General features: G+C 56.4%; 52 protein-coding genes and 3 pseudogenes (2 of these 55 cut by a window edge). 20 read left to right on the forward strand and 35 right to left on the reverse strand.

Annotated elements, in window-relative coordinates; genetic code table 11:
- Positions 1 to 965, reverse strand: the 5' portion of a protein-coding gene (locus tag AC1ME2_RS07535; protein ID WP_480440144.1) for an acyltransferase family protein. The gene continues 226 nt to the left of window position 1, outside the view; 965 of the gene's 1,191 nt are visible here — the first part of the coding sequence; its start codon is at positions 963 to 965; its stop codon lies beyond the left edge, outside the window.
- A 105-nt stretch (positions 966 to 1,070) separates the two neighbouring features.
- Here AC1ME2_RS07535 and AC1ME2_RS07540 point away from each other — a divergent pair.
- Positions 1,071 to 1,180, forward strand: a pseudogene (locus AC1ME2_RS07540) (IS630 family transposase); the annotation flags it as partial.
- A gap of 320 nt (positions 1,181 to 1,500) precedes the next feature.
- Here the strand turns inward: AC1ME2_RS07540 and AC1ME2_RS07545 are convergent.
- On the reverse strand, positions 1,501 to 1,791 hold the full coding sequence (locus tag AC1ME2_RS07545) for a hypothetical protein (RefSeq protein ID WP_480440145.1): 291 nt from the start codon (positions 1,789 to 1,791) through the stop codon (positions 1,501 to 1,503).
- Between the two features lie 164 nt (positions 1,792 to 1,955).
- Here AC1ME2_RS07545 and AC1ME2_RS07550 point away from each other — a divergent pair, with 164 nt between their 5' ends.
- Positions 1,956 to 2,687 (forward strand): HNH endonuclease, encoded by a 732-nt coding sequence (locus AC1ME2_RS07550; protein WP_480440146.1) that lies wholly within the window; start codon positions 1,956 to 1,958, stop codon positions 2,685 to 2,687.
- Between the two features lie 55 nt (positions 2,688 to 2,742).
- On the opposite strand, the gene AC1ME2_RS07555 is transcribed toward AC1ME2_RS07550, so the two are convergent.
- Positions 2,743 to 4,011 carry a type II toxin-antitoxin system HipA family toxin gene (locus tag AC1ME2_RS07555; protein ID WP_480440147.1) on the reverse strand — a complete coding sequence of 423 codons (1,269 nt, stop codon included), beginning with the start codon at positions 4,009 to 4,011 and terminating at the stop codon, positions 2,743 to 2,745.
- A complete protein-coding gene (locus AC1ME2_RS07560) occupies positions 3,986 to 4,330 on the reverse strand; it encodes a helix-turn-helix domain-containing protein (protein WP_480440148.1) in 345 nt (114 codons plus the stop codon). The genes AC1ME2_RS07555 and AC1ME2_RS07560 overlap by 26 nt, the downstream gene beginning before the upstream one ends.
- Before the next feature lie 520 nt (positions 4,331 to 4,850).
- On the opposite strand from AC1ME2_RS07560, the gene AC1ME2_RS07565 reads away from it, so the two are divergent.
- Positions 4,851 to 5,756 carry a restriction endonuclease gene (locus AC1ME2_RS07565; protein WP_480440149.1) on the forward strand — a complete coding sequence of 302 codons (906 nt, stop codon included), beginning with the start codon at positions 4,851 to 4,853 and terminating at the stop codon, positions 5,754 to 5,756.
- Between the two features lie 148 nt (positions 5,757 to 5,904).
- Here the strand turns inward: AC1ME2_RS07565 and AC1ME2_RS07570 are convergent, their stop codons facing one another.
- Positions 5,905 to 7,116 (reverse strand): hypothetical protein, encoded by a 1,212-nt coding sequence (locus tag AC1ME2_RS07570; RefSeq protein WP_480440150.1) that lies wholly within the window; start codon positions 7,114 to 7,116, stop codon positions 5,905 to 5,907.
- Between the two features lie 355 nt (positions 7,117 to 7,471).
- Between AC1ME2_RS07570 and AC1ME2_RS07575 the strand changes: the two genes are divergently transcribed.
- Complete coding sequence (locus AC1ME2_RS07575) at positions 7,472 to 8,533, forward strand: diguanylate cyclase (protein ID WP_480440151.1); 1,062 nt, start codon at positions 7,472 to 7,474, stop codon at positions 8,531 to 8,533.
- Here the strand turns inward: AC1ME2_RS07575 and AC1ME2_RS07580 are convergent.
- From AC1ME2_RS07580 to AC1ME2_RS07610, 7 genes and pseudogenes are all read right to left on the reverse strand, one after another.
- The gene (locus AC1ME2_RS07580) at positions 8,530 to 8,904 is read right to left on the reverse strand and encodes a hypothetical protein (RefSeq protein ID WP_480440152.1); all 375 of its coding nucleotides are present in this window, start codon (positions 8,902 to 8,904) and stop codon (positions 8,530 to 8,532) included. The two genes, AC1ME2_RS07575 and AC1ME2_RS07580, sit on opposite strands and share 4 nt — an antisense overlap.
- Before the next feature lie 16 nt (positions 8,905 to 8,920).
- The gene (locus AC1ME2_RS07585) at positions 8,921 to 9,625 is read right to left on the reverse strand and encodes a hypothetical protein (protein ID WP_480440153.1); all 705 of its coding nucleotides are present in this window, start codon (positions 9,623 to 9,625) and stop codon (positions 8,921 to 8,923) included.
- A 57-nt stretch (positions 9,626 to 9,682) separates the two neighbouring features.
- Entirely contained in the window at positions 9,683 to 10,888 is a 1,206-nt protein-coding gene (locus tag AC1ME2_RS07590) for an ABC transporter permease (protein ID WP_480440154.1), read from the reverse strand.
- 153 nt (positions 10,889 to 11,041) lie between these two features.
- Positions 11,042 to 11,642, reverse strand: a pseudogene (locus tag AC1ME2_RS07595) (ABC transporter ATP-binding protein); the annotation flags it as partial.
- 266 nt (positions 11,643 to 11,908) lie between these two features.
- A pseudogene (locus tag AC1ME2_RS07600) lies at positions 11,909 to 12,073 on the reverse strand (LuxR C-terminal-related transcriptional regulator); the annotation flags it as partial.
- A 538-nt stretch (positions 12,074 to 12,611) separates the two neighbouring features.
- The gene (locus AC1ME2_RS07605) at positions 12,612 to 13,082 is read right to left on the reverse strand and encodes a VOC family protein (RefSeq protein ID WP_480440155.1); all 471 of its coding nucleotides are present in this window, start codon (positions 13,080 to 13,082) and stop codon (positions 12,612 to 12,614) included.
- A gap of 158 nt (positions 13,083 to 13,240) precedes the next feature.
- Entirely contained in the window at positions 13,241 to 14,560 is a 1,320-nt protein-coding gene (locus tag AC1ME2_RS07610) for an MFS transporter (protein WP_480440156.1), read from the reverse strand.
- Positions 14,561 to 16,416: 1,856 nt separating this feature from the next.
- Between AC1ME2_RS07610 and AC1ME2_RS07615 the strand changes: the two genes are divergently transcribed.
- Positions 16,417 to 17,070, forward strand: a complete 654-nt coding sequence (locus AC1ME2_RS07615) for a methyl-accepting chemotaxis protein (RefSeq protein ID WP_480442049.1) — start codon at positions 16,417 to 16,419, stop codon at positions 17,068 to 17,070.
- Between the two features lie 49 nt (positions 17,071 to 17,119).
- On the opposite strand, the gene AC1ME2_RS07620 is transcribed toward AC1ME2_RS07615, so the two are convergent.
- Genes AC1ME2_RS07620 through AC1ME2_RS07630 form a run of 3 tightly spaced genes read right to left on the reverse strand, consistent with a single transcriptional unit; the run spans position 17,120 to position 19,367 of the window.
- Positions 17,120 to 17,920, reverse strand: a complete 801-nt coding sequence (locus AC1ME2_RS07620; RefSeq protein ID WP_480440157.1) for a glucose 1-dehydrogenase — start codon at positions 17,918 to 17,920, stop codon at positions 17,120 to 17,122.
- A gap of 53 nt (positions 17,921 to 17,973) precedes the next feature.
- Entirely contained in the window at positions 17,974 to 18,459 is a 486-nt protein-coding gene (locus tag AC1ME2_RS07625) for a GNAT family N-acetyltransferase (protein ID WP_480440158.1), read from the reverse strand.
- A gap of 32 nt (positions 18,460 to 18,491) precedes the next feature.
- Positions 18,492 to 19,367 carry an NAD(P)-dependent oxidoreductase gene (locus AC1ME2_RS07630; protein WP_480440159.1) on the reverse strand — a complete coding sequence of 292 codons (876 nt, stop codon included), beginning with the start codon at positions 19,365 to 19,367 and terminating at the stop codon, positions 18,492 to 18,494.
- A 207-nt stretch (positions 19,368 to 19,574) separates the two neighbouring features.
- On the opposite strand from AC1ME2_RS07630, the gene AC1ME2_RS07635 reads away from it, so the two are divergent.
- Complete coding sequence (locus tag AC1ME2_RS07635) at positions 19,575 to 19,880, forward strand: PepSY domain-containing protein (RefSeq protein ID WP_480440160.1); 306 nt, start codon at positions 19,575 to 19,577, stop codon at positions 19,878 to 19,880.
- Between the two features lie 386 nt (positions 19,881 to 20,266).
- Here the strand turns inward: AC1ME2_RS07635 and AC1ME2_RS07640 are convergent, their stop codons facing one another.
- Positions 20,267 to 21,418, reverse strand: a complete 1,152-nt coding sequence (locus AC1ME2_RS07640) for a PQQ-dependent sugar dehydrogenase (protein WP_480440161.1) — start codon at positions 21,416 to 21,418, stop codon at positions 20,267 to 20,269.
- Positions 21,419 to 21,423: 5 nt separating this feature from the next.
- The gene (locus AC1ME2_RS07645) at positions 21,424 to 21,792 is read right to left on the reverse strand and encodes a hypothetical protein (protein ID WP_480440162.1); all 369 of its coding nucleotides are present in this window, start codon (positions 21,790 to 21,792) and stop codon (positions 21,424 to 21,426) included.
- A gap of 113 nt (positions 21,793 to 21,905) precedes the next feature.
- On the opposite strand from AC1ME2_RS07645, the gene AC1ME2_RS07650 reads away from it, so the two are divergent.
- On the forward strand, positions 21,906 to 22,736 hold the full coding sequence (locus AC1ME2_RS07650; protein ID WP_480440163.1) for an AraC family transcriptional regulator: 831 nt from the start codon (positions 21,906 to 21,908) through the stop codon (positions 22,734 to 22,736).
- 5 nt (positions 22,737 to 22,741) lie between these two features.
- Here the strand turns inward: AC1ME2_RS07650 and AC1ME2_RS07655 are convergent, their stop codons facing one another.
- On the reverse strand, positions 22,742 to 23,329 hold the full coding sequence (locus tag AC1ME2_RS07655) for a LysE family translocator (protein ID WP_480440164.1): 588 nt from the start codon (positions 23,327 to 23,329) through the stop codon (positions 22,742 to 22,744).
- A 500-nt stretch (positions 23,330 to 23,829) separates the two neighbouring features.
- On the opposite strand from AC1ME2_RS07655, the gene AC1ME2_RS07660 reads away from it, so the two are divergent.
- Positions 23,830 to 25,149, forward strand: a complete 1,320-nt coding sequence (locus tag AC1ME2_RS07660) for a methyl-accepting chemotaxis protein (RefSeq protein WP_480440165.1) — start codon at positions 23,830 to 23,832, stop codon at positions 25,147 to 25,149.
- Between the two features lie 54 nt (positions 25,150 to 25,203).
- On the opposite strand, the gene AC1ME2_RS07665 is transcribed toward AC1ME2_RS07660, so the two are convergent.
- The 3 genes from AC1ME2_RS07665 to AC1ME2_RS07675 form a co-directional block, all read right to left on the reverse strand.
- Positions 25,204 to 25,641 carry a nucleoside deaminase gene (locus tag AC1ME2_RS07665; protein WP_480440166.1) on the reverse strand — a complete coding sequence of 146 codons (438 nt, stop codon included), beginning with the start codon at positions 25,639 to 25,641 and terminating at the stop codon, positions 25,204 to 25,206.
- 81 nt (positions 25,642 to 25,722) lie between these two features.
- Positions 25,723 to 26,226, reverse strand: coding sequence for a hypothetical protein (locus tag AC1ME2_RS07670; RefSeq protein ID WP_480440167.1), 504 nt, complete (start codon positions 26,224 to 26,226; stop codon positions 25,723 to 25,725).
- Entirely contained in the window at positions 26,223 to 26,825 is a 603-nt protein-coding gene (locus AC1ME2_RS07675) for a GNAT family N-acetyltransferase (RefSeq protein WP_480440168.1), read from the reverse strand. The genes AC1ME2_RS07670 and AC1ME2_RS07675 overlap by 4 nt, the downstream gene beginning before the upstream one ends.
- Before the next feature lie 409 nt (positions 26,826 to 27,234).
- Between AC1ME2_RS07675 and AC1ME2_RS07680 the strand changes: the two genes are divergently transcribed.
- Positions 27,235 to 27,654, forward strand: coding sequence for a GNAT family N-acetyltransferase (locus tag AC1ME2_RS07680; RefSeq protein ID WP_480440169.1), 420 nt, complete (start codon positions 27,235 to 27,237; stop codon positions 27,652 to 27,654).
- A 110-nt stretch (positions 27,655 to 27,764) separates the two neighbouring features.
- Positions 27,765 to 28,634 carry a class I SAM-dependent methyltransferase gene (locus AC1ME2_RS07685; RefSeq protein WP_480440170.1) on the forward strand — a complete coding sequence of 290 codons (870 nt, stop codon included), beginning with the start codon at positions 27,765 to 27,767 and terminating at the stop codon, positions 28,632 to 28,634.
- A gap of 20 nt (positions 28,635 to 28,654) precedes the next feature.
- Here AC1ME2_RS07685 and def read toward each other — a convergent pair whose 3' ends face one another.
- The 3 genes from def to AC1ME2_RS07700 all read right to left on the reverse strand — a co-directional run bounded on the left by def (position 28,655) and on the right by AC1ME2_RS07700 (position 30,638).
- On the reverse strand, positions 28,655 to 29,194 hold the full coding sequence (gene def / locus AC1ME2_RS07690) for a peptide deformylase (RefSeq protein WP_480440171.1): 540 nt from the start codon (positions 29,192 to 29,194) through the stop codon (positions 28,655 to 28,657).
- 47 nt (positions 29,195 to 29,241) lie between these two features.
- Entirely contained in the window at positions 29,242 to 30,204 is a 963-nt protein-coding gene (locus AC1ME2_RS07695; RefSeq protein WP_480440172.1) for a YihY/virulence factor BrkB family protein, read from the reverse strand.
- Positions 30,205 to 30,446: 242 nt separating this feature from the next.
- The gene (locus tag AC1ME2_RS07700; protein ID WP_480440173.1) at positions 30,447 to 30,638 is read right to left on the reverse strand and encodes a CsbD family protein; all 192 of its coding nucleotides are present in this window, start codon (positions 30,636 to 30,638) and stop codon (positions 30,447 to 30,449) included.
- Between the two features lie 254 nt (positions 30,639 to 30,892).
- Here AC1ME2_RS07700 and AC1ME2_RS07705 point away from each other — a divergent pair, with 254 nt between their 5' ends.
- On the forward strand, positions 30,893 to 31,273 hold the full coding sequence (locus AC1ME2_RS07705; protein ID WP_480440174.1) for a hypothetical protein: 381 nt from the start codon (positions 30,893 to 30,895) through the stop codon (positions 31,271 to 31,273).
- 57 nt (positions 31,274 to 31,330) lie between these two features.
- Here the strand turns inward: AC1ME2_RS07705 and AC1ME2_RS07710 are convergent, their stop codons facing one another.
- Positions 31,331 to 31,732: a DUF2177 family protein gene (locus AC1ME2_RS07710; RefSeq protein WP_480440175.1), complete on the reverse strand. Its 402-nt coding sequence runs from the start codon at positions 31,730 to 31,732 to the stop codon at positions 31,331 to 31,333.
- Between the two features lie 167 nt (positions 31,733 to 31,899).
- Between AC1ME2_RS07710 and AC1ME2_RS07715 the strand changes: the two genes are divergently transcribed.
- Positions 31,900 to 32,529, forward strand: coding sequence for a DsbA family oxidoreductase (locus AC1ME2_RS07715; RefSeq protein ID WP_480440176.1), 630 nt, complete (start codon positions 31,900 to 31,902; stop codon positions 32,527 to 32,529).
- A 72-nt stretch (positions 32,530 to 32,601) separates the two neighbouring features.
- Here AC1ME2_RS07715 and AC1ME2_RS07720 read toward each other — a convergent pair whose 3' ends face one another.
- A complete protein-coding gene (locus AC1ME2_RS07720; protein ID WP_480440177.1) occupies positions 32,602 to 33,438 on the reverse strand; it encodes a CvfB family protein in 837 nt (278 codons plus the stop codon).
- Positions 33,439 to 33,803: 365 nt separating this feature from the next.
- On the opposite strand from AC1ME2_RS07720, the gene AC1ME2_RS07725 reads away from it, so the two are divergent.
- Complete coding sequence (locus AC1ME2_RS07725; protein ID WP_480442051.1) at positions 33,804 to 33,992, forward strand: hypothetical protein; 189 nt, start codon at positions 33,804 to 33,806, stop codon at positions 33,990 to 33,992.
- A 186-nt stretch (positions 33,993 to 34,178) separates the two neighbouring features.
- Positions 34,179 to 34,676, forward strand: coding sequence for a hypothetical protein (locus AC1ME2_RS07730; RefSeq protein ID WP_480440178.1), 498 nt, complete (start codon positions 34,179 to 34,181; stop codon positions 34,674 to 34,676).
- A gap of 84 nt (positions 34,677 to 34,760) precedes the next feature.
- Here the strand turns inward: AC1ME2_RS07730 and AC1ME2_RS07735 are convergent, their stop codons facing one another.
- Positions 34,761 to 35,153, reverse strand: a complete 393-nt coding sequence (locus AC1ME2_RS07735) for a transcriptional regulator (protein ID WP_480440179.1) — start codon at positions 35,151 to 35,153, stop codon at positions 34,761 to 34,763.
- A 168-nt stretch (positions 35,154 to 35,321) separates the two neighbouring features.
- On the opposite strand from AC1ME2_RS07735, the gene AC1ME2_RS07740 reads away from it, so the two are divergent.
- Positions 35,322 to 35,597 (forward strand): hypothetical protein, encoded by a 276-nt coding sequence (locus tag AC1ME2_RS07740; RefSeq protein WP_480440181.1) that lies wholly within the window; start codon positions 35,322 to 35,324, stop codon positions 35,595 to 35,597.
- Positions 35,598 to 35,696: 99 nt separating this feature from the next.
- Here the strand turns inward: AC1ME2_RS07740 and AC1ME2_RS07745 are convergent, their stop codons facing one another.
- Entirely contained in the window at positions 35,697 to 37,043 is a 1,347-nt protein-coding gene (locus AC1ME2_RS07745; protein WP_480440183.1) for a DEAD/DEAH box helicase, read from the reverse strand.
- A gap of 200 nt (positions 37,044 to 37,243) precedes the next feature.
- Between AC1ME2_RS07745 and AC1ME2_RS07750 the strand changes: the two genes are divergently transcribed.
- Complete coding sequence (locus tag AC1ME2_RS07750; protein WP_480440185.1) at positions 37,244 to 38,497, forward strand: mechanosensitive ion channel family protein; 1,254 nt, start codon at positions 37,244 to 37,246, stop codon at positions 38,495 to 38,497.
- Positions 38,498 to 38,578: 81 nt separating this feature from the next.
- On the opposite strand, the gene AC1ME2_RS07755 is transcribed toward AC1ME2_RS07750, so the two are convergent.
- Both AC1ME2_RS07755 and AC1ME2_RS07760 read right to left on the reverse strand, forming a co-directional pair.
- Positions 38,579 to 39,178 (reverse strand): FMN-dependent NADH-azoreductase, encoded by a 600-nt coding sequence (locus tag AC1ME2_RS07755; RefSeq protein ID WP_480440188.1) that lies wholly within the window; start codon positions 39,176 to 39,178, stop codon positions 38,579 to 38,581.
- 169 nt (positions 39,179 to 39,347) lie between these two features.
- On the reverse strand, positions 39,348 to 39,662 hold the full coding sequence (locus tag AC1ME2_RS07760) for a 3-phosphoglycerate kinase (protein WP_480440191.1): 315 nt from the start codon (positions 39,660 to 39,662) through the stop codon (positions 39,348 to 39,350).
- A gap of 48 nt (positions 39,663 to 39,710) precedes the next feature.
- Here AC1ME2_RS07760 and AC1ME2_RS07765 point away from each other — a divergent pair, with 48 nt between their 5' ends.
- The 4 genes from AC1ME2_RS07765 (at position 39,711) to AC1ME2_RS07780 (ending at position 44,122) form a co-directional block, all read left to right on the forward strand.
- Positions 39,711 to 40,634: a LysR family transcriptional regulator gene (locus AC1ME2_RS07765; protein WP_480440192.1), complete on the forward strand. Its 924-nt coding sequence runs from the start codon at positions 39,711 to 39,713 to the stop codon at positions 40,632 to 40,634.
- A gap of 14 nt (positions 40,635 to 40,648) precedes the next feature.
- Complete coding sequence (locus AC1ME2_RS07770) at positions 40,649 to 41,449, forward strand: alpha/beta fold hydrolase (RefSeq protein WP_480440194.1); 801 nt, start codon at positions 40,649 to 40,651, stop codon at positions 41,447 to 41,449.
- Positions 41,450 to 41,606: 157 nt separating this feature from the next.
- Positions 41,607 to 42,176 (forward strand): peptidylprolyl isomerase, encoded by a 570-nt coding sequence (locus tag AC1ME2_RS07775; RefSeq protein WP_480440197.1) that lies wholly within the window; start codon positions 41,607 to 41,609, stop codon positions 42,174 to 42,176.
- Between the two features lie 113 nt (positions 42,177 to 42,289).
- On the forward strand, positions 42,290 to 44,122 hold the full coding sequence (locus tag AC1ME2_RS07780) for an ABC transporter ATP-binding protein (protein ID WP_480440198.1): 1,833 nt from the start codon (positions 42,290 to 42,292) through the stop codon (positions 44,120 to 44,122).
- Between the two features lie 97 nt (positions 44,123 to 44,219).
- On the opposite strand, the gene AC1ME2_RS07785 is transcribed toward AC1ME2_RS07780, so the two are convergent.
- From AC1ME2_RS07785 to fadD1, 5 genes are all read right to left on the reverse strand, one after another.
- Positions 44,220 to 45,344, reverse strand: a complete 1,125-nt coding sequence (locus tag AC1ME2_RS07785) for a GNAT family N-acetyltransferase (RefSeq protein ID WP_480440199.1) — start codon at positions 45,342 to 45,344, stop codon at positions 44,220 to 44,222.
- A gap of 61 nt (positions 45,345 to 45,405) precedes the next feature.
- Positions 45,406 to 50,412, reverse strand: coding sequence for an NEL-type E3 ubiquitin ligase domain-containing protein (locus AC1ME2_RS07790; RefSeq protein WP_480440200.1), 5,007 nt, complete (start codon positions 50,410 to 50,412; stop codon positions 45,406 to 45,408).
- 120 nt (positions 50,413 to 50,532) lie between these two features.
- Positions 50,533 to 51,654, reverse strand: a complete 1,122-nt coding sequence (locus tag AC1ME2_RS07795) for a beta-ketoacyl-ACP synthase III (RefSeq protein ID WP_480440202.1) — start codon at positions 51,652 to 51,654, stop codon at positions 50,533 to 50,535.
- A gap of 311 nt (positions 51,655 to 51,965) precedes the next feature.
- Positions 51,966 to 55,877, reverse strand: a complete 3,912-nt coding sequence (gene hrpA / locus AC1ME2_RS07800; RefSeq protein WP_480440203.1) for an ATP-dependent RNA helicase HrpA — start codon at positions 55,875 to 55,877, stop codon at positions 51,966 to 51,968.
- A 213-nt stretch (positions 55,878 to 56,090) separates the two neighbouring features.
- Positions 56,091 to 56,380 carry the 3' portion of a long-chain-fatty-acid--CoA ligase FadD1 gene (gene fadD1 / locus AC1ME2_RS07805; RefSeq protein ID WP_480440204.1) on the reverse strand. The gene runs 1,402 nt beyond the window's last position, so 290 of the gene's 1,692 nt are visible here — the last part of the coding sequence; the start codon falls outside the window, past its right edge — the gene reads right to left on this strand; the stop codon is at positions 56,091 to 56,093.

The raw sequence follows: 56,380 nt of genomic DNA on the forward strand, positions 1-56,380 counted from the left end.
TACAAAATCAACCCATGAGTAAGATATATACTGTAACTCACTTCTCCAAGCACCTTCAACCCACTGCTCTTAAGGACCCCAAAAACATCATTACCCAAAGCAATTATCACAAAAGAAACCCCGAGCACCAACATTTGAACAACCGAATAACCTGGATCCACACTCATTCCTAAGCTTATAAAAACCAACGCCACTAAAGAACTAAGCCGACGCCTGATGACTGGCAAAAATCCTGGGAAATGCACCTTTATAATCACAGGGATAAATCCTATAAAAAAAAGCAACACCAATTTTGGAATTATCACCCCGACGTAAATACCAGGCAGTGCCGATACCATTATAACTAATGATAAAGCGAGGTACTTGCCGTATGTTTTCCTGTTAGCAACCGACGCAATGACAGGAAGGGAAAGATAAAAAAGCCATTCATATCTCAGCGTCCACTGCGCTCCAGCCGTCATATGAATACTGTCAGGGAATCCATTAAAAGAGGAGCCGACAAACCCGCCCCACATGAACACCCCCTTAATTATCTCGTTTACACCCACAAGAATAAACTTTGTTTCTATCACGCTCATCAAAAATACAACAAAGACCAAAAATATATAAAGCGGCATTATCCTTTGAATTCTCGACCGTAACAGAACACCCCACTCTGGGTTTTTTCTGTATATTTTTCCAAAAAACAAAAAACCGGTTATCATAAAAAACAACGAGACGGGCACCACCCCCATATTATTTAAAACATCACTTTCCGGACGCACCCAACTACCATTTACCTTCCAATAATACGTCACCACAAAGTGGTGGCATACAACAGCTGTCGCAAGCAAACCTCGCAGCGCATCAAGCGGCGAAGACCTTGACAAGATCTGATTTGACAAGATATTAGTTCGCCTGAAAACTCTATCAAGGCAAAATATCGACACTGCATATATAGATATTATCAACAGAGCGTTATTCATATTTTTCTGCTCCTTTCTTTTAAAGGGCGGTTGCAAACGCTGGGTGCAACACGGTTATTGAATTAACGACGGCGCAGCATGATATATATCCATTACTTCTGTTTTTTCCTCGCGCTGCGAAATGCACAGCCGACCGCTACGTCTGAAACGCGAAAGGAGAAGATCTTTTGAACACGACACAACGAGCCCGCGAGGCGATGGCCGCACAGGCATGAAGGGTCTTATTGATGAGACAGCACACTAGAAAAAAGGGTGCTCAAGGGAGGAAAAAGCGTGCTACCGCCTCAGGGCTCATTTTCCCTGTTGGCTCTTGAAGACGTTCGTCGAAATCTAACAAATCATGCACACGCTTTCCAGCGGAAATCCTGGAGGCGAGCTTTTCACGATGAAAGGGGCAAGTACATTGCATGAAAAAACCGTGTTGCTGCCTGCCTGAGAGTGGATTAGGTCAGTGAAAAATCACTGTCCAAGTGCTCGTAGAATCAATATCCAAGTGTCCATGGAATGGGTGCCCACGTGGGCGCGGAATTCGCAGTCAAGACTTCAGTCGCCGCCGATATTCCTCAACCATCTCCTTCGAAACATCCTCTTTAAAGCAAAGCGGCGCATAGCCACCCGGACGGTTGTACGCACTGCGCTTGCCGCAACGGCTACCATTTCTCGCAGAGTTGTATGGGCACGGACAATTGCCTGGGTAGGACGATATCGAGTCGTCGATGAGGATCTTGATAATTGCCGAATCGGGGAGCCGTGCGTCCTTGCCCGATACTGAAAAAGCACCGAGTAGCGCCAGTACGGCGATAAATCCTATCCCTATTCTTTTCATGGCCGTTCCTTCGCTTGCGGATGAAATATCCGACAAACTTTTTACCATGATGCCGCAAAGCCACCAAGCGCGTCAGGCTCGCCTTCACGTAGGAAAAATCCGTTCGTAGACGGGGAATCGTCCTACACGTATCTTCGCGCAGGTATTTCAATATCGGCGCCGTCATGACGAAAAAACCATCTACACGTTGGAGCGACATGGAGCTTGAGGTAGCGGTGGACGCCTATCTCGACATGCTGCAAATGGAGAAGGATGCCCGCCCGTTCAAAAAGACCGAGATCGGCCTAATGCTGCGCGAAGGCGCGCTTTCCGCTCGCAGCAAATCAGCCATCGAGCTGCGTATGCAGAATATTTCCAGCGTGATGGTCGAGTTAGGGCTGCGTCGTATTAAAGGCTACGTGCCTGCGAAGAATGTTGGCGCAAAGGTCAGCAGTAAAATCCAAGAAATGCTTAACAGAAAAGGCGTATCCAAGGCCACTGGCTACATCATGCCAACCGATGCCACACCGCTCGATCAAAAGACAGAAGAATCCCCTGCCGACTTTCTAGATTCACCACCACCCGGCACAGAAAAGCCGAAAGCGTCCTCCAGCACAGTGGTCACCTATGAGCGGGATCCGAATGTTCGCGATTGGGTATTCAAAAACGCAAAGGGGAGATGCGAAGGTTGCGGGCAGGCTGCCCCCTTTCTAGATACCAACGGGTCGCCATTTCTTGAAGTTCATCATGTTCGCCGCTTAGCCGATAAAGGCAGCGATAGGCCCACGAACGCCGTCGCACTTTGCCCGAACTGTCATCGCCGCTGTCATTCATCAGAAGATCGGGAAGCGTTCACTGCGTCTTTCTACGCAAGACTGAACCGCCTCGAAATCGAAAATCCCGAAGAGCCGGAATGAGCACGATAGCCCCCGGTGCAGTTGCTGGGTCTTGGCTGTAATACAACTGCTCCCCCTACCTAAAACCGGGACCACGGAGAGTGGGTTGTTCAGTGGATACATCCAGGGTCTGCGCAATTCTTTCATCGAAACGCGAGCACACCTTCGCAAGTAAGGTTACGTCTTGGGCGTTCATGCGAGCGGCTTCGAAATAACTGGCCGAATGTTTGGTGATTTCGTGAGTGCTGGCCACGATCGCCCTCGCCTCCTCTTGATTAACCCCGAACCGTTCGCTGGCGCTTATCACATTGTCCAGCGACGAGACTCGCCCCTGATTGCCAATGATCAACGCCTGTAGGCCGAGTTCGTTAGGATGCGGCAACAGGTCGAACGCTGGCGAAAGCGTGTAAGTGGTTGGACTGTTCATCAGACAACCATGGTTACGCAGGTGATCGTCCGTATTGCCTATCAGCACGTTGAAGACCATGCGCTTGTAGAGGTCGAACATGTCATTGGACGCGTCATCACTGATCTTCTTGAGCACGTCAGCAATTTTGATATAGCTCATCGGGCCGTGGAGGTCACCGACGGTCATCCGGTGCGCGTTGATGAGGGCGTGTGCGCTCAAATAATGCCCACGCCCACCGTCGTTGCGGTCGAAGCGCCTGATCAGCAAGACGGGGCGATCAGCGACTTCCAGGAGGTGGTGCTCGGGGGTGGCGATCTTAGCGGCACTCGCCATTTGCAGGCTGGCAAATTCAGCGCGTGCCTGGTCGAAGATGTCATCACGCCGGCCAAGCTTGGCGATCCACTCTATCCCCTCATAACTGACTGTTACCTTCGGCCTGGCGCCTCCCATCGAGGACCCGTATTCCAGCAGCTTTACCAGCTCTTCACTGGGCTGCGACTGGCCCTGGTCAATCTGGTCGGTGGCCAGCATCAACCGCTCCAGGTTCTCGAATGGCGGCGGTTCTCGCAGGGGCGGGAGTTGATTGCGAGATCCGCTGTACAGTAGACAGCCGACACCCGCGCCGCGCGACGCAAGCAGCCATTCGATTTCGTTTTGAGGGTGCTGGGTGTGGGTCGTTAGAAGAACCTTTTTCCCCCAGTTGTCCGGGGTCGAGTCTTCGAAGGCGCCCCACAACCGCGCTGACTCGAATTGCTGATCGCTCAGGGGTAGGTTGATCGGATCTACCGCAAAAGCCTCTGGGCGCTCCAGCCAGCTATTGGCATAACGAAAAGCAAAACCCTTTGCCCGCATGACGACTTGGCCAACCGGCTGAGGGGTACCGCCGGCATGAGACGAGAATACGAACGCGCTACCAATTGGGGTCCAGCTTGCCATCTACATCCACTCCTTCGCGTACTCGGCTTGGTTGCTGGGCGCGCTCAAGCGTCATGCCCACTTCATCATGTTCGGGCGAAGCAACCGCCCCAATCATCTCTTCCAGGTCAAGTGCACTGAGCACGTTCATCAGGACGCCTACAGAGATTCCGGACTCACCCTTTTTTAACCGCGAGTAGGTTTGCTTGGTGATGCCGGCGCGGGTACAGATCGTGTCTATCTGTAGGCGCCGGCGCTTGCGGGCAACGTCAATGTTTTCGCCCAGGGCGGCCAGTAATGCCTGCGAACGGTCTGAGATCAACCCTTTGTGCCTACGCATGATAAATCAACCTTAAAGTCATTTTATGCATGATATATCACCACCAATGTGGCGGATACGGACAGTGTAGGGCTGCCTTTTGACTCCTGCACGTAATTTTCTTACTGGTTCCGCTAAGCGGGATTGAGATGGCAGCCACGCAACGTTTTGCGCTCAGGAGAGCCCCATGCACAGCTTTTAAGATTTTGGTGATGCATATGATTCAACGCAGTGCGACGAAAATATCAAAACTGGCGATACCCTCTTGATCGAGGACGAGGGCGTCGTAGGGCGGGCATGGACATGGCCTGTAGCGGTAACCAAGGAAGCAGCGAGTTCGGCCGATCCAGGTTGTATCGACCCTATTGATCACCACTACACTAGTCCCCCTCGAACGGATCGGGTGCTGCTTTTAAGGCAGCAATCGAAGCCTAAAAAGCAGCAATGTTCAAAGCTTTGCCGGAATACCCTGTAGCTCACTCCATAGACACCAAATCACCCTGCACGTATCGTGTGATAGCCCTTTAATATCAGCGAAGTCATGGCTAAAAAAACCTCCCCATTCGAAGACCTTTTCTTCATCGCCAGCAAACTCCCTTGGTGGATCAGCACAACGATCGCCATTGCGTCAGGCGTGTATCTGCACTCGGTTGCGATAGCCTCCCATCCGGCCTATTCGGACATGCAGCACCTGCAGTCGATGTTCTTTAACACGGCCTTCAAAACCTTCGCCACTTTCGGCCAGTACTTGGTCCCGCTGATCTTCCTCGGCGGTGCTGCGGCGTCGGTGTTGGGTCGTCGTAAACGGCGCCAGTTATTGGCGTCGGTCGCGATGCCGGGTGGCAAGACTATTGAGGGCATTACCTGGCAGCAGTTCGAGCAGTTGGTGGGTGAGGCGTTGCGGCAACAGGGGTTTAGCGTTCAGGAAACCGGTGGTAACGGGCCGGACGGCGGGGTTGATTTGGTTGCTCGCAAGGACGGGGAAAAGTACCTGGTGCAGTGCAAACAGTGGCGCTCGCTGCAGGTTGGCGTGCCGACGGTTCGCGAGTTGTATGGCGCGATGGCGGCCGAGGGCGCGACGGGTGGGTTCGTGATCACCAGCGGCCGATTTACAGCGCCAGCGAAGCAGTTCGCCTCGGGGCGGAACTTGCGTCTGGTGGACGGGGAGCTGCTGAACCAATGGATCGCGGCGACCAAGCGTCCGGGGCCACTACCCACCTCGATTGTTGTCGAGGAGCGGGTGGAGCCGGTCATTGTCGCGGAGGTTTCAAAAGCGCCACCGCTCGCTGAGCCCCCGGCTAAACCAGTAACACCTGCTTGCCCTCATTGCCGGAAGCCGATGGTGATTAGAGTCGCCCGTACTGGCGCTAATGCTGGAGGTGATTTCTGGGGCTGTTCTTCATATCCAGGTTGTAAGGGCATTCGTCCTATATTTCGGCCTATGTAGGGCGATGCAGGAAGGTCCTACGAGCCAGGTCAACACCGCGACCGCTGCGCAGTCGATCGCGAATTTGTTCGCGAGGCGGTGTATCTGATTCACCGTATCAAGCCCCTCGCCAACAAGTTGGCTCCTACAGAGGGGCGGTAAATATGAGTTACTCCGGTAAATCCAGCGCCACGCCACCGGGGTGTTGTTTGATCTCGCTGTAAGGCACCACCGACCATTCTGGGCTTTCGCAACTGCGCATCACGCGAGCGAAGGAGGGTCCGAAATAGACGCCGGTTGGCTTGAAGTACCAGGCTGGGAAACTCCAGACTTCCGCATCGGTGAAGTCGCAATCATCGTCTTCACCGGCAGGCTTTTTCATTTCGTCGGGAACGAGGGTTTTGAACTGGTCTACGAGCCAAGGAGCGAGCCGTTTGCTGCGGTACTCGGCCAAGGTGTCGAAATTGACAGTGGACGGGGCTTTTTCGCTGGAGTCTTCGCGGTCGTCGTAATGAAAGGCTTTGCCTTTTCCGATCCAGAGTACGTCTTCCAGCGCCAGCACTTTACCGGTGATCACATCAAGGTTGAGCGGTGAATTGCCGAAGTCAGGATGTACTCCGCCACAGTCGTAGCGGGTGAAAACACTCACGCTGACGACCCCAGGCGACAGTAACTCAGGCGTGACAGTTTGCTGAAAGTCCGCGCCGAAGCGGCTGCCCTGGAGTAGGCAGGCATGGTAGCTGACCACTTCACTCCACAGACGGGCGCGCAGTTGTTGGTTGATGCGCTCACGCTGTTCCGGCGTGTAGCCTGAGGTAATTTCGAAGAACGAGAGTTTGGATTCGGGCTCCGCCCACCATTGCAGGGTATAGCCCATGAAGGTCTGTACTCTGTCCGCCTGGAGCTGCAAGCCTTGCAGGCGCAGGTAGTCGTAGGGCGACTGTTGATAGATCGCCTGCCAACCCGCCTCGGCACCTTCGGGCGCAAGCGTTACCTGTATTTCTGTCAATTCGACCTTGAGGGTTTTGCCCTTCGGTCCTGTCCACTTACCTTGCCAGCCTGATTGCGCTCGTTGACGCAGGTATAGCTCTGGAAGGACTTTGCCGCTGTTATCGTCCAGGCCTACCTTTAGGGTGAGATTCTTCCCGCTCAAGACACCGCTGAGGGGTAAGTCGTTGTGGTTCTTCTCGTAAAAGTACCGGCCGCTGACCACCATCGGATCGCCCAGATCCAGCTCCAGCACAATCGGCATATCGCCCAGTGTGCCAGTGAAGACGTGCACGGTTTCGCTGGCGTGAAGGGTGAATGGCAAGAGTGCACAGAGGACGGTGACGACGTGCGCTAGGTACACAGGACCAAGGCGGAACAATCCTTTGATCATTGGGCAATCCTTTAGAAAAAGGAACAGGCGATCCGCGCAGGTTGAGTGGTCGCGCTCAATGAGATGAAGTATGGCTAGGTTGTTGGCTTTCATCGAGGCGGCAACCCGATTTTGCGCCAGACGGGCCGAAAGGGGCGAGCAGTGTGTCTTGGGCGTGTCATCAAACTTCTATGTGGAGACACCTCTAACTTCGAGTTTGCATCGTCCTCTTTCACATTGCAAAAACAGACTGTTTATTCTTCAATAAGGGCAAAAGGTTCTTCCTGGGGCTGTTGCGGGCGGCCCACACTCCGATGTGCACACGCGGGCGCGGGTTTTCAATGCGCATGGAGCATAAAATTCGATAAGGAGAGCTATGAAAATCCGAACAGGAAAGGGCCTTACCTTCGCCAAACGCATCTATCTGCCGCGCTGCGTTGGCCTAGGTGTCGGGTTCTTGAGTGTGGCCGCTGGCTTGTACCCTTTACAGCCACCCACTTGGGTCTGGGCTCTTTTATTGTTTCACGGCTTTGTATGGCCTCACGTGGCTTTTCAATTGGCCCGGTTTTCTTCACACCCTTATCAGGCCGAACGACGTAACCTGATTTATGACTCAATTGCCGGCGGTTTCTGGGCGGCAGCCATCGGCTTTAATCTGCTGCCCACCGTGACGGTGCTCTCGATGATAGCCATGAACAACATTGCTGCGGGCGGGCGGCGTCTGCTCCTGTTGGGCTGCCTGGCTCAAGTGTCAGGAATGGTCATTGCGGTACTGCTCTTTTCCCCGACATTCGTGCCGACGAGCACGCCGTTGCAGATCTACGCCTGCCTGCCAATGCTGGTGATTTACCCGTTGGCTCTGGGCCTGGTGTGCTACCAACTTGCAGTCAAACTGTCCGAGCATAAACATGCCCTGGGCAAACTCAGCCGCACCGACAGCCTAACCGGCCTGCTCAATCACGGCGCTTGGAAGCACTTGCTGCAACTCGAGTTCAGCAAATGCCAGAGGCTGTCCCGATCAACGACCATTGCGTTGATTGACATCGACCACTTCAAAGACATCAATGACACCCACGGCCATATCGTCGGCGACGACGTGCTGAAACAACTGGGTGCCGCGCTGATCAACAACCTGCGTGAAGCTGACGTTGCCGGGCGTTATGGGGGAGACGAGTTCTGCGTGATCCTGCCTGACACACGCCTCTGCCAAGCCAGCGAAATTCTCGAACGGCTGCGCGTGATCGTCAATAACCACCGGGACATGCGCATTCCCGAGCTGAGTGTAAGCCTGAGCATCGGCATCGCTACCTACGAAACCCGCCTCCCTGATGCCGGCATGTGGTTTCATGAAGCAGACAAAGCGTTATATGCCGCCAAAAGTACAGGCCGCAACAAAGTCAACTTGGCCCCGACTGCGCCCCAATATGCCGATGTTTAACCCCCATCCGTTCGGCTAGCCTGGTATTTGCTGGTGATCACGGTTCTGGGGGTGAATGAATCCTCAGCCACCCGCAAATGGAATTTTTGCGTGATCCGTTGCAAATAGGCGCTACGAATTCCACGGTTATCGCGCAAACCCAGATACACCGCCTCCGCCAGGGTCAGCTCCAGAGCCTGCGCCGTCAGTGACGTGGCGCTGACGAGCGCCATACTCGGCTGCGAGGCTCGCGCCTGTTGCGCAGCGCTCACCGGGCTGAGGTCCAGCAGGGCTGCCAACGGCACAGCACGCGCCAGCGAGGCAAGTACCCAACGCCTTCTGGCGCGTGAAGTGCGGTTGGCACTGGATAATGTGCTCTTGGCGGTTGTCATCACTCCGACACGTTCATCAGCATGCTTTCAGGCTTGCCAGCAGACTTTCGGGTGTTTGTTCCGCGAAAATCACGCTCAGTGGTTTATCCAGATTCAATTTGCCATAGAGCTTCTCCTCACGATCCAGGTAGCGTTGCTGCACCTCTCGATAACCGTCCGGATAGATGCTTTGCTCCACCGGTAATAAGGCGTCGAAATGTTCAAGCAGGCCTATAAAGACCACCCGTCGTTCAATCGTGTTATAGGTCGTCGCGATCAACCGAGTGAAGAACTGACCGTCACAAATCCGAAGTTCCTCGCTCGCAGCATAACGCTCAGCAAGGTTATAGGGGGCTAAATCGTCGTAAACGACACAGCATAGGGTTGCCCTCGACAGGCCCGCGAAAGGGTTTTCACTGTAAGCCCGACGCTGGTGGCAACCCAGTGCAAACTCCACCGCCTTTTCAGCCAACATCAATCGCGTTGAGTCACGGCTGCCAGGCAACACTTGAAGGTCTGGCGCTTGCCGGCCCTGCTCTGCCACCTGGATGGAAAAAGCAGCGAACAGGCCTTGCGGACCGGCGATGCTCCCTTGCAGGTCTCGCAATTCGGATTTCGATAGCGTGGCCTGTCGAGCGGCCAATTGCGAACACTCCATCGGTAACCCCTCAACAATAGGGCCGAGGTCAATCCATTGCGGGGTATGAACGGTTGCATCAGCAGCGATCATGGAAACAGTCATGAGGGTTACTCCACTTGTTAATAACGATAGACGTCCTGGTTTTGTATTTTTTTGCGTTCATTCATCCCGCAACGCCCTGACAGGCGATAGCCGAGATGCCGAGATCGCCGGGAACAGCCCAAAACACAAACCAATCAATAAAGAACTCCCAATGCCCAACGGCAGCGACTCCAGTGAAAGCCTGAACTGCCACCCGGAAAACCGCGAAAAAACGTAAGCCGCCACCACACCCAGTAGCGCGCCGAGCGATGCTCCGGCGACAGACAACGTGGCGGCTTCGAGCAGGAACAATGTGCGGATGTCGCGTTGGCGAGCCCCCAGTGCCATGCGTACGCCGATCTCGCGACGCCGCTCGGCCACGTTCATCAGCATCACGTTCATCACGCAGACACCGGCGACCAGCAATGAAATAGCCCCCAGCCCTGCGAGCAGATAAGTAAACGTATTGGCTTGTCGCTTGAGACCGTCGAGCAACTGCTGCGGTATTTGCACGTTGACTTCGCGACCATCAAGCTTCTCGCTCAGCAGTGCTTCAAGCGCCTGGGCGGTGGCGGACAGATTGGCCGCCGGCATGACCTTGACTACTATGTTGCCCATCTCGGCAGAAGGGCTCAGCCGCCGCATGCCTTCGATGGGGATCAGTACCGACTCGTCCACGACAATCGGCAGCAGTGGGTTGGGAGGCTGGCGTGCGGCAATGCCGATGACCTGGAACAGGTAGTGGTCGATCTGCAGCACGTCATTCACGCGTAAAGCCCGACCGTGTACGCGCAAGTCATTGGCCACACGAGCCCCCACCACGACGAATGTTGCCCGTTGATCGAACGCTGAAATGAACCGACCTTCTTGCAACCTAATGCCCATGATCTCGGCCAGGCCGGCAGTGGTTCCGACCAGACTCGCGTCCGCCTTTGCGCCCTCCCGATTGATCCGTACCGAATGCTGGGTAATGGGCGCTATATGGGAAATATCAGGCAGCGCATGGCGTATCCATTGGGTGCCAACAGTGATGGGCAGCGGTTGTTTCTTTTGCACTGCAAAGGGAAAACTCACCACCAGCGTGTCGGTACCCATATCTTTGAACGTGCGCATGGCCTCCTCGGCGGCGTTGCGACCGATGTTCAGCAGCGCGATGATTGATGCGCTGCCCACCACGATCCCGAGTAGCGCAAGCACAGAACGCCGCCCCTGCAAACGCAGGCTGTCGACCGACTCGGCAACCCGCTGCGACCATGAAGGGGCGGTCAACGATTCAATGGCCACGCACGGTTTCCTCATGCAACTGGCCGTCTATGACCTGAATCTGCCGGTCAAAACGTTTCGCCAGTGCCTGGTCATGAGTCACCATCACCAAGGTCACTGCGCGCTCCCGGTTAAGGCCCAGCATTAACGCCATGATGTCGTTCGCGGTGCTGCTATCAAGATTGCCCGTGGGTTCATCGGCGAGAATCAGTGCCGGGCGCCCCACCAACGCACGAGCAATCGCAACCCGCTGGCGTTGCCCACCAGAGAGGTCGGCTGGCTTATAGGTTGCGCGGTCGGCCAGCCCGACATGATCCAGCTGCTCCAGCGCACACCGTCGCGCTTCCCGACACGACAGGCCGCGATAGCTCAGGGACAACGCGACGTTCTCTACGGCGGTGAGTCGCGGCAATAAATTGAACGCCTGGAAGACAAAACCGATTTCACGATTGCGCAGGTGCGCCCACTCATCGGGCGTTGCGCTCAGCATATTTTTCCCGGCGAAGGTCAAGCGTCCCGAGATAGGCCGCTCCAGTAAACCCAGGATATTGAGCAGCGTGCTTTTGCCCGATCCAGAGACACCGACCAACGCACAGGTTTGCCCGCGTCTTATTATCAAGTTGATGTTCTTTAGCACAGCCACTGCCTGCTTGCCCTGGGAGTAATACTGACTTATGTCATGCAAGGCGAGTAACTCAGGAGCATCAATATCACCAACACCCATTGTTGCATTCCTCAAAAACACGATGACCAAGCGCCATTGAAGTACCGCCATCGATTAATACGCGGTATTGTCATTCGTCTAAAATAAAAGCATTAACACGTATTAAAGGCAGCCGAACACCCGCCAAAAAATTAGCGTTCCAAACAAGTGAACCGTTAACTAATCTTGACAACTGTCAACACTATCAATCAGAACCCAGACTGCCTTGATGCCCCGTGCGGTTTCATTGACCCGTATTATGAACACCCTGAATCTACGCACAATCCTACAGATGTAGGGGGTTATGATTATTTTGAATTTCGTTCGAATATATGCTCAGCCATGAGCGCAGCACGGGTCTCGACGCCACTCTTCTTTAGCAGCGACGAGACATGATCACGAACGGTATACCCGCTGATACTCAGGGCCTCTGCGATTTGCTTGTTGGTTTTTCCGCGCAGCAGAAGGGACAGCACTTCGCGCTCTCTCCGTGTGACCCGCATAGGTATCGACCCTTTTTTATTGAGCACTTGAAACAAACGTACAGGAAGCTTCTTTCATCCCCCTTCCTTGACCTCAAACAGTACGTCGACACACAGACCTATTTATTTATAAGGTTTTAGTATTCCGCGACGGATCCTCCCTCCTCTTCGTACGCTCTGCATATTCAAAAAATACAGAGCATACTTTTACGATCACTCACCACTGGCCATGGGCACTTAGAGACTTTTCCTACAATAAAATAGGACTCACTATGTAGGTTACGATCTAAAGACTTACATAAAATAGGCGTATAACAATCCCACATCGGTCATTTGCCACGTCAGGCAAATCCTCAATGAACAAGAGCATTTCGACATCAGTTGTATAGACAGGCAGAATAAACTTTGGGAATGATAATTACAATCATCTGTTACAAATAACGCTGTAACAAAACAGCACTTCCATTTTCGAGCGCGGAGGTTTTCGAGGGGGGGGCAGGCCAGCACGTCGCGCTGATGGCGTCAGTCTGACGACGTGCTGATTTTTCGCCGGAGACTGTCAGGCCTGCATTTGCTTGAAGGCCTCTGCGGCACGTTTGCCGATTTCTTCGGGTGTCAGGTCTTCCTTGTGGGTCGAAATGTACCAGAGATGGCCAAAAGGATCCCTCACGGAACCGCTACGATCACCGTAGAACTGATCCTTGACCTCGTTCTCGACCTTGGCCCCAGCGTCGACCGCACGCTTGAACTGGGCATCCACATCGGGCACATACAGGTGCATGCCGAATGAGGTTTTACCGTTCGGGTCGGCGCTGGTGAATGCGCCTTGATCACACGGATCGGCAAGCATCAGCCTGGAATCACCGATCTGCAGTTCGGCGTGCCCAACCTTGCCACCCGGCATGTCGAGGCGATAATTCTCGGTGGCGCCGAAAGCCTTCTTGTAGAACTCGATGGCCTTGGCTGCGTCCTTGACGCCCATGTACACGGTCAGGCTGTGGAAGCCCTCCGGGATTGCTTTGACGCTCATATCTATTCTCCTTTTTGTGGTGATATGTGTTGCGGTTGTTCTATTGAAGACAGGCTGTGGCGATCAAGGTTCGAGGTCGAACAGGACCTTGCCGCTGGACGGATCGAACGGCCCCGACACGTTGTTTTTAGTGTTCACACCGTTGCCTCCAAAGGTGGTCAACGTCCGGCTTTTACCGCCATGACACCATCAACCTCAACACCGCGATGCAGGCCGAAAAAAACGGCCGTCAACACACCCACTGCACCCATGATCGTGCAATAGCCAACGCATACCCACGGACTCCATGGCATCAACACGATCAACATCAGTGGTGTGGTACTGGCCCAGAGCGCATAGGCAATGTTGTAGGTGAAGGAGATACCCGAAACGCGGATATGCGCCGGGAACAAACCGACCATCACTGATGGCACCACACCGACGATGCCGCAGGACAGCCCGGCGATTGCATAGGCAAGACCGGGAGAGAGCCAGTCGCCAATCAGACTCGCATATAACAGCGCAATGCCCAGCGGCAGCAGCAGGCTGTAAAGCGCCACACCACGCCATGCGCCGAGGCGATCCACCAACAGACCGGCCAGCACGCAGCCTATGTTCAGGAAAACGATCCCCAGGGCGCTCAGGGCGAACGTGTGGCTGGCCGTCATGCCGAAGCGCTGTTGCATCACCGTCGGGGTGATCACCACCAGCACCACCACCGCAGAGGTCAGCACGCACGTCAGCAGCGCTGCGGGTAATAATGCCTGGCGATGTTCACGCAGCACCGCTCGCAACGGAAACTCGCCCAAGGCTTCACGCTGCGCCTGCAGGGCCATGAACACCGGAGTTTCGTTCAACCAGCGCCGCAGCCAGACACCCACCACGCCAAACACGCCGCCCAGCAGAAACGGAATGCGCCAGGCGTAATCGAGAATTTCCGCAGGGCTGAACACCTGCGCCAACCAGGTCGCCGTCAGCGCGCCCAGCAAATAGCCAAACGTCAGCCCGGCTTGCAGTACACCCAAGGCATAGCCGCGATGACCTTTCGGCGCATGCTCGGCGACGAACACCCACGCACTCGGCACCTCGCCGCCCACTGCGGCGCCTTGCAGGATACGCAGGGCCAGCAGAATCAGCGGCGCCCAGTAGCCGATCTGGGCATAGGTCGGCATCACCCCGATCAGCAGACAGGGCAGCGCCATCAGTAGGATACTCAGGCTGAACACACGCTTGCGGCCCAACCGATCAGCGAAGTGCGCCATCAGAATGCCGCCCAACGGCCGCGCTAGGTAGCCGGTGACGAAAATGCCGAAGCTTTGCAGCAAACGCAGCCACTCGGGCATGTCTGGCGGGAAAAACAGCTGGCTCAAGGTCAGCGCAAAGAACACGAAGATGATGAAGTCATAAATTTCCAGCGCCCCGCCAAGCGCCGCAAGGCCCAAGGTTTTGTAGTCAGCCCGTGACAGCGGCTGGAGGCGTGGTCGAGTCATAGCGGTCATAAGCAATCCGAAAGCGTGAAGTGATTAAGGTTCGACCGCCACGACGGACCGTCCCACTGAAACGGTCACGAGACGCTTTTCGCCCGGACGCAGGGCGCGAAGCATAGCAAAGCGCAATCGACTCACCGCACAGATACGATCTGTGCGATTACGCTCCCTGACGGGCACGCCTATCAGAAAACGCACTTAGACAGAGCACGATAACGACATTTGCAAAGGCAAAAACGCCAAAAAATGCCCATTCAGCCTCTATTCAGGGCAATAAGGCGTTTATTACAGGGCATGGCGCGGTCCTTGCGTGGGTGGCAGTATCTTTGATGCCGTTGTTTAAGGAGTCCGGCATGACCTTGCACAGTCATTCAATGCAGCTATCCACTGCTGAAAAGCATTGGTTACCCTGGTTCGGCAAGACCGGAAAAATGGCCATGCGTCGCTCCTGCCGCCTGAACAAGTCCATTTACCCGGTGATCGAACGCACCTTCGAGTCCATCGCCGAAACCCGCGTCAAATTGCTCCAACATTGGGCTCAAGAGTATTGGGAACACTTGAGCGAGCTGAGCACCAACGTCGCACGCGACCTCGATCGGATCGACGCCTCGGTATTGGTGGAGAAGCTCAGCCAAGCGTCAGACTTCTCCGAATTGTTTGTCGTCAATACCCAAGGCGAGGTGCTTGCGTCTACATGGCCAGCACATTGCAACGCCAAGGATTTAAACCCTCTTGCGCTGGCAGAAGGCCTGAGAAAACCTTTTCTGCACGGCCCCTACTGCGACCCGCTGACCTTGAAGATTGGCCCGTCGTCGTCACGCTTCCATGACGAAGTCACCCTGATGTTCTATCAGCCGCTCTTGCTTGACGGCAAAGTGCTGGGCTGCCTGTGCGGACGGGTGCCAAACGATGTCCTTGGGGATTTGATCCAGCGCGAAGCCGGGCATATCTACCCTGAGTCTGGCGACAACTACCTGTTCATGGTCAAGGCCGGTTTCGACCGCACCCTGCTACCTGGTATTGCACTGTCACGCTCGCGCTTCGAAGACAACGCGTTCACCCACGGGGAAAACCTCAAGACAGGCGTACACACAGCCTGGGGCTCGGTACAGATTCAGCGTCACACTGAACTCGAGTTGCGCTTTATCGATCCGGCCACCCAACAATTGCACCCCGGCGTGCGTGAAACCATACGCACCGGTTCCAACCTGTTCGTCACCTACCCCGGCTATTCCGACTACCGACATATTCCGGTGATTGGTAAAGGCGTGACCTTCCAGATGCCCGGTTCGGCGGATCGCTGGGGCATGATGTGTGAGGCCGATCTGGAGGAAGTCTATCGCCGCCGCTCCCTGAGCTACGGCCTGATGAAACCCTATCTGGCGACCATGGTCGGCCTGTTCGCCTGCAATTATCTGGTCCAACACTACAGCGGCCTGGGTCAGCTACAGGTCGATGGGGTCGAAATGCTCAGCATGGCGGTCACCGCCCTGCTGTTCTCGTCGTTCGGGCCCAAACGCCTGGCGGTGCGCCTGAGTGATATGACGGAAGTGATTCGCACAATTGCCGAGGGCGAAGGCAACCTGCGTCAGCGTCTCGACACCAAGAAGATGGCCAACGACGAAACCGGCGACATGGGGCGCTGGATCAATAGCTTCATCGACAATCTGGATGCGGTGGTCGGTCAGGTGATCCACGCCTCCCACAGCATGGGCAAAACCAACGCACTGATGCTCGGCAGTAGCCAGGAAGCCGGTTTCACCTCCAGCGAAGTGGCTGAAGCAGTGAACCGCATGATGCTGATCGTCGAGGGCCAACTGGGTGAAATCAACCAGGCATCGTTGACGGCCGAACAAATGAAGCGGGCCATGGACGACGTGGTACGCCACGCTCGCGAACAATTCGAGGCCGTCCGCGTCGGCACCCAGTCTATTCGCGACGTGGTGGAGCGTTCGGCGTCCAGCGTGCAGTTGCTCGACAGCCGGATGGCGCAGATCAGCAAGATCATCGGCCTGATCACCAACATCACCAATCAGACCAACCTCCTGGCGCTCAATGCCGCCATCGAAGCCGCACGCGCCGGTGAGCACGGTCGCGGTTTTGCGGTAGTGGCCGACGAAGTACGCAGCCTGGCCATCCGTACCGCCAGCGCCGCCGATGATATCAAGCACATGGTCGAGGGGCTGCAAAGCGAAACCCAGCAGGCCGTGGCCTTCATGGAAAGCGGCGTGCAGGACGTCGACAACCACCTGCGCACCACTGAGGATGCTTCATCGGAAAACGCGCAGCTGCACCATGAAGTGGAAAGCATGATCAACATCATCCAGCAGCTCAGCGACCGTAGCCTGGATTATGGCAAAACCATCAAGCGCGTGGACCTGGCCTCAGGCGAGATGCGCCAGACCGTGGTCGGGCTGCAAAACAGTGCGGAAACCGTGCGCCTCAATGCCAACAAACTGCAAAAGCTGGTGGGCCAGTTTGAAGTCACCAACGGGCGGGAGAGAACGGCGCTGGCTTCGTAGATACGCGACGCTGCACCCACGACTCGACAAGGACGTCACCCCGTCACACTTAGCGCCCCGGCATAACCGCCGAGCCCGCCAGCAAGCCGCCATCGATATTGAACTCCGCCCCTGTGATGTAAGTGGCCTCGTCCGACGCGAGCATCAGCGCAACGGCAGCGACTTCCTGTGGCTGACCGAAACGTTGCAGCGGCGTGTCTTTGACCAAAGCTCGCAGGTTTTGCTCCCGTTGCGGGCCGTCGCCCAGCATCGGCTCCCACATGGGGGTCAAAATTGCTGCTGGGTGAATCGAGTTGCAGCGCACCGCCAGCCCTTGCTCTGCACAGTAGAGCGCCACAGTTTTAGTGTGGTTGCGCACCGCAGCCTTGCTGGACGCATAAGCCGCAGCCCCAGGGATACCGACCAAACCTGAGCGTGAAGAAATATTGATGATCGACCCTGTCTTCGTGCGACGCATAGCCCGGATGGCGTGTTTGCAACCGAGAAACACGCCATCGAGGTTTGTCGCATGGACGGCATGCCAGGCCTGCAACGTTGCATGCTCAGGATCGTGTGCAACGACGCCGTTTTCAAAACCGGTGATGCCCGCGTTGTTAACCAGCACATCAAGCCTGCCAAACTGCCCGAGCACGACACGCATCACGCCCTCCCAAGCGGCTTCTTCGCGTACATCCAGTGGCATGAATCGGGCTTGATCCTCCAGGCTGTCTGCCACCGACTGGCCAAGCGTGGTATTGATATCAGTAACGATCACGAAGGCCCCCTCCTCAGCAAACTGTCGAGCGATGGATTCCCCAATGCCTTGGGCGGCACCGGTCACGACAGCGATTTTTTGATTGAGGCGCGACATGCCCAGTCTCCCTTCCCGTTACGTTGTTGATTGCTGCTCACGTTGAGCGTAGATCAGTCACCCGCATCACCCACCAGCACCTTCTCCATATACAGACTGCGTAAACTGATGCCGCTGGGATGGACGTATTCCTCGTCTCTGATCGCGATAAAGCCGCCCGCTTGATAGAACGCGACAGCATTCAACGATGCAAACAGATGCAGGCGTCTGAATGCATGTCGCAAGGCCAGTGCTTCGAGCCCCTGCAGCAGTTGTTTACCGATGCCTTTACCGGCGTGGTCCGGGTCGACGAAAACGGCATCCACCTCTCCGGTTTGCAGGTCGAGGATCGCATAGCCCAGCAGTTGACCGCCCTCTTCGGCGATCAATGCACCTTGACTGGCAATCAGTCTGAGGTACGACTCTGGCGCCGTCGACGCACTCCAGATGTCAATTTGTATCGGCGAGTAATGGCTGGCGCAACTGACCCGCACCGCACGGGTTCTGAGCGCCCACAGGCGCGGTATGTCGTCGATGAATGCCGGTTTGAGTACGATCATTGCCTTATTCGCATACCCTATCGAGAGGTCGTTCAATTGCGTTTCGCTCGACGTGCGGCCACTTGCCCCAGCACGGCCAGGTCCATATCACCTTCGTCGTGGGCCAGGGCATCGAGCAGGCTTTCGTGGACTAGCTGCGCCATGGGCAACGGCACCGAAACCCGTTCAGCGGCCGCCAGGGCCAGCCCGACATCCTTGAGGCCCAGCGAGGCTTTAAACGCAGCAGGCTCGTAGCGACGTTCGGCGATCAGCGTGCCGTAACCCTGATACACCGGACCGGGAAAGATACTGCTGGAAATCAGGTTGATCAGCGTCGCCGACTCGATGCCATACGCGCCCACCAACACCGCGGCTTCGCCCATGGACTCGATGGCCGAGGCGAGCATGAAGTTGACCGCCAGTTTCATCACGTTGGCGCTCGACGCCCGCTCGCCGAGCGGCCAGGTTTTGCGTCCGATCAGGTCGAACAAGGGTTGTACCTGCTCGATGGCAGCAGCAGGGCCGGCAGCGAGAATGTTCAGGTTGGCGCTGGCCGCGACGTCGGGACGCCCCATCACCGGTGCTGCGACGTAGAGCACACCCTGAGCATGATGCAGGGCGGCCAGCTCTTCGGCAAAGGCGACATCGATGGTCGCCATGTTGACGTGGATCAGCGGAGCTTTGAGGGTCTGCAGCAGGCCTGACTCAAGCAGCACCGCACGCAATGCCTGATCATCGGCCAGCATACTGAACACGATATCGGCGCTGAATGCTTGCTGCGGGTCAGCGGCAGCCTTCGCCCCGCGCTCGACCAACACGTGCACCGGCCCCGGCGAGCGATTCCAGACCAGCAATTCATGACCGCCCTTGAGCAGGTTGGTCGCCATGGCCTGCCCCATGTTGCCGAGCCCAACGAAGCCAATTTTCATGCGTCAGTCCTCCCGCGAAAAATGATAGCCGTAGAGTGCGCCTCTCTAGTGTCGAGCAAAAGACCGCGTTGCAACCTTGGCAGCCAAGGACGGAGCCGCCCATGCGCCACCTCAAGATGTTTCCAGTTGAGGGGGAAATTAAGCGTGGATTAAGTCTGGGGGGTTACTTTTGCTTCAACCAAACAGTTGAACCCCCAGGAAAATCCAATGAAAACCTTGAATGCCGTGTTCGCCACCCTCACCCTGACAGCTGCCGCTGGCCTCGCGCAGGCGGATATCGGTCCCGATGAAATCGTGCGTTTGCACAAAGCTGGCACCGTGATGGATTTCGAAGTACTGAACAAAGCAGCACTGGCCAAACACCCTGGCGCGACCCTGCACAGCACCGAACTGGAGAACTCCTACGGGCGCTACATCTACCAAACCGAAATGCGCGACACTAGCGGCGTCAAATGGGATGTGGACCTTGACGCCAAGACGGGTGAAGTGCTGAAAGACAAGCAAGATACCTGAGTGAGCATCATTGTGGCCTGGCCAAGTTTCCGTGCCTGACACAACGCTTCGCGAATGAATTCGCTCCTATAAAAAACCTATAAGCCATTGAAAAATAAAGCATAAATGTTATTAAATTTTCAGCCAACGCTGAGCCTTTGAAGGAGCTGACTTGTCTGCGAAGACCAGACAACCTGATGGGTCAGGTACTCCGCGCCGCATGGTCTTCGCAGCGGGACGCGTAGTTACAAGTCAGCTCCTACGCCCTCCGGGCAGAATCGAGACCCCGTTTGCTGCGCGACAGCGCGGCGTCGAAGACGGGGCGGCTTGGGCGAGTCCATCCAATTACAGAAAACATGCGATCCCCTGGGCAGCCTGTGTGAAAGCCAATTCATTCACGAAAAAACTCACTCCAACCCCACTTTCAACAACGCCCCGTCATCCGAGTCGGTCAGTACATAGATGTACCCATCCGGGCCCATCCGCACGTCGCGGATTCGTGCTTTCAGCCCGCCCAACAGACGCTCTTCATGCACGATTTTGTCGCCGTCGAATTGCAGGCGAATCAAATCCTCGGCCCCCAGCGCACCGATAAACAGGTTGTGGTTCCAAGGCTTGAAACGCTCGGAATCGTAAAACGCCATGCCGCTGATGGCCGGGGATTTTTCCCAGACATGTTTGGGCGCAACGGTGCCTCCCACCGTTGTGCCCCTGGCTTCTGAAATCGGCTGCAACGAGTAGTCGCTGCCATGGGTTGCTATCGGCCAGCCGTAATCCTTGCCGGCTTCGATGATGTTGATTTCATCACCGCCTTTTGGTCCGTGCTCATGGGTCCAGAGTGTGCCGGTCCAAGGGTTCAGCGCCGCACCTTGCGGATTGCGATGACCGTAGGACCAGATTTCCGGTCGCACCCCTTCCTGCCCGACAAAGGGGTTGTCCTCCGGCACTCTGCCGTCTGGGAAGATACGCACGACCTTGCCTTGCAGCTTGTCCAGATCCTGAGCCGTTGGACGGTTGTTGTTTTCGCCCAGTGTTATGAACAGATAGCCGTCACGGTCGAAGACCATCCGAGAACCGAAGTGACTACCCGTCGACAATTTCGGCTCCTGACGGAAAATCACGTTGAAGCCTTCCAACTTACCCATGTCGCTGGACAGCCGGCCACGACCGACAGCCGTACCGGCGGTCCCCCCTTCGCCACCCCCTTCGGCATACGAAAGGTAGACCATGCGGTCATTGGCGAAGTCCGGCGACAGCACCACATCCAGCAGACCGCCCTGCCCTTGGGCCCAGACCTTAGGCACGCCCGACAACGGTTGAGATAATTTGCCGTCAGCGGAAACGATGCGCAGCTTGCCTGGCCGCTCGGCGACCAGGAAGCCCTGCTTGTTCGGCAGGAACGCCACTGCCCATGGATGATCCAGACCTTTGACGATCTGATTGACGCTGACTGCGCCCAACTCGCTGTTGAGCGCCTGTGTCGGGCCCGCCGACGCCGTCAGCGGCAGGCCGGACAAGGCGCTGGCACAGAGTGACGCGATCAATGTTTGACGCAGCATGCGTTTCAATTCAGGTCCCCTCGCTGGATTTTCGTCGCGTCCCCAGACGGTTGCTGGCGGGTCGGGTAACCATTGCCAATGCCGCCGTTTTCCAGAGTCGGGGGGCGCGGATTGGGTGCCGTGTTCGGCCCGCGCACCGGCGGAGTGCTGGACTCTGTGCCCTGCCGGCTATTGGGGTTGGCGCGGCGGGTGGGGCTGTTGTAGGGATTATTGTTGTTGCTGTCGTTGAGATTGCCTGGCGCACTGGCGCCGGCCAACATCACGTCAGGATTTATAGGGGCCAATGAGGTTTGGGAGTAGGCCATGCCGGTCATGCCCATCCCCAAAAACCCGCTCAGCGTCAGCGTTGCAATACTACGCACGAGACTATTCATCACCTACCTTCTGTTGGAAACGGTAACGACACAGACGTTTGATAACAGTTGCGTCCCTAGGTTCACACCTTGGTAAAGTGAGGGGAATGATCAACATTCGGCGGATGGCAATAATGGAAAAAGCACCAGCGAAAGAGGCCGCATGCCCGCAGTTCTGGCGCGATGAGCGCCTGCCATTCATCGAAGCCCGGTCAATTCTGGATGGGCGGCAAATAGGCTATGGCCGACATGCCCACGAAACTTTTTCCATCGGCGCAGTTACAGGCGGGCGCAGCACCTACCTTAACGGACGCTCGCAAGAGCGCATCGGCGCCGGGGTGGTGGTACTCATGAACCCGGATGATGTTCATGCCTGCAACCCGCAGGATGATCAGCCATGGTCTTATCGGATGATGTACGTGGATGTCGCCTGGCTTACGCGCCTTCAACACGAACTGGGCTTTAGCGAACATCATGATTTCAGAGCGTTTTCGGCCATCATGAGCACCCGACCTGCGCTGTATGAGGGGCTCAATCATCTGTACGCAACGCTCACCGACGCTCAAGCTGATACGTTGCATAAACACAGCGCCGCTATCGAATTTTTCACCCGTGTGCAGCAGACCCTCAACCCTGCCCCGGCCTTGGCGAAAGACGCCAACGTCAAACTCAAACGTGCTGCCGACTTCATCAGCGAGCACTGCACACGGTCATTGAGCCTGGAAGAAATCTGCGCGGCGGCCGATCTGTCCGCGTCCTACCTGATCCGTGCGTTCAAGCAGCACTATGGCATGACGCCCCATGCGTACCTGATCAACCGTCGCCTGCAATTCGGCCGGGTACAGCTCAAACGTGGCTATCAAATTGCGGATGTCGCCCTCGAAGCGGGTTTTGCCGATCAGGCGCATTTTCAGCGGGCGTTTAAACGGTTCCATGCCGCCACGCCACGGCAATATCGAGGCTGACGGCTTCAGGCGACCAGTAGGTACACCGCACTACTCGCCAGCAACAGCGCCATTGCACGATTGAACAGGCGCACCCGCGCAGGCACCTGCAAATAACTGCGCAGATAGGTACCAGCATAGGCCCAGCAAGCAATCGAGCCATAGCAGACCACGAAGTACACAGTCGCAAATTGCCATACCAGCAGGTCCGCGCCATTGGCCGCATACGCCCCCATTCCCGCCAGCGATGCCAGCCACGCCTTGGGGTTGAGCCACTGCATCGCAGCACCGTAAAAAAATGACGGGCCTTTGATCTGCTTCCCTGCGCCCAACTTGCCGTCATCTACCGTCAGCTTGTAGGCCAGAAACAATAGGAAAGCCACGCCCGCCCACTGGATGACCTGGGTCAGGAACGGCCACTGGCTCGACAGTTCATGCAGCCCCAACCCAATCATCAGCAGCAACACCGTAAAGCCCACCGTCGCACCGCCGACATGCCGCAGGCTCGCGCGAAAACCAAACTGCGCACCTGAACTCAATGCCACGATGTTCACCGGCCCCGGTGAAATAGAAGACACCAAAGCGAACGCGGCCATGGAAATAAGCATGCTCATTTAATACCTTCATTTTTTTGCGGCGTTTGTTGGGACAGCCATACGAAGGTAACGATTGAGCAGGCTCAGTTATTGAACAAAATGACCCTGTGCCGGTATCAATACGGCAGCTGAGCACAGACCTGCGCTGCAAAAAAACACCCTTTCGGATAGTCGCAACACTCATTTGCATATGTGTTTTTATCTGTCTATGCTCTGACATATTCTGACACGGGCTAAAATGATGACCTACGCTCCAACACATCCTGACATGGAGTGACGTAATGCCCCATGCACAGTAGACGCGGGTTTTCTGGAGGAGTTACAGCATGGACGTTCAGGGGAATCACCGCTCTGACAGCTTTCCCGTTATGCCATGTTCCCCCCCTTTAAATGATCCCTGAAGACGCCTGCGGCCCCTTCAACTCGGGCCAAAACCGGGCTGACTGATAAGTCACGACAAAAAAACAAGTGATCTTAATATCGCCTGATAAGCGACTATTACCGTGGGTGGCAGCAACATGTTCAATTCTCAACGCAAAGCGGATAAAGCTGAACTTGCACTGTCCACTGCTGCTTTATGCGGCGTAAATGCCAAGCTGGCGGCAATCAGTCGTTCCATGGCGATGATCGAGTTCTCCCCAGACGGCATCATCATCAATGCCAATGAGACTTTCTGTAAAACCATGGGTTATCAAGTCGAAGAAATTCGCGGAAAACATCACCGGATCTTCTGCGAAAAAGAATTTTATAGCAGCGAAGACTACGCCAAGATGTGGCGCGAACTGGGGCGCGGCACCCCCCTTAGCGAGACGTTTCTGCGCCTGAACAAGGCAGGTCGCGAGGTCTGGCTAGAGGCCAGCTACATGCCCGTCATCGGCCCCAACAAACACGTCATGAGCGTGATAAAAGTGGCTGCTGATGTCAGCACAGCCATCCACAAAGAGCGTCAAAATCAAAGCATGATCAATGCGATCAGCCGTTCCATGGCGATGATCGAGTTTACGCCGGAGGGTAAGATAATTACCGCCAATGAAAACTTTCTGAATAGCATGCATTATTCACTCAATGAAGTTATCGGGCAGCACCACAGTCTATTTTGCAAACGCGAGGAAGTTGACGCTCCCGGGTATAAAGCGTTCTGGGCGTCATTAAACCGGGGGGAGTTTCATTCCCATCGATTCGAGCGAGTGGATAAACAGGGACGTACGGTTTTCCTTGAAGCGTCTTATAACCCGTTATTCGACACCAAGGGCCGCTTGTATAAAGTAGTCAAGTTTGCCCGCGATATTACCGAGCAAGTCAGCGTGCAACGGTCGGCGGCAAAAACTGCTCACGACACGTCTGTGCAAACCGACGCCTGTGCGCAAAAAGGCTCCACGGTCGTGCAGCAGACCGTGCAGGTCATCGACGAAATCTCCAACGACTTAAGCGAAGCCGCACGTAGCCTCGATGCGGTCAACACACAATCGGAAATCATCGGCAGTATCGTCCAGACCATCCGCGGCATTGCTGACCAGACCAACTTGTTGGCCCTGAACGCCGCCATCGAAGCCGCCCGTGCCGGGGTACATGGCCGAGGCTTCGCAGTGGTCGCCGACGAAGTCCGAAGCCTGGCCGCGCGCACCAGCAAGGCCACCCTGGAGATTGTCGATGTGGTGCGACAAAACAATGAACTGGCCCGCAGCGCGGTGACAAGCATGCAATCAAGCTTGAGCCGCACAGGCGTCGGCGTCGAATTGGCCAACGAAGCTGGCGCGGTCATTCTGGAAATCCAGCAAGGCTCACGTCATGTGGTCGACGCTATCAGTCAGTTCAACTCTACGCTGCAACTGAAGTGATCGACGGCGCGCCCTCTCGCCGAGGGCGCGCTGGCTCACGCTAGGGACGCAGACTTATTCGCCGATGTCTTCGTTCCACAGTTCAGGCTTGCTGGCGATAAAGCCGCGCATCAACTCGATACAGGTGTGATCCTGGACCACATCGATCTGCACCCCCCTGGAACGCAACAACGCTTCCTCGCCCATGAACGTCTGATTTTCGCCCACCACGATTTTTTGAATGCCATACAGCAGGATCGCGCCACTGCACATCGCACACGGCGACAGCGTGGTGTAAAGCACCGACTCCTTATACGTTCGCGCCGGCAAACGACCCGCGTTCTCGAACGCGTCCATCTCACCGTGCTTGATCGCACTGCCCTCTTGCACTCGCCGATTGTGCCCACGCCCGATGATCTGGCCCTTGTGCACAATCACCGAACCGATCGGAATCCCGCCCTCAGCCAGCCCCAGTTGAGCCTCTTCAATCGCCGCTTGCATGAATGGGTCCATGATTTTCCCTGCTGTTGAACAGATGAAAGAAAGGGTTCAGCCGCCTACCGGCGCTTTGCCGTGAGCATGACGGACTGAGCGCTATTGATTGACGGTGTTCTGCGCATCAAACAGTGCTTTGGAGGCGAAGGATTTAAGCAGCTCATCGGATTTCGACTTCATGCTCATCCCGACGTCTTTCTGTTTGACGCGAAATTTAGTGGCCAGTGCGGAGGGAGCGTTGCCTTCATTCAGTTCGCGCAATTCGTTTAGGGTAAATGACTCAGCGTAGGCGGCGGCCATGTTGCTGTTCCACTGCTCCTGATAACTGGGCTGTAGATGCTGCAATGCAGTTTGCACGGTGGTTTGCGCCTGGGTCTTACCCATCTTCTGCACAAGGGCGGTAAAGGTCACTGTGCGCGAGGCGACCTGATAACCGAGCCAGGCCAGGCTGTCGCCCAGGTGGCGTTGCTGGACGAATGCCAAGGCGGCGTCATGCCCCTGCGCAGCAAGCGCACTGCGCGGGCTTTCCAGCAACAACATGCCTAGCAGCGCAAGCACCACATTGAATGCGGTCAGCGAAGCCGATGTGCGGTATTTCGTCATGTCGCCCTCCTGGCAACAGCACTGCGTGAATGCCATCCCGACAGCGTCATCCGATAGATTTTGACCCCGCGTCGATGGTATTGGCTGTGGATGAACGTATTGAAGCCTAGCTTCTCAATCACATTCACCGAAGCGATATTTTCCGGCTCGACAATCGCGATCACCGAATCGATGCCCAGCGTCTCGAATGCGTACGCCAGGGTGGCCGCAGCAGCCTCGGTCGCCAGACCTTTGCCCCAGAACGCACGGTCCAACCGATAGCCGATTTCCACTTCCTCGGTACCCTCCACCGGCTCGGCGTTCAGACCACAGAACCCGATAAAAGCCGAAGAGCACTTCTCGACCACCGCCCACGGACCGAAGTCATTGGCTTGGTATGAAAAGATGCACCCACCCACAAACTCACGCGTCGCCTTCTCGGTCAATACACCCCTGACTGAATGCCGCATCACCTGGGCATCGCCCAGAATCAACGCAAGCGCGGGCACATCATCAGCCGTCAATTCGCGGAGAAGCAGTCTGTCGGTTTCTAAAAGCAGTCCTGTCCTGCCCATTTGTGCCTCGCTGTCGCACGCATGGGTTGGATTTACGCACATCATCCAGCCTTTATGCGAGCGCTTCGCACTGAATCGCCGCGACCTAATAGGTGAGCGTCGGGCTGAGTACGTCGATGGGGGAATCGACTTTCTGGAAGGGTAAAAAAGAAGCGGAGCCTGAAAAGGCTCCGCAGGGTTGGATCAATGGCCAAAAACCCCAGCATCGGATTTTTTGGCTTTTTTATCAGCGCGTTTTTCATCGGCGGTTTTAGCAGGTTTCTTCTTCGCAGCTTTCTTTGATTCCATGCCTTTGCTCATGATGCGCTCTCCACTGTGAGTAATTGGCCTCAGTTATACACCTAATCGGATGCCGCACTGGTACCGATAACAGCGCGCTATGATGCGTCGCCTTTAAGGCCATCCTTATAGACTAGGCCTTCTTTGATTTGCTGCCGTCGCGCTATCGAGCCTCATGCCCGCCATTCAGTTTCACCTGTTGCCCGAGCTATCCAGACCGTTGCTTAACAAGTTCTACCGCGAACACAAATCGCCGATGCGCGCTGGCAACGAGGCGCAACTTTGGGTGGCGAAACAGGCTGAAATCATCGGTGCGTTGTGCCTGACGGCGATTGCCGACGGTCATTGGTTGACCGGATTGTTCGTCGCCCCGTCGTTGCGCGGCCAAGCCATTGCCAGTCGCTTGCTGGCCGAGGCACTGGCGCACACTCACGGACCGGTCTGGTTGTTTTGCCACCCGGATTTGTTGAGCTTTTATCAGCGTGAGGGTTTCGAAACGACATCGGCGTTGCCCGAAGCACTGGCGGATCGATTTGAGCGCTACACCCGCACCAAGCCTCTGATAGCGATGAGCAGATCAGAGCGGCAGCCATAGAACCGTTAGTTCAGTGGACGGCGAAAAATGTGTGATCGCGAAGGTAAATCTGCGTGGTAGCCTCCGGAGCTGAATGGGCTCGAGTCGAGCCTGGACGACAAGGATTGGTCATGAAACTTCAGCTTATCGCTTGCTCCCTCGCCGCCCTGCTCGGGACCGCTCTGGTTCAGGCCGCCGAAAATCCTGCATCCACACACCCGGCAACAACGCCCGCCCCGGCCTCCACCGTCACGGCAGAGCAGTTTTCCAGGGTTTTATCGGGAGCATGGAGATCACCGGAAAATCGCGCGAGGGATCAATACCGTCATCCGCAACAAACCCTGCAATTCTTCGGTTTGCATCCCAATCAGACACTGATTGAAATCACCCCCGGCAACGGCTGGTACAGCGAACTGCTGGCGCCGTTGCTCAAGGACAAAGGTCATTACATTGCTGCCGTGCAGTCGCCCGCCAGCGGCGATTATTACCGTAAGGCCGCCGATAGCCTGAAGCAGAAGTTCGCCGCCGATCCAGCGCGTTACGGCAAGGTGCACATCATCGAGCACGACCCGCAAGCGCCTGTCTTCGGTAAACCGGCGTCTGCGGATACCGTGCTGACGTTCCGTAATGTACACAACTGGGTCATGGCTGACGACGCGCCAGCGATGTTCAAGGCGTTTTACGCGGTACTGAAACCGGGCGGCACCTTGGGCGTGGTCGATCATCGGGCCAACGAGGGGGCCTCACTGGAGGCGATCAAGCAGAGCGGTTATCTGCCCACCGCGTATGTGGTCAAGCTGGCCACCGACGCCGGGTTCATCTTGGCAGACGAAAGCGAAATCAACGCCAATCCCAAGGACACCAAGGACTACCCGCAGGGGGTATGGACCTTGCCACCTTCCTTGAAACTAGGGGAACAGGACCGGGCCCGGTACCTGGCGATTGGCGAGTCGGACCGAATGACATTGCGCTTCATCAAGCCGGTCCAGATCGCCCACTAAACATTTGCCGGTCCGCAGACTCACTCGTCTGCGTCGGGATCCATGTCCGGAAACAGCACTTCAGTGTAACCAAACTTACTGAAGTCGCTGATCCGCGATGGGTACAACCGGCCAATCAGGTGATCGCATTCATGCTGCACCACACGGGCATGAAAGCCATGAGCAACGCGCTGAATCGGGTTGCCATCCGGGTCGAAACCTTCGTAACGAATATGCTCGTAACGCTCCACCGCGCCGCGCAAACCCGGTACTGACAGACACCCTTCCCAGTCCTCTTCCAGGGCTGGGCTGAGCGGTGTGATCAGGGGATTGAGCAGAACAGTTTGCGGCACGGCGTCGGCGTCCGGGTAACGCTCGCTGTGCTCGAAACCGAAGATCACCAATTGCAGATCGATACCGATCTGCGGTGCCGCCAGCCCGACCCCGCCGACACTTTCCATGGTCTCGAACATGTCTTCGATCAAGGCCTGAAGTTCGGGCGTACCGAACAGGGCTTCCGGCACCGGAGGAGCGATTAGTAGCAAGCGCTCATCGCCCATTTTCAAAATTTCGCGAATCATAAAAACCCTTATAGGTCAGCCAAGGGCGCCATCGTGTCACACCGCGCTCAAGATTCGTCAGCTTTCACTGGCATCGGTACGGAGTGATCGCGCCCGAGGCCCGAGACGTGATGTTTGTTATCAGGATCATCGGCGGCGTCTTTGAATACTTTGTCACCTGGATTCTTGCCCTCGGTGGACAGGTGCTCGATCACGGCATTCATTTCCGCACCGAGCAACAGTGCCGCCGCCGAAATATAGAAATACAGCAGCAGCACAATAATCGCGCCGATGCTGCCATACATGGCGTTGTAGTCGGCAAACGTTTTTACGTAATAGCCAAACCCCAGTGAGGCAATAATCCAAGCGACCACTGCCAGCACCGAACCCGGGGTAATAAAGCGAAATTTCTGCTCCACGTCGGGCATGACGTAGTAAATCAACGCCACCGCCACCATTAACAAGATGACGATCAAGGGCCAACGCAGGACGGTCCACAAGGTGACGATAAAGTCTTCCATGCCGATCTGTCCGGCCAGCCAATCCATTACTTGTGGCCCGGTGACCATCAAGCCTGCGGCCGCCAGCAACATCACGGCAATACCCACGGTGTAAAAAACCGACAAAGGGAAACGCTTCCAGATCGGTCGCCCTTCCACCACATCGTAGGCGGCGTTCATGGCGCTCATCATCAAGCGCACACCCGCCGAGGCGGTCCAGAGCGCGATGACGATACCGAACGACAGCAGGCCGCCTTTGGACTGCTGCAACTGATCGATCACCGGATTGACTTGCTCAAGCGCCTGCGGCGGCAATACCAGTTCCGATTGCAGACGCAGCCAGGAAAAAAAATCCGGCAGATGCAGAAAACCGATCAGGGCGATGAGAAACAGCAGAAACGGAAAAAGCGAAAACAGCATTTGATACGCCAATGCCGACGCATAGGTCGACATTTCGTCATTAATGAACTCGTTGACGGTATGCACCATCACCTTACCCAATGGAAGCTGGCGCAATTCCGGAAAAATCATGGTGTCTCCTTACGCTATAAGCCGACTTCACTAATCGATGGGCGGGCGCTTGAGCGGCTCGGCCTCTCCCGTTCAAGGGCAGACGTTCTATCTTACGGTAGCCGAATGGGTGACCTAAAAAAGGTTTCCATCTTTGTCAGGTTATTCGGTCTATTACTCAGGCCCTATAGAAAGCTTGGTCAGATGGAACAACGGCCATCAAAGGATGGCCGTTGCGATTCATCTCAACACACCTTACAGACTCAGATTTTATCGACACCCTTCTTCACCGCGTCCTTCGCTTTACCCAAGGTCTCTTGGGCTTTTCCTTTAATTTCCTGGGCTTTGCCTTCGTTTTTCAGTTTCGGGTCGTCAGTGGCTTTGCCAATGCCTTGCTTGACGTTACCCACTGCTTCGTTGGCCATACCTTTGACTTTATCGCCAGTGCTACTCATGGTGCTTCTCCCGGATGGAATATAGAGGTCTTCACCTCAACATCAGGATTGACCCACCTCCCTCGCACAGAGTTTCAAAAAAGTTCTCAGTCGGTCTTTCCGTCCGTCGCCGACTCAACGTGCAAAAAAGGTCATTTCACCGTGTAACGCAGGTTTAACTTTAAGTTTGCGCAGCAACCCCCGAGAATGCGCGACGCAGTCAGGCTGTGGTGGTCAAGGCCACCGCGCTGTACATACAGATCCACAGGAACGTTATGAAACTCGATAAAAAGCTGGCCATCGCTCGCAGGAACCAGGCGCTCGGCGGTGCTGTGCTCGGTGTCAACAACACCCACTTCACGGCACTGAACACCAACAAGAACATCTGGTGGTTCGACCTCCCCATGAGCCGCCTGAAGATCGGTCAATACGAGTGGGTGCACTTGCTGTTGCACACACCCAGCACTGATGAACTGCTGCACTTGAAAGTGCCAACAGTGTATCTGCGCGACCATATGGAAGGCCTGGTGGTACGCAATAAGGACAAACGCAACTCATCCGTCAGCCTGGAACTCAGCGCCGACAAGGACGCCTTCCTCAAGGACGCTCGCCCAACGGGTGCCAATGTGCAGTTCCTGTCCTTCCTGCAAAAATAGCCTTTTTTGCCTCAGTAGATCGCTAGCCCTGGGGGAGTTCACCTCCCCCACGCGCCCTCACACAAACCTGCGCGTTAGCAGATATCCGCCTGCCCCCGCCAGCCCCGACACCAACGTGCCCCACGCCAGATCGATCAGCGCCAGTTGCGCTGGCCAGCCTTGCAGCGTCGCCCAGTTGGTCAGGTCATAAGTGCCATACGCCATCAGCCCCAACAACGCACTGCCGCCCACCGCACGGGCCAGGCGCTGGCGTTGCAGGCCGGGCATGACACCAAACACTACGATTCCCACGCTATACAGCAGATAAAAAGCGGCGGCCGGACCCACGACCGGCTGTTCAAGCATCAATGGCCCCAACCAGGCTCGGTAAGTGGGGCCCATCAACAGGCCGAGCCAGATACCGTCGCACACAAGAAACACCAGCAACGTGCTGACATAGGCCGTGAGGTATTTTTTCATGGGGTATCCCTACGGGTTGAATAGGCTTCGGCGCAGGCGAGACAGGGTTAGGCCTCCCGCAAAAAATGCAGCAGCTCTGCGCCAGCCCCAGATCGATCCATCGGATAACTGGACTTTTTCAGGCGGGAGCGGGTCACCTATTAGATAGCAGTCATGGAACGTTGGATATGAACAGTGACAGTCAACTGAAAGCCGATATCTGGAGCGACTACGTTTGCCCCTTCTGTTATCTACAGCTGCCGGTGTTCGAACAGCTTCAGCACGAGTATGGCTCACGGATTGCGCTGCAATGGCATGCCTTCGAATTGCGCCCTGAACCTATCGCGACCCTTGACCCGGAGGCGGACTATCTATGTTCGGCCTGGAGGCACTCGGTTTTCCCTATGGCCGAAAAGCGCAACATCGTGATGAAGATGCCTACCGTTCAGCCTCGCAGCCGCAACGTGCTGGAGGCTGCGGCGTTCGCCAAGGCGCAAGGCAAGTTCGAGATTTTTCACAAGGAGGCATTCAGGGCGTTTTTCGAGTTTGGCCGGGATATCGGCAAGGTTCCCGAACTGATTGAACTGGCCAGTGAGACAGGGCTGGACCCGCAAGCACTGCGCAGCGCCTTGTCCGGCCATCGCTACACCAAGCAGATACTGGCCGATGAGCACCTCGCGAACCGATTGGGACTGCGCGCGGTGCCCGCTTTTTTGATTCGTCGGGCAGACCAGCCGTTGAGCGAGGCCACGGTGCTCAATGGCACCATGGGACTCGAACAGCTGAAACAGAAAATCGACAGGCTTTATGCTTTTTGATCGCGGTTGATCGAACGTAATGCATGACCATCCACAGTGGCTATCGGCATTGTGTCCGAGCAAATCCGGCCTTCAGACCAGCTCGATGCGGTCCGCGTGAATCACGATGTGGCCCTGCTTGTACAGCGCACCAATCGCCTTCTTGAAGTTGCCTTTGCTGACCCCGAACAAGCCGCTGATCACTTGCGGATCGCTCTTGTCACTGACCGGCAGCATGCCGTTGTTTTCCCGCAACTTGGTAAGGATCTTCGAGTTCAGGCTGCTGGCCGCTTCCTCGCCCACCGGTTGCAGGCTCAGGCTGATGTTGCCGTCAGCGCGAATTTCTTTGATGAAGCCTTTTTCTTCTTTGCCAGGGCGCAAGAACTTGAACACCTCATTCTTGTGAATCAGGCCCCAATGCTTGTTATTGATAATGGCCTTGAAGCCCATATCCGTCGCTTCAGCCACCAGCAAATTGACTTCCTGGCCGACCTTGTAATCGACAGGGGTCTTATCCAGATAACGATCCAGCCGGGCAGTGGCGGTGATCCGGCGCGTGTGTTTGTCCAGATAGACGTGAACCACACAATAGTCGCCAGCCTGCAACGAATGCTTTTCTTCGGAGTACGGCAGCAATAGATCCTTGGACAGGCCCCAATCAAGGAAAATGCCAATGCTGTTCACTTCGAGGACTTTCAAGCTGGCGAATTCACCGACCTGAACTTTTGGTTTTTCAGTGGTGGCAATCAGCTTGTCGTCACTGTCCAGATAAACGAAAACGTTAAGCCAGTCTTCGTCTTCACTGGGAGTATCTTTCGGGATATAGCGATTGGGCAGCAGGATTTCGCCGTCCTGAGCGCCGTCCAGATACAAACCAAAGTTAGTGTGTTTTACCACTTGCAAGCTGTTGTAGCGCCCGACTAAAGCCATTTCCGAATACCCTCATTGCGTGGACGGTATTCTACCCGAGTTTGCAGGTTGTGTTCGCGGCTCCCGCTGACGGCCATTGAGAGGCGATCCGAAAGGCCAGAAAAATCAAGGATTTGCCCATGACCCCTGGCCGCCCTGCGCCTCCGCTCGTCAGATTGACCAAACCCCGTACCTTACTTTGCGCACGCACATCAATCCGCCCGCGAAATAACTTCTCAGTTAAAACAGCCAGTTAGCGTCTAAATACCCTGACTGCCGATTCAACGGAGGAGGCCTGCCGCACCTGCGTTTCAGGGCTATATTTAACAAGCAATTGTCAAGCCTTTCATATACAATTGCTGGCCGTATTAATTTTATATAGGTTAATGGCAGCCATGCGCGTAAAAGCATCCAACTCGAAACCAAAGGCAGCTCCAGCCGTTGAAACAAGCGATTCGATCAACGCACAGATTGCTACCTTCTTGAAGTCCGGTGGTCAGATTCAGGAAATCGCCAAAGGCGTCAGCGGCCAGACTTTCGGCCCATCCAAGCAAATCACCCTCGGCAAAAAGTAACGCCCCCCCGCTTCAGCTATCGATCTCTATGCGCTTTGTTTTTCAAGGCGCTAGGGCCATCGACTCCTCGTTGTCCATTCTTGCCTTTGAACATTGCCCGGCACTTTGGCATCGCTGCGTTGCACAGCGGTCGCCGGACAGGCAGGATGATGCCCTGAACGACCCGTTCCTTTTGCGGAATCCACAATGAATAATTGGATGTTTTTCTGCGCGCTGCTTTGTCTGGGTGGTTGTGCATCACCTCATTGCGACACCTCGATCAGCGACAACGAATCGTCCTACGACAACCCCTGTCGCACGGAGCATTTGCTTTATCAGAACGACATGCTGCAAGCCAAACTGATGATCAGCGCAGGCGGAAGCGACAACATCGAACTGGCCAAAGCATTGCTCGATCGTGCTGCCCGCCATGATCAAAGTGGTGAAGCGGAGTTCTATCAGGCCGTGCTATTGATTCGTGCAGGCGGCGACAACGCTGAAGCCATTGACCTGCTTGAACATGCCGCCAAGCAGGGTCATCCACTGGCAATCGCCCTGCTCACCCAGCAACTGGCCAGCAGCGACGTGAAAAAAGCCGAACAGTACCGCGCCGATTATGCCGACCTGGATGTCGCCAAAAGCGGTTACCCCTCGTTCGAGCAGGCCCTCAACGTGGCCAACGGTTTGATCACTCCGGTGTTGTAATCCCCCCACAGCATTTCACCCGGATCGACGAACGGTCCGCGTCTGTGGCGTTTCGCCGGTAATAGCTCAGCGCACTCTACCCATTCAAGCAATCTGCGCCTTGGCGGCGACTTGATCAAAGGTGTCGGGGTCCAACGCATCGGCCTGTTCGTCCAGTATCTGGCGCGGATGCTCACTGCCCGGAATGCTGGTATCAAGCAGCGCCAACAAGCTCGCGCCGCGCGGGGTCAGGACAAAATTTTCGCCGTTGCCACCTTCCTCCTCAGGACGAGCCTCGATAAATCCGCGCTTGAGCAGCAGAGCTTCATAGTCCGCAGCCAACGTCTTGAGATGATCCAGATTGCCGGTGGCCTCGCCATCAGCCGCCTGAGCAGCCGCTTGGTCTTCGGCGTAAGCACGCGGGGCAAAACTTTTGTCTGCACTGTTTTGTACTTCGTGTAACAGGCGTTCGATAAGGTCCCAGTTGTATTGCGTCATGATTCAACCTCCAGCCAGCATGAGTAATGACCCGTGACCTCCCACCATCGGGATTGGCACTTATAGGTTGTGACAGGTTCTCGCGGTGGCCGTTCAGCGTCAGTCAGGCGCAGAACTTTTGCCGGGCGCCACCCTCAATAAAGTAAGCCCATCGCAAAGAGGCAGACCATGAAAATCCTGCTGAGCATCACCACCGCCCTGACCTTACTGACCGCCGTCCCTACCTGGGCCTGTACCCCGGAAGAAGCCACGGCCAAGCGTGCGCAACTGGCCCAGGAAGTACAGAAAATCACCCAGCATAATCCGGCGAAGGCCAAGCAGATAAATCAGGAGATCAAAAAGATGAACCTGGACACCGCCAGCAAAGACTTGCCAGACAAATGCCAGTTGATCGATCAGCGAATCAAGGATCTGGACCGCGCCGCGCAGAAGGCAGGTGGCTGATCTGTCGCGCGCCTACAAGACCTGCGCAACGCGGATTTCGCCCACAAAAAAGCCCAGCGTCACGGGGGACGCCAGGCTTTTTGTTGAGTCGCTTACCGCTTATTCAGCAGCAGGCGCTTCTGGCTTGCGTTTTTTTAACGGGGCCTTGCCGTCTGCACTGACCAACGACAACGCATCGGTTTTTGGCCGATTGGTTATCTTGCGCTTGGTCGGCGCCTTGGCACTGCCTTTCTTGTCGGTTTTTTTGTCGCCGGTCTTTTTCTTCTTCACGCCGACAGCCTTGCCCGACGCCTTGACCTTTTTCGGCCCGCCGTAGGTGCCTTTGACTTCCTTGATTACACGACGCTCGAAGCTCTGCTTCAAATAGCGCTCGACGCTGGACATCAAGTTCCAGTCGCCATGGCAGATCAGCGAAATCGCCAGACCTTCGCCACCCGCACGGCCAGTACGGCCAATGCGGTGCACGTAGTCATCGCCACTGCGCGGCATATCGAAGTTGATCACCATGTCCAGGCCTTCAACGTCCAGACCACGGGCTGCCACATCAGTGGCTACCAGGATCTTTACGCCGCCTTGCTTCAGACGGTCGATGGCCAGCTTGCGATCTTTCTGGTCCTTGTCGCCGTGCAGAACAAATGCCTTGTACTCCAGCGCGACCAAACGACCATACAGGCGATCAGCCATGGCGCGGGTGTTGGTGAAGATAATGGCTTTTTGATACGTCTCGTTGGCCAACAGCCAATGGACAATTTTCTCTTTGTGGCTGTTGTGGTCGGCGGTGATGATCTGCTGACGTGTACCCGCAGCCAGCTCACTGACGCTGTTGACCTGCAGGTGCTGAGGTTCAGTCAGGATCTTGCTGATCATTTCGCGCAGGCCGGCACCGCCGGTGGTTGCCGAAAACAGCAGGGTTTGCTCGCGATTCTTGCACTCGCCGGCCAGACGCTCTACGTCTTCGGCAAAGCCCATGTCGAGCATGCGGTCAGCTTCATCGAGCACCAGCACTTCGACCTGTGACAGGTCCAGGTTGCCGGCGTTGAGTTGCTCCAGCAGGCGCCCGGGGGTGCCGATCAGGATGTCCGGAACCTTGCGCAACATGGCAGCCTGGACCTTGAAGTCCTCACCGCCAGTGATCAGACCGGATTTGATGAACGTGAACTGGGAAAAACGCTCAACTTCCTTGAGGGTCTGTTGTGCCAGTTCGCGGGTCGGCAGCAGAATCACTGCGCGAATGTCGACGCGAACCTTGGACGGGCCCATCAGGCGATTGAGGATTGGCAGCACAAAAGCCGCAGTTTTGCCGCTGCCGGTTTGGGCAGTCACCCGCAGGTCATGCCCTTCCAGCGCCAGCGGGATAGCCGCTGCTTGCACTGGCGTAGGCTCGACAAATTTAAGCTCGGCCACGGCTTTAAGCAGGCGTTCGTGCAGGGCGAATTGGGAAAACACGGGTGTTACCTCGACGAAAAACAAAAAAACAGTCGCATAGCCTAACGGTTTCGAGCGCCGAGGCCGAGTTTCTTTACTACATAAAGGCTATTTCTTTAATAAAAGGTGGTTTTTTTGTTACTCGATTTGCCCATGGCAGCTGATTTGAGGGCAGGAATGTTTTAATTGCTGGCCCTATGACAGGACCCTCACTCGCGCCCATGGATATTCAAACGGTATGGCTACGCACCCAGGAACTCTGGGGCGTGCTCGATCAACATCCTTTGTTGCATGCAGGGCTGGGATTGGCGCTGCTGTTGGTCATTGCGCTGGTACTGGGCCGCGTGGCGCGCTTCGTCATCCTGTACATGACCCGATTACTGGGCCGACAAGCGGCCCTGCACTGGCTCAATGACTTACTGCACAACAAGGTTTTTCAGCGGCTGGCGCAGATGGTGCCCTCTTTGGTCATCCAGTTCGGCCTGAACCTGGTGCCGGAGCTGAGCGACAACAGCAAACATTTCCTCGGCAATCTCGCGCTGGCGTTCACCATCCTCTTCCAGGTGCTGGCCCTGGGCGCCCTGCTCAATACACTGCTGGATATCTACGCCCGTACTGATCACGCCCGCACACGGTCGATCAAAGGCTATGTGCAACTGGCGAAGATGATTCTGTACATCTTCGGCGCAATCATCATTGTCGCCACCCTGATCGATCGATCGCCGTTGCTGCTGTTGTCGGGGCTGGGCGCCATGTCGGCGGTGATTCTGTTGGTCTACAAGGACACCCTGCTGTCATTCGTCGCCAGCGTGCAGTTAACCAGCAACGACATGCTGCAGGTCGGCGACTGGATCGAAATGCCGCAAGTCGGCGCCGACGGTGACGTAGTGGACATCACCCTGCACACGGTCAAGGTCCAGAACTTCGACAAGACCATCGTCTCGATTCCAACCTGGCGGATGATGACTGAGTCCTTCAAAAACTGGCGCGGCATGCAGCAATCAGGCGGGCGACGGATCAAACGCAGCCTGTTCATCGATGCCAGCGGCGTGCGTTTCGTGGCCGATGATGAAGAACTCAAGCTGACCCAGATTCATCTGCTGACTGACTACATTGGCCGAAAACAAGCTGAACTGAAGGCGTGGAACCAAGCCCAGGGCAACGTCGCCGCACTGTCCGCCAACCGTCGACGCATGACCAATATCGGCACGTTCCGCGCCTATGCGCTGGCCTATCTACAAAGCCATCCCGACATTCACCTGAACATGACCTGCATGGTTCGCCAGATGCAGACCACCGCACAGGGTATTCCGCTGGAAATCTACTGCTTCACCCGGACCACGGCCTGGGCCGACTACGAGCGAATTCAAGGCGACATCTTCGATTACTTGCTGGCGGTGATGCCGGAGTTTGGGTTGAGCCTTTATCAGCAGCCCAGCGGTATGGATTTACGGGCTGGATTGACTGGCAAATAAAAAACCGATCATCACCAGGGACGACCGGGCAGCGCACCGAAGGAGCAGACGGTACCAAAGGGAGTCGATGGAACGCCCGGATCAGGCGATCTGGGCGAGTTTGGCTTTGGCCTGATTCAGACCTTTCTCGAGGAAATCACCGCCCATGTTCAGGCCTTCGGCGTGGATGAACGTGACATCGTGGATGCCGACAAAGCCGAGTACCTGACGCAGGTAGGGTTCCTGATGATCGAGGCTGCTGCCGGCGTAAATACCGCCGCGAGCGGTCAACACATAGGCACGCTTGCCGATGAGCAGCCCCTGCGGACCTGTCTCGCCGTATTTAAAGGTCACGCCGGCACGCAGCACATGGTCGAACCAGGCTTTGAGGGTGCTGGGGATCGCAAAGTTATACATGGGCGCGGCCAGCACCAGCACATCGGCAGCGACCAGTTCATCGGTCAGCTGATTGGAGCGCTCAAGGGCCAGTTGTTCGATTTCATTGCGCTGCTCGGCTGGTTTCATCCAGCCACCGAGCAAGGTTGAATCCAGATGCGGCACGGGGTTGATTGCCAGGTCACGCACGGTCATTTGATCCGCAGGATGCGCAGCCTGCCATTGGCCGATGAATTGCTGGGTCAATTGGCGTGAGACCGAGTCCTGCTGGCGGGCGCTGCTTTCAATGATCAGTACGCGGGACATGGGCTATTGCCTCCATCGAAGAGTGTCTTGAGTCGATGGAGTGAAGGTTAAACAGGAGCGTATCGATTAAAAAGCGTAAAAACCTGCTACAAACCATCTAATAAATTGTTTTATCGGAAACGGGGCATTACTCTCGCGCCAGAGCGGGAGCAGCCCCCCACCGAGCGTTTTATTTAGGCCCGCAGGTCAGTTTGATCCGCAGTTTAATGATGCTGCGGCTGAACTTGGCGGAGACATCCACACTGCTTTTAGGAGGGATCTGCACCCGCCGAGTACGTGGCGCTTCCGGGCCATTGCTGAACACCACCGTGCACTGAGCATCGGAAGCACCATAGTTGTTCAGCGTAATAGCGCCCATGTCATAGTCGGTGTCATGGCTGGTGTAGTCGATCTGGGCACCGTTGTATTCCTTTTCCACGTCAATCGGATACGCGAAAGCAGTGACGGGCAACAACGCCAACAACACACAACAGAATTTTTTCATTCGGCAGTCTCCAATTTGGAGTGCCAGCTTAGACACTAGGAGCTAGCGATGAAAGCGCCCCGCGTGACCCTTGATCAATGGCGGACACTGCAAGCCGTGGTCGACCATGGTGGTTTCGCCCAGGCCGCCGAGGCCTTGCACCGCTCACAGTCCTCGGTGAGCTACACCGTGGCACGAATGCAAGACCAGCTTGGCGTACCCCTACTGCGTATCGACGGGCGCAAAGCCGTGTTGACCGACGCTGGCGGCGTGCTGCTGCGTCGCTCGCGGCAACTGGTCAAGCAGGCCAGCCAACTGGAAGACCTGGCCCACCATATGGAGCAAGGCTGGGAGGCAGAGGTGCGGCTGGTGGTCGATGCGGCCTACCCTAACGCGCGACTGGTTCGGGCCTTGACCGCGTTCATGCCGCAAAGCCGTGGCTGCCGCGTACGGTTGCGCGAGGAAGTGCTGTCCGGGGTCGAAGAAGTGCTGCTCGAAGGCGTTGCCGATCTGGCCATCAGCGGGTTCAATATTTCCGGGTACCTGGGGACCGAAATGAGCGCCGTCGAGTTCGTCGCCGTTGCCCACCCTGATCATCCGCTGCATCAAATGAATCGCGAGTTGACTTTCCAGGACCTGGAAAGTCAGTTGCAAGTGGTGATCCGCGACTCTGGCCGCCAACAACCGCGCGACGTCGGCTGGCTGGGCGCCGAGCAACGCTGGACGGTGGGCAGCCTGCCAACTGCGGCGACCTTCGTCAGCAGCGGTTTGGGGTTCGCCTGGCTGCCACGGCACTTGATCGAGCGTGAACTGCTGGAGGGCACACTCAAAGCCCTGCCGCTGGATAAAGGCGGCAGCCGTCACCCGGTGTTCTATCTTTACTCGAGCAAGGACAAACCGCTGGGGCCCGCGACGCAGATCCTGACCGAGCTGATCCGCACCTTCGACACGGCCCCGCTGAGCGCCGCATTTGCTGCCCCACAACAAGCCTGACAGGGAAATCGACCATGGCCTTTTTTGAGCATGACGGCTGTTCATTGCACTACGAAGAATATGGACAGGGTTCGCCGCTGCTATTGGTACACGGCCTGGGCTCCAGTTGCCAGGACTGGGAATACCAGATCCCCGCATTGGCCGCGCGTTATCGGGTCATCGCCATGGACATACGCGGTCACGGTCGCTCCGACAAACCCAACGAACGCTACAGTATTCCCGGCTTTACCGCCGACATCGAAGCCCTGATCGACCATTTGCAGTTGGGCCCGGTGCACTTTGTCGGGCTGTCGATGGGCGGCATGATCGGTTTTCAATTGGCCGTCGATCATCCGCAATTACTCAAGAGCCTGTGCATCGTTAACAGCGCGCCGCAAGTCAAACTGATCACCGCCAACGACGGCTTGCAGTGGGCTAAACGCTGGGGCCTGGGGCGGCTGCTGAGCATGTCCGCCATCGGTAATGGCCTGGGCCAAAGCCTGTTCCCCAAACCCGAACAAGCCGACCTGCGCCGCAAAATTGCCGAGCGCTGGGGACAAAACGACAAACGCGCTTATCTCGCCAGTTTCGATGCCATTGTGGGGTGGGGGGTGCAAGAGCGGTTATCACGCATCACCTGTCCGACGCTGATCGTCAGCGCCGATCACGATTACACCCCGGTCAAGCTCAAAGAGGACTACGTGGCCCTGATCAGCCAAGCCAGACTGGTGGTCATCAAGGATTCCCGGCACGCGACACCGCTGGACCAACCCGACGTATTCAACCGGACATTGCTGGAGTTTGTCGATGCGGCAGAGGCCGCATCAGGGCCCTGAATGAACCACAGGACGCACCTTTGTCCGGGCGCTATCAGTTAGAACAGTCCGACCGGCACTGTCCAAAAAAACTCAAACGTGCTTACCTTGTGCCCTTGATAGCCTCCGTATGAATTGCTTATTTGCAGTCGAAACCACCCTCCAGGATCACTGACCCATGCTGAAAAAAATTGTCCTCGCCACCTGCTCCGTGCTGTTCGCCGCCAATCTGATGGCAGCGCAACCGCCCGCCAAGCCGACCCATGTCTTGCTGGATACCAGCATGGGCCAGATTGAAATCGAGCTGGCGGACACCAAGGCACCGATCAGCACCCAGAACTTTCTGGCCTACGTCGATAGCGGCTTCTACACAAACACTATTTTTCACCGGGTAATCCCGGGCTTCATGGTTCAGGGCGGTGGTTTCACCAAGGATATGCAACAGAAGGACACCAATGCGCCCATCAAAAACGAGGCGGATAACGGCCTGCATAACGTACGCGGCACGATAGCGATGGCGCGCACCTCCGTCGTTGACTCGGCGACCAGCCAGTTCTTCATCAACCACAAAGACAACGACATGCTCGACCATGGTGGTCGTGACTTCGGTTATGCCGTATTTGGCAAAGTCGTCAAGGGTATGGACGTGGTCGATACCATTGCCCAAGTACAAACCGGTAACAAAAGCGGCATGCAAAATGTACCCATCGACCCTGTGTTGATTAAGTCAGCCAAACGTATCGACTAAGTCGGTACGCATCGGCCCGCCTGAAGCCGTCGCGCGCAACGTCGGTACAGGCGGTCCGATGAGGAAAGTTTTCCACCTGCAAGGAGAGCCCGCTGCGGTGGGCGTCAGAACCAATGCTCTATCGTCGTTTTGAACAACTGATCGATATTTTTCGTGACGCCCCCACTGCCGCTCCACCGAACCAAGTCCTGTCGTTTTACATCTACTACCTGCGTCAGGTCTGGCCAAGCTTCGTCGCGTTACTGGTGGTCGGGCTGATCGGCGCGCTGATTGAAGTGGCGCTGTTCAGCTACCTGAGCCGGATCATCGATCTGGCCCAAGGCACACCCAATGCCGATTTTTTCAGTGTGCACAGCACTGAGCTGATCTGGATGGCCGTGGTTGCGCTGGTGTTCCGGCCGATCTTCGTCGGCCTGCATGACCTGCTGGTGCACCAGACCATCAGCCCCGCCATGACCAGCATGATTCGCTGGCAGAATCACAGCTACGTGCTCAAGCAGAGCCTCAATTTTTTCCAGAACGACTTCGCCGGGCGCATCGCCCAACGGATCATGCAGACCGGTAACTCGCTGCGTGATTCGGCGGTGCAAGCGGTGGACGCATTGTGGCATGTGCTGATTTACGCCATCGGCTCACTGGTGCTGTTCGCCGAAGCCGACTGGCGCCTGATGATCCCGCTGCTGACCTGGATAGTCTGTTACATCCTCGCCCTGTGCTACTTCGTGCCACGGGTCAAAGACCGCTCGGTTGTATCGTCGGAAGCGCGCTCCAAGCTGATGGGGCGGATTGTCGACGGCTATACCAACATCACCACCCTCAAACTGTTCGCTCACACTAATTTCGAGCAGCAATACGCTCGGGAAGCCATCAGCGAGCAGACCGAAAAAAGCCAGCTGGCCGGTCGCGTGGTCACGGCCATGGACACGGTAATCACCACCATGAACGGTGTATTGATCGTCACCACCACGGGCCTGGCGCTGTGGCTGTGGACCCAATCCTCGATCTCGGTCGGCGCTATCGCTCTGGCGACCGGGCTGGCGATCCGTATCGTCAATATGTCTGGCTGGATCATGTGGGTGGTCAACGGCATCTTCGAAAACATCGGCATGGTCCAGGATGGCCTGCAAACCATCGCCCAACCGGTCAGCGTGACCGACCGCGAGCCCGCGCCTGCATTGAAGGTCGAGCGCGGCGGTGTGAAGTTCGAGAATGTCGATTTCCATTACGGCAAAAGCAGCGGAGTCATCCAAGGCCTGAATCTGGACATCAAACCCGGCGAAAAAATCGGTTTGATTGGGCCATCCGGCGCGGGGAAATCAACGCTGGTCAACCTGCTGCTGCGCCTGTATGACCTGCAAGGTGGACGGATTCTGGTCGACGGGCAGGACATTTCTCACGTCGCCCAGGAAAGCCTGCGCGAACGCATCGGCATGATTACCCAGGACACCTCGCTGCTGCACCGCTCGATCCGCGACAACTTGCTGTATGGCAAACCCGACGCCACCGATGGCGAACTATGGGAAGCGGTGCACAAGGCCCGCGCCGATGAGTTTGTTCCGCTGCTGTCCGACGCTGAAGGCCGCACAGGCTTCGACGCCCATGTCGGCGAGCGCGGGGTCAAGCTGTCGGGTGGTCAACGTCAACGGATCGCCATCGCTCGCGTACTGCTCAAGGACGCGCCCATCCTGATCATGGATGAAGCGACATCAGCCCTGGATTCGGAGGTCGAAGCGGCGATCCAGGAAAGCCTGGAAAGCCTGATGCAAGGCAAGACCGTGATCGCCATCGCCCACCGGCTCTCGACCATCGCCCGCATGGACCGTTTGGTGGTCCTGGAGAAAGGCCAGATCGCCGAGAGCGGCACCCACGCTGAACTGCTGGCACATGGCGGCCTGTATGCGCGGCTATGGCAGCATCAGACCGGTGGGTTTGTGGGGATTGATTGAAGACCGCGTCAAGCCATTCGCGAATGAATTCGCTCCCACAAAAGGAGTGCAATAGTGACTGTGGGAGTGAATTCATTCACGAAGGCGCCAGATACTTTCAAATCTGCCTATATGGCAACGCCGCCCGCGCTTCTTCGGCGTAGGCCAAAATCCCCACCCTCTCCTGCTTCAAGAAATCGCTGACCGCCGCCTTCAACCCTGAATGCGCCAGGTAATGCCAGGAGTGGGTGATGACCGGCTCGAAGCCGCGAATCAACTTATGCTCGCCCTGCGCTCCAGCATCAAAACGCTGAAAGCCTTTGTCGATGGCGTATTCCATTCCCTGGTAAAAACAGGTCTCGAAATGCAGCCGGTCGAACTCGGCCAGACAACCCCAATAACGACCATAGAAACTGTCGCCGCCGATCAGGCTGAACGCCATTGCCACCGGCCTTGAACCCTGTTTGGCCAACACCACGCGAATCGCTTCAGGCATGCGCGCAGCCAAAAGGCTGAAGAACTCGCGGGTCAGGTACGGCGTTTGTCGGCGCACCGCATAGGTGTTGGCGTAGCAGGCATAAACGAAGTCCCATTGCGCTTCGCTCAGTTGATGGCCTTCGAGCCATTCGAACTCAATACCCTGCCCCGCCACTTGCTCACGCTCTTTGCGCATCTGCTTACGCTTGCGCGAACTCAAGGCGTCGAGAAAATCTTGAAAGTCCCGATAACCACGATTCTGCCAATGAAACTGGCAACCCAGCCGCTGCAACCAACCCGGCTGTTCCGCCAGCAGGGCATCGGCCACCGGATCGGTGAAGTTGATGTGCACGCTCGACAGCTTTTCGATGTCGATGTAACCAGGCAGGCACGCCAACAGCTCAATCCCGGCCTCTGGGGTCGCCGACAGCAAACGCGGCCCGCTCACCGGACTGAACGGCACGCCCACCAACAGTTTCGGGTAATAATCGATACCGGCACGTTTACAGGCATCGGCCCACGCGTGATCAAACACGTACTCGCCGTAGGAGTGCCATTTGCGATAGCTGGGTAGCGCCGCAATCAACTGACCGTCTTCGTAATGCAGCAAATGTTCTGCACGCCAACCGGAGCGCGGGCCGAGGCTGCCGCTGTCTTCCAGGGCGCTGAGAAACGCATGACGTAAAAAAGGCTGGGCAGTGGGCACCAAGGCGTCCCACAGCTCAGGGGCCAGTGCTGAAAGACTGTCAAAACGTTGTAGCGGCATCAGTATTCCCCAAGCGTTATTGCCCGCAAGCCTGGCGAGTATCGCGCATTCGATGGCCACATCAAAGCGGCGGACTGATCCTCCCTAAGGGCTGACGCGCCTTGATCTCGCGAGTCAATTGAAGCGCCAATAGGTTAGTAGCGACCGCCCGCTCCTCGCGGATCAACTCTATTTGCTCCAGATATTCATCATTGCGCAAGGTCGCATAGGCCCGATCATCAAGATCGCTAAGGCGCTCATGGAAAGGCGTCTGAACCGGTTCAAAGCGTGCTGCGTAATGCGTCTGCAAATACTCCATCCAGAAGTCCCGAGCGATCATGGCGTTCAAAAAGGCAGGCGCTTTTTCCCTTTGCAACACCTGTTCTTCGGCGGCATCGATTGCCTGTTCGGTCACCCCAGCCAAACGACTGAAAATCATGCCTTTCGGCTGAAGGGGCAATTTCAGCCGTTGCGCGAGGCCGATGCGATAAGCCAGCCGAACCTCCGCCGGATCAAGCGGTGGGTAGCCAAGCGACCGGGTGGCAATATCCTCTCGAGCAATTTTTTCGACTTCATCAAGTCGTTCCAGCCCCCTGGCTAACTGGAACAACTCGGTTTCCTGCGCGCCAACGCGTGCCGACGCCATGACATTGAAAACCAGTACGCGGATTTCCAAATCATTAAACACCAGCATTATCCCGTCGCCACAGGTTTGCGGGTGCGCCGCCAAGGTGAACAATTCGTCGCGCAACGCGCCATGTGCAACGGCTGATTCTAAAACGGTCCACACACGCTGGGTCAGTACTTGCCGACTGCCCTGATAATCGGCGGACGCTGTCAGATCATTCAGCACCCTGAAAAAATCAGAGCTGTCAGGTTCAGCCTGCAAATCATTCCAAACAGTAAGTCTGATGGGCCGTTCTTCATCAGATGATTCCGTCAGCCATAGGGCAAGTGGCGACAATTCATCCTGGGCATGCGGCCGATCATCAGTGATGCCCATAATCCGCATAGCGTCGTGACTCAGCGCTCCCCGCGCCCTGTCGCGGGTGCCTTCGCTGAGTGGGTTATCGTGCAGTTGAAGACGCCGGTAGATCGCCCTTGCGTCATGGAAAGTCGTCTCGGGAATATCCCCAATACGATTATTACGCGCATCCAGAATGATCAGATTGACGCAGTCGCCGATCCCCGCAGGTAACGCGTCAATACCGGTTGCTCGTAGGCTGAGCCTGACTAAACGGCGCATGCCACTTACATCCAACAGCGGCCCGATCGGACAATGATTCAGATTGAGCGTTCGCAACTGCAGCAGGCCTTGCAGACGATTAACTGAACGTTGATCCAGTACCAACGGATTGCCCCGCAAAGATAGCTGTTCAAGGGCCGTATGTGCACTCAAGGCTTCTGGAATAGAGGTGAGATCATTGTCCCGCAGGTATAACTCGCGCAAATCGCTGAACTGCCCCAGCAGTGTGTTGATCGCGTCTGCGTCAAGACCGATATGGTTGATGTAAAGGCCGCGGACATGGTCGAAACGGGCGGTCAAAACAGGCAATTCACCGATGGCCAGCTGATTCAAATCCAGGGAGTAACCGAGAAACTGTCCTCTCTCGGAGTAACATTTACGACTGAGTCTTTTCCAGCAGCGTTTAATTCGCGTCGCAGCGAGACGCCTATCTTCCTGGGTCACAAACCAAACCCTATTGCCTCTGACTCGCGGCTCAGAAGGCGCACTCACCCAGCTATCAAGGGTAGCGTCAAGTTGCTCGTATTGGATTTCCATAGCACGAATCTGCCCTTGGATATAGTTCGACAGGTCGTTGGAGGGCCCCGTATATCCTGCACGCAACGCGCTGATAAACAACCTGACCTCGGCCTCCTCCATGCCGGGAAAAAGGCTTTTCACTGCCAGCTCAGCGGAGTGATTTCTGGCGCCGAGTCCGAAGCGGGAAAATAATCGTCTAAACCTTCCACTCAAGGGATAACCCAGGCGACCGTCGGCCAGGCGTTGCGGCCATTTAAAGCCGGGGTTTATTTTTTGCATGCCCAAGGCCAAAGCAACCGCGTCTCGCTGTCCGACGGCGATGTCCCCCAGGGCTGCACGCAGCGCTGACTCGGTAGCATCGCTCGATAAGCCAATGGCCGCTCGCGCATCTGACGGAAGAGCCTGCAACACGGCGCTGAAAAAGGGATGACCGCCACTGTCGATGGAATTGCCGACGCTGTCTAACGTTTGATAACGCTGGCCGGACTTCACCAATACCCAGCGCCGAGCCGAGGTCTGGTAATCCCCCACGCTGGCGAGCAGCTCACCGGAAAAAATACCCTCGCGGATTTCAAGCGCCAGGTTTTCCGGCCAGCCAGGCAAGCGCGATAACAAACTCACGCCTGCGGTGGCAAGGTCAGGAGAGTCGCCGCCCTTGAAGTAGAAGCCCTCGTTAACGCGATTCAAGCGCAGTTGTTGCTGATATTCCCGCGCCTGCTCCGCCATGCGCAGCGGCAAGCGCGACGAAAGGGTCATCCGGGAAATTTCCTGGGCGCTGGCAGACTCAAGCAGTTCATTGGCTACACCGGTCGGAAGCGCCGGAAAATCACGCCGAATCAGTTTTACTGAAGGCCCTTCAGCAGGCGTGTTGGCCTGATAAATACCGTCATGCAAGGAGCCACTTCGCAACGTTGCAACCTCAGCAAGCTGCTCTGCTAAACGGCTGCTCTGACTTTGCCGTCTGGGGTTGTAGTCACCCAGCAGCGTCTCGACTTCGTCTGGCGTCAGCGAGGCCAAGGTCGAGGTGATGACATCGTCCATTTGCCCCGGAAGATAGGTCAGGTCAATCGCCGGCAATGCGGAGCCAGGCGTGCCGAACACTTGCAGCTCGACACCCTGCGAATCGAGCAAACGCAGTACCCGCGCCTTCGGCCATCCGGGCAAAAACGTCAACAGCTCCAGGTAAGGGTTGATATTTGGCAGGTTGAACTCATGCAAATTGCCGCTGTTCATTGCGGTAATGAACGCATCGATTTGATGCTCAATCTGGAATCTGGAGATCGAATCGCTCAACAACGCGGGCGGCTTGATGTTATCCACGTGCACCCGGCGCAAGAGCGTTTCATCGGCATGCGTAACCGCCATGATGCGTTCGATGGTTTGCTCGGATGTTCCGTCTAGCCCTGGGTGCAAGCGTCTAAATAACGTGTGCAGGTCCCAACCCATGGGGTTTTCGCCCTCATGGCGCCAGGCGCCCGCGCCGTTATGATTGAGAACAGGTGAATATCGATCAGCGCGGGTCGGGTGTTTGAGCCGCCACCGTTTCAACTTCACATCGAAATCGACTTGGTAGTACTTGCCCGCCAAAGGCAAATAGCTTTTGCCTTCCACCTCAATACGCGCCTCGGCGTTAGCCATCACCCAATTAGGCAATGTGAGTTCCTGCTGGAACGGGGCCAAATCAGCTTTCCAGAGTCGGGTCTGACCATTTTTCAGCGTTACCGAAACCATATTTTCAATAAATGCCGACGGTGCGCTTGCAGCGGAGGAAGCCTGAGTACCGGCTATAGCCCCCACTGCTCCCGCAAGCGCAATATTTTCAGCGGCACCGAACAGGTGACTGAACGCCTCGTCGATTTCGCCGTCCTCCCACTCCTGAATTCCGATAAAGATATCGGACAACACGTGCTCTACGGCAATTACTGCCATTGCTGCGCCCAAGATCGGGATAAAAAAAGACGCAATATTAAGCAGATCCACACCTGCCGACTCATAGGCCTGCAGCCGTTCCATACGGTTTTTTTGGTCCTCCTCTCCCGTAGGAACCGCCAGCACCCGCGAGTCCTCATACGTCTTGAGTAACAGATGCTCGTACAGCATTTGAAACGGCGCCGGCGAGTACACAAACTTCTCCAACGATAGCTCCGCACGTTCATCAAATAACCGGCGGCGCAAGCCGGTACTCAGGGGATTGCCATCCAGCGGACGCAACGGCATAAGCCGCTCATTAAGCCTTACGAAAAACCGTTGGTGTTCACGCAAACTGATGAAACGCCGGAAATAGTCCTGGTAGGCACTCGCGGAGAGTTTGCGACGCAGCGTGTCAGTAAAGGCTTTGAACGACACATATTCTTTGAGTGGGTGCTCAGGTTCCCCCGGCATGTACACCAGGCACGGCAGGGCTTCGTCGTCGTCTTTATCGGGCTCGATAAACATCGCGCCTAATAACATATTCCCGTGTTCGCCGATGGAGTCCAGCATCCGCAACCAGCCATGGCGAACTGGCTCTACACCCCACATCGGAGTGCTTCCCGGCGTGGTCAATGCCAATAACATGTCGTAGGCCGCCAGGGAGATGTGTTTTTTCATGAGCGCGATGTGCGCCAGCACTTGAACACTGTCTTGCTCGCTGCGTTGAAACTTGCCTGCAACCTCAAGCGCTCGTTCGTCAGCCGACTGCTCCGGTAAAGCGGGCGGTTTAAAAACGCTGTCTAGATGCGTTTGATAACGGGCGCCTAAATCAAGCCGGCGACACATCTCGCCAAATTGAGCAGGCTTGATCCCGATAACTCCGGAGTAACGAAAACGAAACCGCGGATAGCGGCCGTTGACGCCTGTCCCAGCGACCAGTTGCAGTTGCAAGCCGTCGTCGGGGAGCAATGCAGCGCCGCGCTCAAATCCGCCCTCTTGCGCTTCAAACGCTTCGAAGTTTTGCAACGCTGCTTGAAGCAGGCTTTGCCTGAACGGGCGACGTTGATCCACACCCAAGAACGTTTGAGTGTGCATGGTCACCAAATCGTTCTTGTGCAAATCCAGACGGAAACTGAAGGTGTCAACCAACTGCTGTTCCAGCAACGGTTCGGCAAAGGCTTTAACGGATTTTAGTTTTTTACGCAGTGGTTCCACGTCGCGTCGAGAAAACAAACTGAACAGTTGGCTTTTGCGCAACGCCGCGCGTAGTTCCGTGGAGGCACCGCTGTACCAGGCAGGAAGACGACTTTTTATAAATCCATGATTGGCTCGGTTTTCATTCCACGGAGCGAACACACCATCATCAAGGTCGGTTGCAGGTTGAACAGGGGAACTGATGATTAAATCGGACATCGGACAAAGCCTTATTACAACTGAAGAAGTTGTTCAGGCTATGTGTTTGAAGGGGTCATCCGTACATAACAAAGTAGCACCCAGGCTGTTTATTACCGGGTGCCCACCGACAGATGTGGATTAACGTTTACGCAAAATCACGCTGCCAATCGAATACCCGGCGCCGAAAGAGCTGAGCACCGATAACGCACCCTTGGGCAAGTCGTCCTGGTATTTATGAAAAGCGATGACCGACCCCGCCGAGCTGGTATTGGCGTAGGTGTCCAGGATCACTGGTGCCTCTTCCACCGTGGCTTCGCGGCCCAACAGCTTTTTCACGATCAAGTGATTCATGCTGAGGTTGGCTTGATGCAACCAAAACCGTTTGATATCACCGACGTTCAAGTTATTTTCCTGCAAATGGGTCGCGATGAGTTCAGCAACCATCGGGCACACGTCACGGAACACTTTGCGGCCTTCCTGCACGAACAGCTTGTCCGGGGCACCAATGCCCTCTTCCCCTGCGCGGTTGAGGAAGCCGAAGTTGTTGCGAATGTTATTGGAGAACTTGGTCAGCAGCTTGGTGCTGACAATGTCGAACTGGTGCGGCGAGGTCGCCAGGTCTGCGCGCTCGATCACCACGGCCGTAGCGGCATCGCCAAAGATGAAGTGGCTGTCGCGGTCACGGAAATTCAAGTGGCCGGTGCAGATTTCCGGGCTTATGACCAATACCGCGCGGGCCTGGCCCAACTGAACGGTGTTGCACGCCTGCTGGATACCGAATGTCGCGGACGAACAGGCAACGCTCATGTCAAAGCCGAAGCCCTGGACACCCAGTGCTTCCTGAATTTCGATAGAGATCGCCGGATAAGCACGTTGCAGGTTGGAGCAGGCGACGATCACGCAGTCGATATCGGCAGCGGTTTTGCCTGCACGTTGCAAGGCTTGTTCGGCGGCTGCAACGCCCATCTGACAGAGGATCGACCACTCGTCATTGGAACGTTCTGGCAACCGCGGCGCCATGCGCAACGGATCAAGGATGCCTTGCTTGTCCATGACGAAGCGGCTCTTGATGCCCGAGGCTCTTTCGATAAAAGCAGCGCTCGACTCCGTCAGGGCCTGAACGTCTCCGCGCTCAATCGCTGACGCGTTTTCGGCATTGAACAGGGCGACATAGGCATTGAAAGACTGCACCAGCTCATCGTTGGAAATGCTGTTGGCCGGGGTATACAGGCCAGTGCCACTGATGACGACGTTATGCACGGTCGTTCCTCTCTTATTTGATCGTCGCAAGCAACGACCTGCTGGGCATGAGCATTGGTACCAACGTACCAATACGTACGGAAAATTGTCCCGTTAAGGCACGGGTTTCAGGTTGAATCATTTGGCAGGCGGGCCGATTTCCGGCGCCTGAGCGTCCGTCTTCGCGAATGAATTCGCTCCCACAATTTGATTGCATTCCGCTGTGGGAGCGAATTCATTCGCGAAGACGTCGGCGCTGTCAGCAACGCTCTATCAGACAGTCTGCGAATAATGGTGCGAAGTGTGCCATATCGGCCCGATTTTCGCGCTATTCAGCCATCCACCTGGCTCCATTGCTTACTCAGGCGCTTGTCCGAAACCGGAATTTTTGTCCCCAGTTGCTGGGCAAACAGCGACACACGATATTCCTCCAGCCACCAGCGGTACACCACCAACTCCGCGTCGCGTTTACCTTCCTGGGCATGCTTGCCGGCGCGGGCCTGATACTGAGCCCACACGTCAGCCAGCTCGGTGCTCCAGAGGCGGTCTTTCTGCACTTGGCCGGGCAGTTTTTCCAGGCGCATCTCGATGGACTTCAAATAGCGTGGCAGCTCCTTGAGCCACTGCGCAGGCGTTTCGCGAACGAATCCCGGATACACCAGGTGTTTCAGCTGCGACTTGATGTCGTTGAGCGCTACCGCCTGTGCCAGATCAATCTTGCCCTTGAAGCGTTTTTGCAGACCGTGCCACAGGGTGAGGATCTCCAGTGTCAGTTTCGCCAGGCGCTCAGCGTGCTCGGTCCAGCCGGCACGTTTGCGTTCGGCCAGCGCTGCCAGCCCGGCCCCGTCGCGCGGCAGGCTGACTTCGCAGTCGAGAATGCAGCTGTCGAGACTGGCCAGCAGAATGTCTTCGACCAACCCATCGATCCGTCCCAGTTCGCGGTGAAGCAACGCCAGCTCGGTTTGCCCTGGCAGCTTGCTGCGCAAGAACTTGGCCGGCTCGGCAAGTTGTTGCAACAGCAAACGCTGCAAGGCACGACGGTGCTGATACTCGGCTTCAGCAGGCGTCGAGAAGCGCCCTTCCTTGACCGTGCCCGCGTCTTCGACCAGCGCCGGGTACACCGTCATCGACAGGCCCGCGATGTTTTGTTGGGTTTTTTCGGCCACCGGGGCGAAGATTTTGGCCTCGACAGGCAACTGGTTTTTCGACGTTTGCGGCGCGGCCAATGCAGCCTGACTGGCCTCGGCGAAACGCGCCGTCAACTGGGCCAGCTCACGTCCTTCACCGAGGAATTTACCGCTGCCGTCGAGGATTTCCAGGTTCATCTTCAGATGGCCGTCGAGCTGCTGGGCCGCTTCGACCCAGGCTTCGTCCGTCACCCGTGCGCCGGTCATGCGCAGCAGCTCACGCCCCAGCGCATGCGGCAACGAGCCCTCGCCGAAGGTGATGCGCTGCAACGCGGCCTTGATAAAGTCAGGCACCGGCACGAAGTTTTTGCGAACCGCTTTGGGCAAGTTGCGCACCAACGCGATGCATTTGGTTTCCAGCAACCCAGGCACCAGCCATTCCAGACGCTCGCCAGGCAACGCTGGCAGCAAAGGCGCAGGCACCCGCAGCGTCACACCGTCGCGCGGATGATTGGGCTCGAAGTGATAACTCAGCGCCAGGATCAAATCGCCCAGACGCAAGGTGTCCGGGTAATATGCGGCCGTGATTTCGCTGGCTTCGCGGGCCAGCACGTCTTCTTCGCGCATGATCAGCAACTGCGGATTTTTCTGGCTTTCGACCTTGTACCAACTGTCGAAGGTCGCGGTTTGATGAATCTCCGCCGGGACCCGTGCTTCGTAATAACTGAACAGTGTGTCTTCGTCGGCCAGAATGTCACGACGGCGCGCCTTGGCCTCCAGCTCGTCGAGTTGTTCCAGCAATTGAGTATTGGCGGTCAGGCATTTGGCCCGCGAAAGAATCTCGCCACGCACCAACGCTTCACGGATAAACAGCTCGCGGGACACTTGAGGATCGATTGGACCGTAATGCACCGGACGCCGACCGACCACGATCAAGCCGAACAGGGTGATCTGCTCGAACGCCACGACTTGGCCGCGCTTCTTCTCCCAATGCGGTTCGAAATGATTTTTCTTGATCAGATGCCCGGCCAGCGGCTCGATCCAGTCCGCATCGATCTTGGCCACCATGCGCGCATAGAGCTTGGTGGTTTCCACCAACTCGGCGGCCATCAGCCATTGTGGGCGTTTCTTGCCCAGCCCGGACGACGGATGAATCCAGAACCGCCGCTGGCGCGCACCCAAGTAATCGCCGTCTTCGGTCTTCTGACCGATCTGGCTGAGCAAGCCGGACAGCACGGCCTTGTGCAACTTGGTGTAATCGGCCGGTTCTTGGTTGACCGTCAACTGCAGGTCGCGGCAGATCAGGCTCAATTGCCGATGGGAGTCGCGCCACTCGCGCAAGCGCAGGTAATTGAGGAAGTTCTTGCGGCACCAATTGCGCAGCGGGCTGGCAGTCAGGGCCAGGCGTTGCTCTTCAAAACCGCGCCACAGATTGACCAGCCCGGCGAAGTCCGAATCGATGTCCTTCCATTGCGCGTGAGCCTGATCCGCCGCCTGTTGCCGCTCAGGCGGACGTTCGCGAACGTCCTGCACGGACATGGCGCTGGCAACGATCAAGACTTCCTGCAAGCTGCCTTGTTTGGCTGCTTCCAGCAACATGCGACCCATACGTGGGTCCACCGGCAGGCGCGCCAGTTGACGACCCAACGGCGTCAGCTGGTTCTCGCGGTTGACCGCCGACAGCTCTTGCAACAGGTTGAAACCGTCGCTGATGGCCTTGCCATCGGGCGGCTCGATAAAGGGGAAATCGGTGATCTCGCCCAGACGCAAATGCAGCATCTGCAAAATCACTGCCGCCAGGTTGGTCCGCAGGATTTCCGGATCGGTGAATTCCGGTCTGCCGTTGAAATCTTCTTCGCTGTACAGGCGCACGCACAGACCCGGCTCGACCCGGCCGCAACGGCCCTTGCGCTGGTTGGCGCTGGCTTGCGAAACTGCTTCGATGGGCAGGCGCTGAACCTTGGCGCGGTAGCTGTAACGGCTGATCCGCGCAGTGCCGCTGTCAATCACGTAGCGAATGCCCGGCACCGTCAGCGAGGTTTCGGCAACGTTGGTCGCCAGCACCACACGCCTTCCCGGGTGGGACTGAAAAATCCGCTGCTGCTCGGCTGGCGACAGGCGTGCGTACAACGGCAGGATTTCGGTGTGTTTGAGTTGAGCCTTGCGCAGCATTTCCGCCGCATCACGGATTTCCCGTTCGCCCGGCAAAAATACCAGCACATCGCCAGGACTCTTGCGTTCGCTGCGCTCGAATGCCTCCAGTTCATCAAGCGTTGCCAGAATCGCCTGATCGACCGTCAAGTCATCCTCGACCGCATTGCCCTCCTCGTCCTGCTGGGACGTCAGTGGGCGATACCAGGTTTCCACCGGGAACGTGCGGCCAGAGACTTCAACAATCGGTGCATCATTGAAATGCTCGGAGAAACGCTGCAGGTCGATGGTCGCTGAGGTGATGATGAGCTTCAGGTCAGGGCGACGCGGCAGCAGGGTTTTCAAGTAGCCGAGCAGGAAGTCGATGTTCAGGCTGCGTTCGTGGGCTTCGTCGACGATGATCGTGTCGTAGCGTTCCAGATAGCGGTCGTGCTGGGTTTCAGCCAGCAGAATACCGTCGGTCATCAGCTTGATCAGGGTATTGCTGTCACTTTGATCTTCGAAACGCACTTGATAGCCAACCAGCGCGCCCAACGGCGTGCCCAGTTCTTCAGCAACCCGGCTCGCCACGCTGCGGGCAGCGATCCGACGCGGCTGGGTGTGGCCGATCAGGCCGTGCTGGCCGCGACCGATTTCCAGGCAGATCTTCGGTAACTGCGTGGTTTTGCCTGAGCCGGTTTCGCCCGCAATGATCAGCACCTGATGCTTGAGCAACGCCGCCTTGATCTCGTCGCGTTTGGCGGCAATTGGCAGGCTGTCGTCGTAGCGAATCACCGGCAGGCTGTCGCGCCGGGCCGTGACCTGGGCAAAAGACGCCTGCACGCGCGCCGACCACTGCGCCAGCTTGGCCTCGTCGGGCTTCTTTTGAAGCTCATGCAACTGACGACGAAAGCGATGACGATCAGAAATCATCGCGTGGTCGAGGTTTTTCAGCAGTTGGTCGATGGAGGGCGATTCGTCAGTCATCAGGTGCGCAAAGTCTTTTGATGGGTGCAAAGGCGGGGATTGTCGCAGATTTGCCTGTGGATAGGACAACTGCCAGACCCCATTCGCAGGCAAGCCTGCTCCCACAGGGGACCGCGTACTTCTGTGGGAGCAGGCTTGCCTGCGAATAGGGCCGACACCACCGCTAAAACCAACAAGCCCAGCAATGGCGGGGCTTGGGGTGTGATGCTTGGCTTATTTTTTCAGGCTGCGCTTTTTCAGTTCGTCATCTCGCAGTTGCCGACGCAGGATCTTGCCGACGTTGGTGGTCGGCAGCGCATCGCGAAACTCCACGGACTTCGGCACTTTGTAGCCAGTGACATTGGCACGCATGTGTTCCATGACCTGCTCTTTGGTCAGGGTCACGCCCGGTCTGGCGACGATGAACAGCTTGATCGCCTCGCCGGATTTCTCATCCGGAATACCGATGGCTGCACACTGCAATACGCCGGGCAGGGTCGCCAGCACATCTTCGAGTTCGTTGG

It is taken from the genome of Pseudomonas sp. ASL9 (assembly GCF_056680335.1).

Excerpts from the sequence above, each read along its gene's own strand:
- AC1ME2_RS07660 (WP_480440165.1), top strand. The coding sequence starts at position 23,830 with ATGTTCAATTCTCAACGCAAAGCGGATAAAGCTGAACTTGCACTGTCC.
- AC1ME2_RS07565 (WP_480440149.1), top strand. The coding sequence starts at position 4,851 with ATGGCTAAAAAAACCTCCCCATTCGAAGACCTTTTCTTCATCGCCAGC.
- AC1ME2_RS07710 (WP_480440175.1), bottom strand. The coding sequence starts at position 31,732 with ATGAAAAAATACCTCACGGCCTATGTCAGCACGTTGCTGGTGTTTCTT.
- AC1ME2_RS07785 (WP_480440199.1), bottom strand. The coding sequence starts at position 45,344 with ATGCCGCTACAACGTTTTGACAGTCTTTCAGCACTGGCCCCTGAGCTG.
- AC1ME2_RS07635 (WP_480440160.1), top strand. The coding sequence starts at position 19,575 with ATGAAAACCTTGAATGCCGTGTTCGCCACCCTCACCCTGACAGCTGCC.
- AC1ME2_RS07545 (WP_480440145.1), bottom strand. The coding sequence starts at position 1,791 with ATGAAAAGAATAGGGATAGGATTTATCGCCGTACTGGCGCTACTCGGT.
- AC1ME2_RS07555 (WP_480440147.1), bottom strand. The coding sequence starts at position 4,011 with ATGGCAAGCTGGACCCCAATTGGTAGCGCGTTCGTATTCTCGTCTCAT.
- AC1ME2_RS07615 (WP_480442049.1), top strand. The coding sequence starts at position 16,417 with ATGGACGACGTGGTACGCCACGCTCGCGAACAATTCGAGGCCGTCCGC.
- AC1ME2_RS07610 (WP_480440156.1), bottom strand. The coding sequence starts at position 14,560 with ATGACCGCTATGACTCGACCACGCCTCCAGCCGCTGTCACGGGCTGAC.
- AC1ME2_RS07605 (WP_480440155.1), bottom strand. The coding sequence starts at position 13,082 with ATGAGCGTCAAAGCAATCCCGGAGGGCTTCCACAGCCTGACCGTGTAC.
- AC1ME2_RS07685 (WP_480440170.1), top strand. The coding sequence starts at position 27,765 with ATGAAACTTCAGCTTATCGCTTGCTCCCTCGCCGCCCTGCTCGGGACC.
- AC1ME2_RS07730 (WP_480440178.1), top strand. The coding sequence starts at position 34,179 with ATGAATAATTGGATGTTTTTCTGCGCGCTGCTTTGTCTGGGTGGTTGT.
- AC1ME2_RS07665 (WP_480440166.1), bottom strand. The coding sequence starts at position 25,641 with ATGGACCCATTCATGCAAGCGGCGATTGAAGAGGCTCAACTGGGGCTG.
- AC1ME2_RS07650 (WP_480440163.1), top strand. The coding sequence starts at position 21,906 with ATGGAAAAAGCACCAGCGAAAGAGGCCGCATGCCCGCAGTTCTGGCGC.
- def (WP_480440171.1), bottom strand. The coding sequence starts at position 29,194 with ATGATTCGCGAAATTTTGAAAATGGGCGATGAGCGCTTGCTACTAATC.
- AC1ME2_RS07670 (WP_480440167.1), bottom strand. The coding sequence starts at position 26,226 with ATGACGAAATACCGCACATCGGCTTCGCTGACCGCATTCAATGTGGTG.
- AC1ME2_RS07640 (WP_480440161.1), bottom strand. The coding sequence starts at position 21,418 with ATGCTGCGTCAAACATTGATCGCGTCACTCTGTGCCAGCGCCTTGTCC.
- AC1ME2_RS07560 (WP_480440148.1), bottom strand. The coding sequence starts at position 4,330 with ATGCGTAGGCACAAAGGGTTGATCTCAGACCGTTCGCAGGCATTACTG.
- AC1ME2_RS07720 (WP_480440177.1), bottom strand. The coding sequence starts at position 33,438 with ATGGCTTTAGTCGGGCGCTACAACAGCTTGCAAGTGGTAAAACACACT.
- AC1ME2_RS07700 (WP_480440173.1), bottom strand. The coding sequence starts at position 30,638 with ATGAGTAGCACTGGCGATAAAGTCAAAGGTATGGCCAACGAAGCAGTG.
- AC1ME2_RS07625 (WP_480440158.1), bottom strand. The coding sequence starts at position 18,459 with ATGATCGTACTCAAACCGGCATTCATCGACGACATACCGCGCCTGTGG.
- AC1ME2_RS07725 (WP_480442051.1), top strand. The coding sequence starts at position 33,804 with ATGGCAGCCATGCGCGTAAAAGCATCCAACTCGAAACCAAAGGCAGCT.
- AC1ME2_RS07765 (WP_480440192.1), top strand. The coding sequence starts at position 39,711 with ATGAAAGCGCCCCGCGTGACCCTTGATCAATGGCGGACACTGCAAGCC.
- AC1ME2_RS07620 (WP_480440157.1), bottom strand. The coding sequence starts at position 17,920 with ATGTCGCGCCTCAATCAAAAAATCGCTGTCGTGACCGGTGCCGCCCAA.
- AC1ME2_RS07770 (WP_480440194.1), top strand. The coding sequence starts at position 40,649 with ATGGCCTTTTTTGAGCATGACGGCTGTTCATTGCACTACGAAGAATAT.
- AC1ME2_RS07630 (WP_480440159.1), bottom strand. The coding sequence starts at position 19,367 with ATGAAAATTGGCTTCGTTGGGCTCGGCAACATGGGGCAGGCCATGGCG.
- AC1ME2_RS07780 (WP_480440198.1), top strand. The coding sequence starts at position 42,290 with ATGCTCTATCGTCGTTTTGAACAACTGATCGATATTTTTCGTGACGCC.
- AC1ME2_RS07755 (WP_480440188.1), bottom strand. The coding sequence starts at position 39,178 with ATGTCCCGCGTACTGATCATTGAAAGCAGCGCCCGCCAGCAGGACTCG.
- AC1ME2_RS07570 (WP_480440150.1), bottom strand. The coding sequence starts at position 7,116 with ATGATCAAAGGATTGTTCCGCCTTGGTCCTGTGTACCTAGCGCACGTC.
- AC1ME2_RS07695 (WP_480440172.1), bottom strand. The coding sequence starts at position 30,204 with ATGATTTTTCCGGAATTGCGCCAGCTTCCATTGGGTAAGGTGATGGTG.
- AC1ME2_RS07580 (WP_480440152.1), bottom strand. The coding sequence starts at position 8,904 with ATGACAACCGCCAAGAGCACATTATCCAGTGCCAACCGCACTTCACGC.
- AC1ME2_RS07575 (WP_480440151.1), top strand. The coding sequence starts at position 7,472 with ATGAAAATCCGAACAGGAAAGGGCCTTACCTTCGCCAAACGCATCTAT.
- AC1ME2_RS07775 (WP_480440197.1), top strand. The coding sequence starts at position 41,607 with ATGCTGAAAAAAATTGTCCTCGCCACCTGCTCCGTGCTGTTCGCCGCC.
- AC1ME2_RS07750 (WP_480440185.1), top strand. The coding sequence starts at position 37,244 with ATGGATATTCAAACGGTATGGCTACGCACCCAGGAACTCTGGGGCGTG.
- AC1ME2_RS07735 (WP_480440179.1), bottom strand. The coding sequence starts at position 35,153 with ATGACGCAATACAACTGGGACCTTATCGAACGCCTGTTACACGAAGTA.
- AC1ME2_RS07675 (WP_480440168.1), bottom strand. The coding sequence starts at position 26,825 with ATGATGTGCGTAAATCCAACCCATGCGTGCGACAGCGAGGCACAAATG.
- AC1ME2_RS07550 (WP_480440146.1), top strand. The coding sequence starts at position 1,956 with ATGACGAAAAAACCATCTACACGTTGGAGCGACATGGAGCTTGAGGTA.
- AC1ME2_RS07680 (WP_480440169.1), top strand. The coding sequence starts at position 27,235 with ATGCCCGCCATTCAGTTTCACCTGTTGCCCGAGCTATCCAGACCGTTG.
- AC1ME2_RS07645 (WP_480440162.1), bottom strand. The coding sequence starts at position 21,792 with ATGAATAGTCTCGTGCGTAGTATTGCAACGCTGACGCTGAGCGGGTTT.
- AC1ME2_RS07705 (WP_480440174.1), top strand. The coding sequence starts at position 30,893 with ATGAAACTCGATAAAAAGCTGGCCATCGCTCGCAGGAACCAGGCGCTC.
- AC1ME2_RS07740 (WP_480440181.1), top strand. The coding sequence starts at position 35,322 with ATGAAAATCCTGCTGAGCATCACCACCGCCCTGACCTTACTGACCGCC.
- AC1ME2_RS07790 (WP_480440200.1), bottom strand. The coding sequence starts at position 50,412 with ATGTCCGATTTAATCATCAGTTCCCCTGTTCAACCTGCAACCGACCTT.
- AC1ME2_RS07585 (WP_480440153.1), bottom strand. The coding sequence starts at position 9,625 with ATGACTGTTTCCATGATCGCTGCTGATGCAACCGTTCATACCCCGCAA.
- AC1ME2_RS07760 (WP_480440191.1), bottom strand. The coding sequence starts at position 39,662 with ATGAAAAAATTCTGTTGTGTGTTGTTGGCGTTGTTGCCCGTCACTGCT.
- AC1ME2_RS07655 (WP_480440164.1), bottom strand. The coding sequence starts at position 23,329 with ATGAGCATGCTTATTTCCATGGCCGCGTTCGCTTTGGTGTCTTCTATT.
- AC1ME2_RS07715 (WP_480440176.1), top strand. The coding sequence starts at position 31,900 with ATGAACAGTGACAGTCAACTGAAAGCCGATATCTGGAGCGACTACGTT.
- hrpA (WP_480440203.1), bottom strand. The coding sequence starts at position 55,877 with ATGACTGACGAATCGCCCTCCATCGACCAACTGCTGAAAAACCTCGAC.